Source organism: Pseudomonas sp. NFX71, assembly GCF_048079215.1.
Classification (GTDB): Bacteria; Pseudomonadota; Gammaproteobacteria; order Pseudomonadales; family Pseudomonadaceae; genus Aquipseudomonas; species Aquipseudomonas fluorescens_B.
In genome coordinates, this window is sequence record NZ_CP182230.1 from 5,208,892 (window position 1) to 5,266,562 (window position 57,671).

Below are 57,671 nucleotides of genomic sequence, written 5' to 3' on the forward strand. Positions count from 1 at the left end.
CCAAGCCTGGCTTGAGCTGACTGGCCGTTTCGCTGATGAGTTGTCGTTGTGCAGGCGATGGAGGGACAGGGTTGTTCAGCGCGCCGCGGAAGTTACCATTCTCTGGGCCGGCAGGGAGGTTGAAGGTCACCACTTCAATCAGGTTGCGGACCTCCGCCACGGTTGTAGGCAGTTTCCATGGTATGTCGCTGATGAACCGGCGCACGCTGATCGCGCGTCGGGCTTCTGCCGGGTATTCATTGGCGAATGATGAATCTGGATGCACGGGCATGGAACAATCGTTGAGGTCAAGGATTGTCCAATCAGTTTTGTCTTTAATAAGGGCAGCCAAGCTCCCCACCAGATAACTATGGGTGTACAGATCACCCAATTGTTGCTTCATGCGTTTAGATGATACTTCCGATCTGGGGTCGTCAGCGTTTACGGGCGAAAACGCCTGGGCGGCATTCAGTTCACTGATGCGCAGTCGTGCGTCAGTGACGGTCGGAGGCTGAGTTTCGCCATGAAAATCTCTGATAAGCGACAAGGGTGCTTGTGAAGATAATGGACTAAACATCCGTTCATTTTTTGGGTTAACGACTTTGATCGCCCTGAGTATTGGCCCGGCAACATCAGCCCATCCGGAGTGGTCAGTCAGCGAACACCCGTAAGCCGTGCCTTTTGCGACACCGGTCAGGGTACCGTCCATGGGGTTTACTCTGACTGTACTAACGTCCAGACCGACCTGAGTGACCCACTCTAAAAAAAACGGGTTCTGGAAAGCCCCGACAACATTCGACCAACACCGACCAAAGCTTGAATGACTCGGCACCGAAACGTGTGGGGCGTGAGTCGGCTCCTCAACAGAACGCAGCAACGCCTCGGTGTAGCGGGGAATCAGCTCCCTGTCGCCCGCGGCCCGCGAAGAGTCCATCCAGGTCACATTGCGTTTTCTGCGCAGCAAACCGATCACTTGCGTTGCAGCGTCAATCGGCGAATCCGCCGGACTGTTATCGACGGCTTCGTACGCATCGATATCCGGGTTTTTTGGTTCTTCCATCTTTTGAAGGTATTCAGTCAGACGCGCGACTTGAGTCGAATCGTTTTCTTCGAGGTCAAGAGTCGGTTCAACGTCATCGCCTTGAAGGTTGGCTGACACGAGCACCGCTTCTGTGTCGCGCTTGACTCTTTTAGAGCCCGACGGGGAATCTGCCTGAACAGGCGCCTCGTGATCATGGGTGGCTATCTGCGCGTCATGAATCAACTCGAAATAGGTTTTCTCGGGCGCCTGCGAGCTTGGCTGTTGCAACAACAGCGCAACCTGATTGATCAGTTGATCGTCATTGAGCAGGTTCTGCTCCGGGGATTCGTACATCAGCTCGAGGATGGCGTCTGACAGGGAGGGCTGCCCGTTGGCGACGGGTGCTTCCAGAATCCTTTCTACTTCATCCTCCAGCAACTCCTGATGCAAGGCTGGACTTTCAATATCGAGGGTGATTTCGCCAGGAGAATGGTCGGGGAACAGCTGACAGTACTGGTTATAAACAGCCGAGGCGGCCATAAAGGCGGCAGTGACGCTTGTCCCCGGGTTATCCCTGGCAAGTTGAGTGGCTGCCGCTCCAGCCCCGAGGGCATGAGTGGCAAATTGAGTTGCTGCAGCACCAGCCAATGGCGCATTACTGGTAATGAACTCAGAGACTCTTGAGAGTGCTTCGTAGAGGTATGGGCCGAGTTTTTCCCACAAGGAGGGGACAGACTCAACGGTTCGTCCATAGACGGCTTGTTGTCCCAAACTGGACAGCATCGCGCTCTGTTCTTCGGATAAGGTAATGACCGAATCTGCGGCCGCGGCTGACGGAAACACGAGGGGGTCTTTGATTGTCGCCAAGAGATCGCGAACCGTTTGAGTCAACTGCTCCAGCGTGCCCATCTCTGGCGCTGCGGAGGGTGACGCCGGGGATACATCAGGCGTGGGCGATGACGCAGAATCCGTCTCGACAGGGTTGCGGTCGTCTGAGCGGGAGGCGGTTTGGAGGTTCGAGGATGCGAAAAAGTCATTCACCTCAGCTGCGGCTTTTTCTGAGGTGGCAGGCAAGGGGGGGATGGATACAGGCTGAACGTCTGTCGGGATGATATCGCTGGGGGCGGTCGGCATTACCGGATCCGCGACCCGATTGAGCGCATAAGACAAACCTGCTCGAAGGGCTGTGTCTCCCCCAAGTCCATTAACTGCATTTAATGTATACACGAGTGCTTGCGCGAGACTTCCGTCATGGCTCAGCGGTGTGGTGCCTACGTCGTGATGAAAACGAGACTTCTTTTCGACTTCCTGCATGTCCAAGAGTAGCCGGGATTGCCGTGGCGCTACTTCGGAGCCTGGCTCAGACTCAACACCAAAGAGCATGTCACGAGCGGCCAGTAATCCGGAATTTGCGATGTTTACACCGAGTTTTCCGAGCTCGACAGTATTCTCAAGCCAACTCCGCTGAGGCTGGTTGTCGATAATTTCAATCGCCATTAACCGCTTGTGCAGCTTGTGTACTACGCCCGGAAAGCTTTCCGACCAAACATGGCGCATGCCCGGGGTGGGTTCCTCTATTTCTTTGACAAACTCGGAAACGAATTTAGCCATCAACATTTTGACTTGCTGTGTCGAGGGGCGAGCCTCATTGAATTCCTCGAATGCCTCGCTCAGGACCTTCAACTTCCCCTCATGAAGGGACGAGACCGCTTCTTTCGTGAACGTTCGCAATGCCTTCCAAGTGTCATTGTCGAGCAATTCGCCGTCGGCGATTTTCTGATTTCGCTGCGACCGGGTTAATTCCAGTTGCGTCTGGATAAATCCATGAACACTTTTGCCTTTGGTGTCATGGGGGAAATTGAAGTTTTCTCCGAGCGAACCGGCCCATTTTTCAGGGGGCAGGCAGCAGATGGTTTCTGCGAAGTCTTCTCGAGAGAGCCCGGCCGCCGGGATGATCCAATCCATGACGGCCGGTACGAGCAGTGGCACCAGCGATTTACCCGTGTCAGTTTGCAGAATGCCGGATCGGAGTATTTGTATAAATTCTTTCTCAGAGACAGGTTGGTTTCGCAATTGACTCTGGATCGATGACCATTTCCTTTCAAGAGAAGACTGGTCAAATATTGAGCATTGTTTCAAACCCTCTGCGGTGCTGTTGGTGCCTGAGTACACCGGAGGTGGGATCGGAGCGTCCGGATCAATGGGGGGAGTACTCCCTGACCTGACTTGATCAAACGGTACTTCGAATGCTTTTACTGTCGGGCTGGACCGCGTTTTCGCTTCGGAGAATCTGTTGCGGGGCAGGGGAGGTGCTGTTTCAAACGGGGTCGCAGAAGTGGAGCGAGCTGTAGCGGTAGCATTGGCCGTGTGCATGAGGACTCTATCTATACGCGGAATGAGAAAAACCTGGACTGCCCTCGGTAACAGGCAGTCAAGGCATCGGGCCGCGAAAGATAGGCGATCTGTCTATTTGAAAAATGATGAGACTATTTGTGAATCATCGGGTTTTATCCATACGTGTTCTTCGCAATGAACACCGCAACGCATGGCTCAGCTCTTCATTTGCCGAGAATGCCTTTGACCTTGTCCCGCAACTGGTCAATGGAAAACGGCTTGCCGATCACATGCATCCCTTGAGGTACTTCTATGCTTTCGGCATAACCGCTGGCGAACAGGATCGGCAACTCGGGGCGAACCATGCGTGCCTGTTTGGCCAGTTCGCGACCATCCATCACCGGCAACCCGACGTCGGTCATCATCAGGTCGATGCGCTGATCTTCATCGTTGAGAAACTCCAGCGCCTGTTCGCACCCGTCAGCCTCGAGCACCTTGAATTCCAGTTCATCGAGGACATCGACTATCAGCATGCGCACGATGGCGTCGTCTTCGACGACCAGGATGATGGATTTATCGGCGGACATAAGGGGGCTCTCAACAGTTGAATTCGCGGTGGCCGGTCGATCAAAAACACCGGGCTCTAGCATGAGTAAGTGACGGAACCCGACAAGTTCCCGGCCACGCCATAAAAAGAATAGCCGCATACGGGCCGGCAAGGATAACCGCTCCCATGTGCTGGAGCAGCTGAATGTAGGATTTTGCGCGAAAACACGTCAGAAAAATGGATCAAACCGGCGGATTTGGGGCAAACTCCTTGGTTTTCAACAGTTCGACAAGGCCTCCCCATGACCACCGCGTCCTCGGTTGACGAGCAACGATTCCGTAAACTCCTGAGCCGCAACGTCAGCCTGCCATTGGGCGTCGGCGTACTCAGTGCGGTGTTCTTTGTTTCGCTGATCACTTATTTGCTGTCGGTGATCCAATGGGTCGAGCACACCGACCGGGTGATCAATAACGCCAATGAAGCGGTGAAGCTGACCGTTGATCTTGAAACCGGCATGCGTGGCTTCCTCCTCACGGGCGACGAGAAGTTCCTCGAACCCTACGAAACCGCCCGGCCGAGAGTCGCGGTGGCGGTCAAGACCTTGCTTGAACTCACTGCGGACAACTCGGTACAAACGGATCGGCTGCAAAGGCTCCAGGCCTTGCAGAATGAGTGGGCTACGTATGCGCAAAACATGATCGACCTGCAGCGCGCCGGCGGTGATTACCGCAGCGCCGTTCAGGCCGGGCGCGGCAAACGCCTGACCGACGAGATCCGCAAGCAATTCGAAGATGTGATCGACATGGAGCAGCAGTTGCGCACCGCGCGCAACGAAGAAGTGCGCCGCACCACGATCTGGAGCATTAGCCTATACCTGGTGTTCATCCTCGGTATCAGCGCGTTGCTGGCTTATATCGGCCGACGGGATTTACTCAACCTGTCGCAAAGTTACAGCGCCACACTGGCCGCGCAACAAGCCAGTGCTCAGCGCCTGGAACAGCAGGCATGGCTGCGTAACGGTCAGACCGAGCTGGCCGAGCAGGTGCTGGGGCAATTGTCCCTGAATATGCTGGGTCGCAATATTCTGCAGTTTTGTGCGCAATACCTGGGCACGGCCGTCGCGGCTATTTATGTGCGTGAAGAACACGGCGGCCTCAAGCGGGTGGCGTCCTACGGCTTTTCCCGGGAGCAGGAAGAACGCAATCAGCAGATTTACAGCGATGAAGGGATTGTTGGCCAGGTGGCGCAACAGGCGCGCCTGATCCGGCTTGACCACGTTCCGAGCGACTACTTCAAAGTCACCTCCGGTCTCGGTGAAGGCCTGCCGCACAGCGTGCTGGTCGTGCCTACCAGCGATGACGATCGGGTCAACGGTGTCATTGAACTGGGCTTTTTGCGTCCGTTGAACGACCGCGACGTCGAACTCCTCGAGCTGATCGCCGGCAATATCGGCACTTCGATCGAGGCAGCACGCTATCGCCAGCGCCTGCAGGAGGTGCTGGCCGAAACCCAGCAGCTCAATGAAGAGCTGCAAGTCCAGCAGGAAGAGCTCAAGACGGCCAACGAAGAGCTGGAAGAGCAATCACGGATTCTCAAGGAATCCCAGGCGCATCTGGAAACCCAGCAGGTCGAGCTGGAACAGACCAACGAACAGCTCGCCGACCAGGCGCAGATCCTCGCCGAGCAGCGCGATGCCATGGACCTGAAAAACACCGAGCTAAATCAGGCCCAGACTCAGCTTGAAGAACGCGCCGAAGAGTTGCAGCGCTCGAGCAAATACAAATCCGAGTTCCTTGCCAACATGTCCCACGAACTGCGCACACCGCTGAACAGTTCGTTGATCCTGGCCAAGCTGCTGGCGGAAAACCCTCAGGAAAACCTCACCGCCGAGCAGGTCAAGTTCGCCGAGTCGATCTATTCGGCCGGTAACGATCTGCTGAACCTGATCAACGATATCCTCGACATTTCCAAGGTCGAGGCCGGCAAGCTTGAGGTGCGTCCGGAGAACACCAGCGTCGCCCGTCTGGTCGACGGTTTGCGCGGAATGTTCCAGCCGATGGCCACGGACAAGAAGCTGGATTTCCAGGTTGATCTGCAACCCGGCGCGCCGACGATGATCTTCACTGACCGTCAGCGTCTGGAGCAGGTGATCAAGAATTTGCTATCCAACGCGGTGAAGTTCACCGAGCAAGGTTCGGTCAGCCTGACGGTGGCCAGTCAGCCAAACGAAGGCGTGGCGTTTATCGTCCGCGACTCGGGGATTGGCATTGCCGCGGATCAGCAGGAAAGTATCTTCGAAGCGTTCCGCCAGGCCGATGGCACCACCAATCGTCGTTATGGCGGCACGGGGCTGGGCCTGTCGATTTCTCGTGACCTGGCGGCCTTGCTTGGCGGCTCCATCAGCGTCACCAGCGAACCGGGGCAGGGCAGTGTGTTTACCCTGGTCTTGCCGCAGCAGTATGTTGAACCGGGCGACACGCCGATCGAGCCGATGAAGGCTTCACCGGTGGTCATGACGCCGAAAATCGCACCCGCTGCGCTGGCGCCGCTGATTGCCGAAGTCGACATCCCGCGCTTCAACGATGACCGCACGAATGCGCCGTTCACGACGCGCTGCATTCTGGTGGTCGAGGACGAGCCGAACTTCGCGCGCATTCTCTACGACCTGGCGCACGAACTGGGTTACCAGTGCCTGGTGGCCCATGGCGCCGACGAAGGCTACGACTTGGCCAGGGAATACATTCCCGACGCGATCCTGCTGGACATGCGCCTGCCGGATCACTCAGGTTTGACCGTGCTGCAACGTCTCAAGGAACACGCCGATACCCGACACATCCCGGTGCACGTGATCTCGGTCGAAGATCGCGTCGAAGCCGCCATGCACATGGGCGCGATCGGTTACGCGGTCAAGCCGACCACCCGCGAGGAGCTCAAGGACGTGTTCGCCCGCCTCGAAGCCAAGCTGACCCAGAAGGTCAAGCGCGTGCTGCTGGTGGAAGACGACGATTTGCAGCGCGACAGCATTGCCCGGTTGATCGGCGACGAGGACATCGAAATCACCGCCGTCGGCCTGGCGCAGGATGCGCTGGACCTGCTGCGCACGACGATTTTCGACTGCATGATCATCGACCTGAAACTGCCGGACATGCTCGGCAACGATCTGCTCAAGCGCATGTCGACCGAGGATATCTGTTCGTTCCCGCCGGTGATCGTCTACACCGGGCGCAACCTGACCCGCGACGAAGAGGCCGAGCTGCGCAAGTATTCGCGCTCGATCATCATCAAGGGTGCGCGCTCGCCTGAGCGTTTGCTGGATGAAGTCACACTCTTTCTGCACAAAGTCGAATCCCGGTTGTCCCATGAACGGCAGACGATGCTCAAGACCGCGCGCAGTCGTGACAAGGTCTTCGAGGGTCGCAAAGTGCTGCTGGTGGACGACGATGTTCGCAACATCTTCGCCCTCACCAGCGCGCTGGAGCATAAGGGTGCAATCGTGGTCATTGGCCGGAATGGCCGGGAAGCGATTGAGAAATTGAATGAAGTAGAGGACATCGATCTGGTGTTGATGGACGTGATGATGCCGGAGATGGACGGTTTTGAGGCGACGACCTTGATTCGTCAGGACCCACGCTGGCGCAAGCTGCCGATCATTGCGGTGACGGCCAAGGCCATGAAGGACGATCAGGAGCGCTGCCTGCAGGCCGGTTCCAACGATTACCTGGCCAAGCCTATCGACCTGGATCGCCTGTTCTCGCTGATTCGCGTGTGGCTACCGAAGATGGAACGCATTTAGTGGAACGCATTAGTTCAGTGGAGCGAAACAGCGAAATCGAATTGCGGTTGTTGATCGAGGCGATCTACCTCAAATACAGCTATGACTTTCGCGATTATTCTGGCGCGTCGATCAAGCGTCGCGTCCACCACGCGTTGAGCCAGTTCGAGTGCGCCACCATTTCGGCGCTGCAAGAGAAAGTGCTGCACGATCCAATGGCATTCATGCAGCTGCTGCAATTGCTCACGATCCCGGTCAGCGAGATGTTCCGCGATCCTTCGCACTTCCTCGCCATTCGCAGGGAAGTGGTGCCGCTGCTCAAGACTTATCCCTCGATCAAGATCTGGATCGCCGGTTGCAGCACCGGTGAAGAGGTCTATTCGATGGCGATCCTGCTGCGCGAAGAAGGCTTGCTCGATCGCACCATTATCTACGCCACCGACATCAATCCGCGTTCGCTGGACAAGGCCAAGCAGGGGATTTTCTCCATGGAGAATGTCCGCGCCTACACTCACAACTACCAGCAGGCAGGTGGCCAGCGTTCGTTCGCCGACTACTACACGGCGGCGTACGGCTACGCGATTTTCGACAAGAGCCTGTGTGAGAACGTGACCTTCGCTGACCACAGCCTGGCGACCGACAGTGTCTTTTCAGAAACTCAGTTAATTTCGTGTCGTAACGTATTGATTTACTTTAATAAAAAGCTTCAGGATAGGGCGTTCGGGTTGTTCCACGAATCCCTTTGTCATCGTGGTTTTCTGGTGCTGGGCAGCAAGGAAACCCCGGAATTTTCGGCCTTCGGCAACCAGTTCGAGCCTTTGGTCAAACAAGAACGGATCTACCGTAAATCATGAACAACGCAGCGCAGTTGTCTTCTGTGGAGGCTATCGTGATCGGTGCATCAGCCGGCGGCGTCGAGGCGTTGCTGAGTATCCTCAGCCCGCTGCGTGAAGGCTTCGTGCTGCCGATCATTGTGGTGCTGCACCTGCCCGACGAGCGTCGCAGTCACCTGGCCGACGTGTTTGCCCGACGCGTGGCCATGCGTGTTCAGGAAGCCCGTGACAAAACGTCGATCGAAGCCGGGACGCTGTATTTCGCCATGCCCGGCTATCACTTGTCGGTGGAGCAGGACCGCACCTTTTCCCTGAGCCTGGAAGACCGCGTGCATTATTCGCGGCCTGCGATCGATTACCTGTTCGAGTCAGCTGCCGATGCCTACGGCCCGGCGCTGGCCGCCGTCCTGTTGACCGGCGCCAACCGCGATGGCGCAAGCGGCATGGCCAGGGTCAAGCGTCGTGGCGGCCTGACCATCGTGCAGGACCCGGATGAAGCCCAAGTCGCGACCATGCCCTTGGCGGCGCTGGATACCCATCAGCCAGACCATGTTCTCCCCTTACGCGGCATTGGCCGTCTGCTTGTCGAGCTGGAACGAATAGCATGCTAAGTAACATCCAAGCCAAACTGCTGATCGTCGACGATCTGCCGGAGAACCTTTTGGCGCTCGAAGCGCTGATCAAGCGTGAAGACCGCATGGTCTACAAGGCCTTGTCCGCCGACGAAGCCTTGTCGCTGCTGCTGCAGCACGAATTCGCGATGGCTATTCTTGACGTGCAGATGCCTGGCATGAACGGCTTCGAACTCGCCGAATTGATGCGCGGCACGGAAAAAACCAAGAACATTCCGATTGTGTTCGTCAGTGCCGCCGGCCGTGAACTGAACTATGCGTTCAAAGGTTATGAAAGCGGCGCCGTCGACTTCCTGCACAAGCCGCTGGATATCCACGCGGTCAAGAGCAAGGTCAACGTGTTCGTCGACCTGTATCGCCAGAGCAAGGCCATGAAGCAACAGGTCGAAGCGCTGGAGCAGAGCCGCCGCGAACAACAAGCGCTGCTTGAACAGTTGCAGAGTACCCAGCAGGAACTGCAGCAGGCCGTCCGCATGCGCGATGATTTCATGTCGATCGTCGCCCACGAAGTGCGCACGCCGCTCAACGGTCTGATCCTCGAAACCCAGTTGCGCAAGATGCACCTGGCCCGGGACAACGCCGCGGCGTTCACCCTGGACAAGATGCACGCGATGGTCGACCGCGACGAACGGCAAATCAAAAGCCTGATCCGCCTGATCGAGGACATGCTGGATGTGTCGCGCATTCGCACCGGCAAGCTGTCGATCCGCCCGACACGCTTCGACCTGTCGGCATTGGTGCGCAACTTGCTGCAAAATTTCGCCCCGCAGATCGATGCCGCCGAATCCTCGGTCACGCTGGACGCCGAGCAACCGGTGCAGGGCAACTGGGATGAATTTCGCATTGAACAGGTGATTTCCAACCTGCTGACCAATGCGTTGCGTTACGGCGCCAAGAGCCCGATCAGCGTGAAGGTGTACAGTGAGAGCGATCAGGCGCTGGTGGAAGTGCGCGATCAGGGGATCGGCATCGATCAGGAAAACCAGAAGCGTATTTTCCAGCAGTTCGAGCGCGTGACGGCCAGGCATGCCGTGGCCGGGCTGGGCCTGGGGTTGTTTATTTCAGAACAGATTGTGACCGCCCATGGCGGTTCCATCACCGTCGAGAGCCGGATTGGCGAAGGCGCCTTGTTTCGCGTTTGTCTGCCGCTGTAGGAAAACAGCCGGATAAACGCAACCTCTGATCGACCCCGGGGTCGTATCAGCAGCTATTGACCGAACAAAGGCTTCCCATGAGTGAAGATGCACAAGACGTCGTACTGATCGTCGAAGATGACCCCTCGATTCTGATGGTGCTGTCGGCCTATCTGTCGGGTGAGGGCTACCGGGTGTTGCAGGCGGAAAACGGCGAGCAGGCCTTCGAGATCCTGGCGAGCAAGCCGCACCTGGACATGATGATCACCGACTTTCGCCTGCCGGGCGGGATCTCTGGCGTACAGATCGCCGAACCCGCCGTGAAACTGCGACCGGAACTCAAGGTGATTTTCATCAGCGGCTACCCGCAGGAAATCCGCGAGACCGACAGCCCGATCACACGCAAGGCGCCGATTCTGGCGAAGCCGTTTGATCTGGATGTGTTGCAGGAGATGATGCAGGAGATGCTGTCGTAGTCGTCTGTTGTATGCGTACCTGTAATTTCTGACAGTTGACGATAGCCCTGCAGAGGCGAATAAATGTTTCGGCAAACTATGGCGTGTGTCTGCATGCCAACGCCGGGACGAGCCGTCATGCACCGACAAACGCCGATAGTCACTGTCACTGACCCTCTTCGCGTTGTTGTACGCGATATTGCCTATCATCGACGGTCTGACAAAGACGCCCCTCAGGCACGCATTACCCACCAGATCCACGACACCCTCAACCGGGTTAGCTTCAGCCGCGATCCGCGGCTATTTGCGCTCTTTGAAAGCGGTGCATCCCAATCAGCCAACCAAACCACTGTCTCCAGTCTGACTGGAAGGACATTGCTCTCCATCAACACGGATGCGGGCTGGCGGCTAACCCTGTCAGGTGCTGCCGGTCAAAGACTGGAAGACTGGGACCAGAAACTCAACCATCTGCGTACTGCCTACGATTCATTAATGCGCCCCGAGAGCGGTTTCGTATTGTCGGCGGGTGAAGAGCGGCGCACGGCGTGTTTTGCCTATGCTGACGCTTCTCTCGAATCCGCCCGACACAATCGCTGCGGCCAATTGATCCGCCACGACGACAGTGCTGGAACACGGCGCTTCTGTGAATACAGCCTCCTTGGCGCCCATCGTGAACAGTCCAGAAGTTTTCTTGAACACCTAGGGATGCCCGATTGGCCGGAAGACGAAGCTGAGCGCGACAAATTGCTTGAGCCTCAAAGAGCAACCACCCGAATGAACTACAACAGCGTCGGCGAACTGGTACGCCATGTAGACGCCTTGGGCAATGAGCAATTCCAGCGCCAGACAGTGGCCGGAAACCTGTACGAAACACGTATGACGTTGGCCGGTGTCGATGAAGATATCACTCTGGTCGGTGACATCCGCTACAACGCCTTCGGGCAGATAGAGCAGCAAACAGCCGGCAACGGTGTTGTTACCCGCACCACTTTCCATCCTGAGAATGGATGGCTGAAAACGCTGCGTGCGCAAGTTGCGAATGAGCCGCCGTTCCAGAATCTGGCATATGACTACGACCCGGTGGGCAATCCGGTGCGCATCAGTGACGCTGCACAGCCGGTCCGCTATTTCCGTAATCAACGCGTCGCCGCCATCAATACCTACCAGTACGACACGCTTGGCCAGCTCATTGGAGCCAGTGGTCGGCAGCGGGTCCAGGCGCCGGGAGGTCCTCATTTGCCAGCGTTCATCTCGCCGCCGGACTCGAGACAGCTGGAAAATTATCTTCAGACGTTTGATTACGACGCTGGCGGCAATCTGGAAGTGCTGCACCATCATGCAGAGAGTGGCAACCGGACAGAGCGAACGGCCGTTGCAACCTTGAGCAACCGAAGCCTGCCGTGGGGTGAGGGTAGTGAACGACCAGGAGACGATGAGATCGATGCCGCTTATGACGTCAACGGCAATCTCAAGACTCTTCAGCGAGGGCAGACGCTGCAATGGGATACATGTAACTGCTTGCGTCAGGTTGATCGGGTGATTCGGGAAGAAGAACCCGACGATGTGGAAAGCTATATCTACGATGGAGACGGTCAGCGGGTGCGAAAAGTCCGCATAGCCTACACCGGAACATTGAATCGTACCCACGAAACTCGCTACCTGCCCGGCGTAGAGATTCGTACAACTCCCGATGAAACCCTGCATGTCATCAGTGTTCAGGCTGGCCGATGCACCGTTCAAATCCTGCATTGGGAAGAGCGCCTGGCTCGGGGTATTCCCCCGAATCAGCTGCGCTACTGTCTATCCGATCACCTAGGCTCCAGCTCGCTGGAACTGGACAAAGATGCTGCACTCATCAGCCAGGAAACGTACTACCCCTACGGCGCCACAGCCTGGTGGGCGGGAAGGGAAAACGTTGAGGCCCGTTACAAGACGATCCGTTATTCCGGGCATGAGCGAGACGCGACAGGGCTGTATTACTACGGTTTTCGGTATTACATGCCTTGGCGGCAGCGCTGGTTGAACGCGGATCCGTGCGGGATAGCGGATGGATTGAATCTGTATCGCATGGTGGGGAACAACCCCGTCCGCTTTGTAGATGCGCAAGGACTGGCGGGTGACGATTTATCGCTGATGGAGCAGGGTGGCCCGGCTGGACAGAGAACATCCACTGTCAAATGGGCAGGAGCTCATATTGCGGATATGGCCCGCGGGGGATTAGCCACTTCAACGGGCGAACTCGCTAGGTTAGGAATCACAACGCTGTTGGAGACGACAGCGGGTTCGACAGTACGCGGTGCGAATGCAGTGGTTAGCGCGGTAGCACATGGTTACGCTGGCGGTGGTTTGGCGGAAAGCTACATAAGAGTTCATCGATTCAGGAGTCGGTTTGCGACCATCCCCATAAGATTCGCGGGTTTCGTCGGAGGTGCCGGTGTGGGCGCGACAGTGGGCTATCTCAGCCCAACCCCTTTGGGGGACCTGGCGAATATCGCCAGTCGTACCATCGAGTCGGGGATGTCTCGCATGACTTCCGGGGTGGGGGCATCGATTCAGTACACCACTCCATCCGGGGGCTGGTCGGTGGTGTTTGAGGGGGGGGCGAATCTCGCATCTGGCATTGCTGAAGGCGCCTATCTTCCAAGCCTGTCGGGACTCCACCCTGTTTTAAAAGGGTTTATCAACGGAGCGCTTAAGCAGCTTACGGGCGCCACTATTCGCAGTTTGGGTAACGTAGATGCCAGTTACACTCCGAGCAGCGAATTTAGTCTTTCAGACTGGGATGAAATAGATGCGGGATTAAGAGATTTTGCACACGCTACTTTTATGGATATTACTTACTCGAATTCAATGGAGTGGATAGTCATTGGCATTGAGGGCAATGGCCATGAAAGTCTTGCGCAGTCATATCCAGTCACGGATAGCATTTTGCATACGATCAATCCGATAGCCGAACTGGATCCCCTGATAGGACAGCGTGTCAGGGACGGATACAGTCAACAAACCGTTGCCGAAGTGCCACGAAACCGGAAATTCAAGGCAGTGGTCTAGCATTCAGTTTGGATGGTGACCCGCTAAATCAGATCATGGCAAATCATCTCCCGCACCTTCGCCGTCAACAGGTCGAAGGTAAACGGCTTGGTGATCATCTGCATGCCAGGATCGAGGAACCCGCCGCGCACCGCCGCGTGTTCTGCATAGCCGGTGATGAACAATACCTTGAGATCGGGCCGGTACTGCCGACCGATTTCTGCCAGTTGCCGACCGTTCATGCCGGGTAGCCCGACGTCGCTGATCATCAGGTCGATACGCTGTCCGGAATCCAGAATCGGCACCGCGCTGTCGGCATCGCCGGCCTCGACGAAGGCATAACCCAGGTCACTCAGCACTGTACTGACCAGCACCCGCACGGCCGGGTCATCCTCGACGATCAGCACCGTTTCGCCGTTCTGCGCGAACAGCGCGTGCTGCACGTCTGACGGACAATCCTGGGGCAGGTCACCACTGAAACGCGGCAGAAACAGACTCACCGTAGTGCCTTCGCCCACTTCACTGTGAATGGCGACGTGGCCGCGTGATTGTTTGCTGAAACCGTAGATCATCGACAAGCCAAGCCCGGTGCCCTGGCCGATCGGCTTGGTCGTGAAAAACGGATCGAAAGCGCGGTTGATCGTGCTTTGCGGCATTCCGCAGCCGCTGTCTGTCACGCTGAGCACCACGTAATCGCCGGGTTCCAGGTTGCTGTGGGCTTCGGTGAAATCGCTGTCCAGATACCGATTGCCGGTGCTGACCACCAGATTTCCACCGTCGGGCATGGCATCCCGTGCATTGATCACCAGGTTGAGCAGGGCGCTTTCCAGTTGATTGGGGTCGGCCTCTGCCACCCACAATGGCTCGCTGAGCTGCATGTCCAGGTGAATGCTTTCATTGATACTGCGCTGCAGCAACTCGCCCATGGACACCACCAGGGTGTTCATCGCCACGGGTTTGGAGTCCAGCGACTGACGACGGGAGAACGCCAGCAAGCGGTGAGTCAGGCCTGCCGCGCGGTTGGCGGAGGTCACGCCCAGGTCGATCAGGCTGTCCAGATCCTCGGTGCGTCCGCGTGCCAGGCGTCGGCGCAGCAGTTCCAGACTGCCGATGATCCCGGTCAACATGTTGTTGAAGTCGTGGGCTATGCCGCCGGTGAGTTGACCGACCGCTTCCATTTTCTGCGATTGGCGCAGGGCTTCTTCGTTGTGGCGCAACTGTGCGGTGCGCTCCTCGACCTGCTGTTCCAGGGTTTCGAGGGTGGTTTGCAGGCGCAGTTCACTTTGACTCAGATCGATCAGCCGATCCCTGGCTTCATACTGTCGTCGGCGACCGCGCAACGCGGTGGTCACCAGACTGATCAGCGTCACCGGATGAAATGGGCGTTCAAGGAAGGTGACGTTGCCCAGTTGCGGGCCGAAGCGTGAGGCGGGGTTCTGTTCGGGGCCGCCATGGTAGGTCATCAGCACGATGGGCAGGTCCGACCATGCGGGCTGTTGCTCGATCAATGCGAACAACGGTTCGACATCACTGCCCAGCAACGCCTCGGAGGAGATCAGCAACAATCCGGCGCCATGCTCCAGTTCGGCGCAAAGGCCGACCAGGTCACGGGTGATGACCCCGGCATAACCCGCTTCATTGAGCATCATCAGGGCAATCTGGCTGTCACGTCCCAGTGGCGCGAGGATGATCGCGCGTTCGGACGTCGCTTCCTGGACCATCACGGGATTTCATCCCCGAGCAAAGGATTGCTCGCACCCAGATAAGTCGGGACGCCGCGCAATACACCCTGGAACGCGTCCAGCGGTTCGCCGATGGTCATGCCCTTGGAGCTGATGCGGTATTCGCGAATGGTCGATTCATGGCTGCCGGTGCGTTTCTTGATGATCGAGATCGCCCGGCGGACCTTGCCCAGCGCTTCGAAATAGCGCAACAAAATGACCGTATCGGCGAGGTAGGTAATGTCCACGGGCGCTTGCATGTCACCGACCAGCCCATGTTGGGCTACGGTCATGAAGGTCGCGGCGCCCCGGCGATTGAGGTACAGCAACAACTCGTGCATGTGCAGCACCAGAGCGTTCTCTTCGGGCATTGCGGCTTGATAGCCATTGATGCTGTCGATCACCACGGTTTTGATATCGCGCTCATCGACGCACCGACGAACCCGGTAGGAAAGCTCGCCAGGGGACAGCTCGGCGGCATCGACTTGTTCTATATGCAGGTTGCCGGTGTCTTGCAGGGCCTTGAGGTCGATCCCCATGTTTTTCATGCGCTCGAACAGCAGGCCCAGCTCTTCATCGAAAATGAACAGTGCGGCTTTCTCGCCCCGGGCCACGGCGGCGGCGGCGAAGATCATCGAGATCAGTGATTTGCCGGTGCCGGCGGGGCCAAGGATCAATGTGCTCGAACCGGTTTCTATACCGCCGCCGAGCAGGGCGTCCATCTCCTTGATGCCGCTGGTCAACTGCTGGCGGATATACCCTCCACGGTGTTCGGCGGCCACCAGACGCGGGAACACATGTACGCCGTCGCCCATGATGGTGAAGTCATGGAAGCCGCCGCGGTATTTCTGGCCGCGATACTTCACCACGCGGATGCGCCGGCGCTCGGCGCCATAGTTGGGGGTCAATTCTTCCAGGCGAATCACGCCGTGCGCGACACTGTGCACGGTCTTGTCGAGGGACTCGGTGGTCAGGTCGTCCAGCAACACCACCGTGGCGTCATAGCGCACGAAATAGTGTTTGATCGCGAGGATCTGGCGACGGTAGCGCAGGGAGCTTTGTGCCAGTAGCCGGATTTCAGAAAGGCTGTCGAGCACGACGCGAGTCGGCTTGACCCGCTCGACCACTTCGAAAATCTGCTTGGTGGCTTCACCCAGCTCAAGGTCCGAGGAATACAAAAGGCTCTGCTGATGCTCGGCATTGAGCAGGCTTTCCGGCGGCGTCAGCTCGAAGATGTGGATGTTTTCATCCAGCTCCCAGCCATGGGACAACGCCCCTTGACGCAGTTCGCGTTCGGTTTCGGACAGGGTGATGTACAACGAGCGCTCTCCGGCTCTGGCGCCGGCCAACAGAAAATGCAAAGCGACGGTGGTTTTGCCGGTTCCGGGCTCGCCCTCCAGCAAAAACACGTGACCGCGGGACAATCCACCGGCCAGGATGTCATCCAGACCTTCGATGCCGGTGGCGGCTTTTGCACTGAACAACTCGTTAGATGTAGACAAAAAATGCCCTCTCATGACTAGGGGAAGCGAGGCAGCAGGCCTGAAGTGCCTGAATGGACTGCCTGATCACTTGACCATTGGCCGCGAAGAGCGTTCAACACTTTTTGGGGTGGGGATTGTGCAAAAGCAAAAGATCGCAGCCTGCGGCGGATGCGTTCATCCGCAGGCTGCGATCTTTTAAAGACCTTGTTGCAGTGTCGGGTCGTCGGGGTTGAGTTGTTCAAGTTGGGCCAACAGGATCTGCACGTTTTGCAGCTGCCCGCTTTCTTTCCAGTAGTTGATCAACAAGACCCGGGCCTTGCGGTCGGCGGGGTGGCGCTGGACGATTTCCTGCAATTGTTTCTGCGCCGCTTCAAGCTCTTGCTCGTCATGCAGCGTCGTCGCCAGGTCGTAGCGATAATCCTTGTTGTCCGGCTCGAGTTCCACCGCCTTGGACAAGCCGAGCAGGGCGAACTCACTCTGACCGTGGTGCAGCAACCACATCCCCAGGGCATGTTGCAGGTAGGCGGAATCGGGCTGGGCTTTCAACTGTCTGGCCAATAGCAGCCGGGCGGCTTCGCTTTGTCCTTGCCGGTCCAGCACTTCGATCTGCATCACCAGTGCGGGCAGATTGTCGGGGGCCAGGCGCAAGGTGTTTTCAAGCGCCTGTTGCGCCGCTTTGAATTCAGCATTGTGCAGGTGCAACCGGGCCAGCTGATACTGGTTGTCGGCGCTTTCAGGCGCTTGGGTGAGCGCCTGTTCCCACGCATCGATGGCTTGCTGCAACGGTCCGAAATACAAACCGAGGTCGTCCGGCGACAACCCCAGCAGCGCGTTCACCGCGGCAAACCGGACACGTGGTTCGCTGTCATCGAGCAACGGGCCCAACAGCAGGCTGCGCTGACCGTTGGGGACCAGCCCACTGATGCTTCTGATGGCGGCGATGCGCACATCGGCCGAGGGATGCTGCAGGTCAGCGTCCGCCAGTTTCAGGGCCACGGAACTGGGGTAGTTGGGCAGCTCGGCATGCAGCCATACGCGGCGTTTGGGGGAAATGTCAGGACGCCCCAGTTGCTGATAAAGCACGCGCGCGGCGCCCGGTTGACCAGCCCTGGCTTGCGTCAGTGCTTCGCTGTAACCACGCCTGATCGCTTCAGGCACCACAGGGGTCGTACTGCGCAGGAAGCCCCACGCAAGGCCGATGGCAATCAGTACGCAGAGGCTGATAAACAAATAACGGCGGGACTTGGGCATGGAAATCCGAGGCTGAGGCACTAGCAAATGAGTGTCAGCTTTGATCAGTCTGGGACGGGAGTCAAACCTTGGTCGGTTAAACGACTTAACAAATGTTCTGACCTCGCACACATACGGGCTTTTTTTACAAGATGTTTTCGGGGCGGCTATACATGCTTTGCGTCTGATCCAGTCGAGACGGAAAATCGTTCATGCCTCACCTGCGCAATGCAACACAAGTCAGTTCTGCGTCGCCGAAATTTCCATCTGCCAATGACGCTACGGTGAAAACACCAATCTCCACCGCGCTTCTGCTAGCCGGGAATAGTTCTCGGGTCATGGACAACCTCAGTTTCTCTTCGGTAGCGCCCACTGCATCGAACGCAGATATTCCGCCACCGGTACTCGCGCGCGGTACATTCAGTTCATCTGCGGGGGCTTTTCTTGATCAGATCGATCTTGAGTGCCAGTGGTCCTTACTCAAAAACCGGCTGATGACGAAAACGCTTTCCGAGCAGGAAGCATTGGCGGTCCTGAGCAGCGGGATCTTGCAAACAGAAACTGGCAAAGCCATTGCCGGACTGTTTGCTGACGCGATGTTGCGTTCGGTCCGGCCACTTGGTTCGCTGGATGACGTGCGACTGAAAGAAATTATCGACGTGCTGTGCCACTTGCCACCCGACAAATGGCAGGCCGCTTTGGGCGAAAACGTAAGGTTTCCGAGTGGACAGAAAACCGAAGGAGAGACGGGATTCATCCAGTCACAGCTGGATCGCTCAAGTGAACTGCGGGACGAGCGGATTGCGAACGAAGAGATGCTTGCGGATGTTCACTGGGAAACCCTGAAAAATCTCACGGCACAGGGCCGGCAGTACATTCGCTCAAGCGATGGCGCACTCGACAGTGCGCTGATGATGCTGGAAGACGCGTCAGACCTGCGGCCTCCTCCACGGGATGTACATGCTCAGCTGGAAGCGTTTATCCGCCATCTCGAAAAGGGGGATGTAAAGCGAATACGTTGGACGGAGCACTATGTGACAGAGGTCAAAGCCCTGCGCGATCAAGTCAAACCCGGCGATGATGCAGAGCTGACCTGGCTGGAGTGGTTGGTCGGCCCCAGTTGGTTGGAAGGTGTGTTCGGACGCCCGATTTCGTTTTCAGCGTTGATGAACTCAACACACACGTCGGTAACGCCTCCCTTGTCTAATGACGGCTCGGATGGGTTGCTGAAGAGCCTGCAGAGCTTTGAGCGCAGCGCAGACTTCTACTCCAGCGTCACCGGAAACGGCCCGCGTGTTCCCGACAGCTTGGTCGGCAAACTTTTATATGTGTGCAATGCGCTGGACATCTTTAACGCTTTAAGACTGGACAGTAGCCATATTTCAACCAGCCGGCCCACCTTTGACGCCGTGAAGTTGGGCAGTACCCCTGTAACAGATCGGCCCGCTGCGGAGCCAGACAGTGGTGCCTGGAAAAATGGCGCGTCCGACTTTTCCAGATCGCCGCTCGAGCCAGGTCCGGAACGCCCGCCGGCCATCGCGCAGCTCGGACAGCTAGCGGCACAAGTGGACGAAATTCTGGATCAGTTCGCCCGAAAAGCAATGCCTTGGGGCAGTGCTTATGCCGATGAACAGATCGAGATGGAAGCCATGCTTGAACCTCTCCGGGTTTACCAGCCTACAACCGAAACCTTGAATGATCAGCCCGCGGGTTCGCCCGGCCCCTTCCTGTCCGAAATGCAAGTTGTCGGGGGGCAAATGGCGAGCTGGCTCGGCCGAATGAGCAGCAGTTTAATCAGCACGGGAGTTGCGGTTCTCGGTCAAACGGGTGACTTGATAGAGCGAAATCCAGGTCGGGCTACGGGCGTGTTTGCTGCATACGTGGCGATCAGTAACTTATACGCAAGTTGGTCACTACCTGAACCAGAACAGGCGATTGATCCTTTACAGGGGGTTGAACTCGATCCGGGTGCTGTGCCGAATGAAGAAGCGGTGTTTGATGAATATGTTGTCGAAGGTGTAGAGGATCTATTTGGGGATCTGCCGGAATTCGCAAATGAAGTAAAAAAATGGATCAGCGAGTCCGACTACCCTGATCCCGCCGACGATCCACAACTGGTCGAGAACCTTGAGGCACTTTTGCAGCGGCCTGTACCTGGCAACCAAAATGTGACCTATCAGGATTACCTCAATGAAGTCACTGTGTTGGCGGCATTAGATGCAAATGTTGAGTTTGAGGCCGATCCGGATAATGGATCAACGACCGAGGCCGCCGTTACTACTGATGCCGCTCCATTAATGGGCGATATGCCGATACATGTTCGTAAGAGACGCAGTTTGGGGATGAGTTCCGAAATGCAGACCTCAGAAAGCGGCGTAACTGCGCATGCGTCAGCACACTGGCTCATTCAGGCGGGACAGCGCGCATTAGACGCCGAGATTGCCATAAAGCCGGGTGAGGAAATCGCACCCGGTGTCACGATCAGTCAGGCGGCAGATTTATTTATCAAGGATTATGTCGAACTGCAGTTAGTATTGGACCCGTCTTTGTTTATTTTGTCATCTGTACAGCAGGTCGTCGTCGACTCGGATTTGCCTCCTGATTTGAAATCGAAAGTAAATCAACAAACAAAGTTCAGAGTTGACTACGACACGCCACGTCCGCTGGCGAGCAAGGGTAACTATTATCAAAAAGTAGCCAGCAGACATAAGATGTTCAGCTTGGCCGAATTGATGATGGGGCGACACGAGAAAGAAGCGCAATCACGCGAAGAGATGAAAATTAATTGGCCTTCTGGATTTACAGAAGGTTTCAAAAATGCCGTGAAGGAAAGTAACCTCTGGGAAGACTATAAAAGCCGTTCGGAAAAAGTTTTGTCTCAGCCAAAGTCTTTCGAGTTATGGAAGGCGAATCTTAAATACAAGTTGCAGCAGGTCGTCAGCGACTGTCTCGAAGGTGCGCACATCTCAGTGCAAGGCAAAGAAGTCGCCAATCAGTATATGCGCGGAGAAATCCCGATAAGGCCCATCGCTATAAAGCACGGTAAATACAGCGATATGCTTCCTGTTTCGAACGCTGTTTTTTTGTCCAAGGGGAGAGGCCCAGAGGGATTGTTTGTTTTCCTGAGTGGGAATGAAACGGTGATCGAGAGTCCTGCTGAACTGTTTGAAAAGGACGGAAAATCAATAGAGGAATTTCCGGAGTTAAGAAGTGAACTGTCAAAACGAATCCCCCTGAAAAACTTGTTGTCCCGTGATGATGATTTTCAGCACAGTCAAGGGCGATTTGTCTGGGGGTGGAATCCCTTGAATATGTACAGCGATTATAAATGGCCTTATACGCCAATTATATTTGGCCGAAAGGACGGCGTCACCCGTTATGAGGACGAACACGATGCCTTTAAAGAATTGTTCAAGGAAGTGGTTGATAAAGCCAAATCTGATATGGATACGATGACTTCAACATTGGGAGAGCGGACAGTCGATAAATTGCTGGGTATTTTGGCGGATGCATTGGCTGGTTTTACCATCATATTGGCGATGCCAGGAGCTCCGGTCGCAGGTATTGCCTTTATGATGGGTGCTAGCGCCTCTGGGGCTCAATACGTGCGGGGGGCGGTAAATGATGACCCTCTGGAAGCAAGTCGACATAAAGCCAATGCAATAAAGGGAATGATTGGCCAAGTCGCTGGACCGTATATCGGTAAAGTACTGGGGAAAATATTCTCCAGGGTGGTGGACTCCCGTATTGCTGGGAAAATTGGTGAGCGCTTGAAGTTTGACAAGGTTTTCCCTAAAGAGCTTTCCAGGCACTTTCCAAAATATGGGCACCCGTCTTCACCGCTCTCGGCCAATGCTAAAAAAATAGAAAAATGGATTGCTCCCAGAGTCAGGAATCAGTGGATTATTCAGGACAAGGTAAATCGAAAGTTAACCAGTAATGTGGTCGTAGGGCGATTGAAGTCGTTGGGCAAAGGACCTGAGGTTGCACAAAGACTGATGGACCGTTCGCGTGTCTTGTATTTTGCCGGCCCTAAAGAAGGCTATGTGTATAGAGGATTTACCATGCGCGGAGACATGCGGTCGCCCCACGAGGTATTTGCCAAAGGCTTCAAGAGTGGAAACAATTCAGGGGTGAAAACATCAGGTTATTACGACAGCAATGGTATGGGCGCCTATCACCAGGGAGGAAAGCAAGGGGGGTATACCTATCTGATTGATGGCAGAACCAAGAGTGGGAGTGATGTTGTAAGAAATGATAATTGGAAAGCTGGCTCTCAATCACGGTTGGGTTCAAATCCGTATCAAGTCACTTATGAGAATAATATTCCGGGATCGAAGATACTAGGTGCCTACGATCGTGCTGGAAAATTCATACCCAATCCGAGCGCGCTGGATCGCGCCATCTTAAAAAGCATACCCAATCCCTTTGCGGAGTCGGTTCCTTTTCCGATAAAAAAACCTGTTCAAGATAACAACTCCAAACCTGCACAGATCAACTCCCCACACATGGAAAAAGAAGTTAAACAAAACAGTACAGCTCAAAGCTGACCGGGTGCTGCGCATTCTCACTGTTGATTGGATTGTGCAGCGCGCAAACTCATCCGGCCCGCCCATCCAGTGACTACGCTTGCAGGAGATGACTCGATGAGCACTCCCATGCAACCGCTGCTTCAATACTTCAAGGCAATACTCAACCCTGGTCCGGGGGTAGTGCTGTTTGCCTTGAGAACCATCGCGGCCGGGCTGTTGACGCTGTACCTGGCGTTTCTGTTCGACCTCGACCAGCCCAAGTGGTCGATCATGGCCGTGGTCATCGTCAGCCAGCCATTGGCCGGGATGGCGTTGGCCCGCAGCTTCGGCCAGGTCATCGGCACGACCCTGGGCGCGATGGTGGCCGTGGTGATCATGGGGATCTTCCCCCAGGCGCCGCTGCCTTTTCTCATTACGCTGTCCCTGTGGCTGGCGCTGTGTACCGCCGGTGGCACCTTGTTGCGCTACACCAGTTCCCAGGCCTTTGTACTCAGCGGTTATACCGCGGTGGTGGTGGGACTCCTGGCGGTCCCTGATCAGGACGGCACCTTCCTGCTCGCCGTGACCCGCGTGACCGAAACGTTGCTCGCGGTGGCCTGCGTGTGTGTCGTCAGCCTTCTGACTGCGCGCCCGGAGGCCGTGGCCAAGGATTACTTTGCCAGGATCGATCAGGTGATCAAACTGCTGGCGACCCATGCCAGCGCTGCCATTCGTACCGAGGAAAGCGAGGCCGATTTCCATCTTCGGCAAATGCAGCTGCTCGGTCAGATCAGCGCACTGGAAGGGGTACGGCGGCATCTGTATTACGATGCGCCGCGTTTGCGCAGTGCCGATGACCTGGTGCAATTGCTCGGCAACCAATTGGTGCTGCTGACCGCTCGGCTCACCGCGTTGCGCCATCAGAGGCAGTTATTGCTCGAGCGTCTGGAAGGCGAGATTCCCCAGGAGGTTCAGCGTTTGCTCGCCGAAGAAGTGTTGTTCCTCGATCAACTGGCGCAGTTGGGGCGTGCGATGCCTAATGAGCAACGGCGCCAATTCGCAGCGTTGCAGAAGCGCTTCGATGATCTGGCCTACCGTTCGGAGCAACTCATCGAGCCGTTTTCGGCGACCTTGCGTTCGCTGTCGTGGTCATTGCGCTGGGAACAGGCGCGTCTGTTGCAGCAGTTTGAAACGATTCTGGAACTGAGCGATGCGATCCAGAGCGGGCGCAAAGCCAGCAGCCTCTATCGCGGGCAGAAGAACCCGCTGCACATGGACTACACCCTGGCGGCGACGAACGCGATCCGCGCCTTTTGCGCATTGATGGTGGCCGGTCTGATCTGGATCGAAACCGGTTGGGACGGCGCACGGGGCGGCATGATCGTTGCCGGGATTCTCTGCTCGCTGATGGCCACGTTTCCGCGTCCTCTGCTGGCCGCCCAGAGTTTTGCCCGGGGCCTGGGACTGGCGCTGGTGGTGTCGGCATTTCTGCAATTTTCGCTGGTGCCGATGATCAGCAGTTTCGAGCTGTTGGCGCTGTTGCTGGCGCCCTTGCTGTATGCCGTCGCAGTGGGATTGTCCAGCCCGCCCACCACGGGGACGGGGATTGGGCTTGGGTTGTCGACCTTTCTGTTACTGGGCCCGCAGAACACGGGGCTGGGGCAAAACACCGCGACCCAGTGGTTCGAATTTGCCGGCTCGTATGTCTGCGCCGCCGCGTTGGCGTTGAGTGTGTATGCCTTGATCTTTCCGTTCAGGCCTGTACTGCGCATTCGCCGGCTGCACCAGGAGAATTGCGAGCAGGTCTACGCCTTGCTGAAAATTCCGCCCACGGATCAAAACCAGTTTGCCTTCGAGAGTCGCATGGTCGACCGCCTGACCATGATGCTGGGACTGTTGCCGTCCATCCAGGACAAGCCAGCGCGTGACTTGTTCGATGTCAGCCTCGGTTGCATGGCGCTGGGCATTGCGTTGAACCAGCTCAGGCAACAGGGGCAGGACAACGCGTTACTGAGCCCGGAAGTGCAAAACCGGCTGTTCGCTACGGTTAGGGAAACCGGGCGACTGGTCGCCGGCCGGGCCGACGCTGAAGTGGATCGCGTGCTCGATAGCCTGCATGCCCTGGGCGATGAACTGGATGCGCTGCATTCCGGCGTCCATGAGCATTTGTGGTCGGTGTTTCGCATGCGCGTGGCGTTATTGATCGTGGTGTCGTTCCTGGAGCGTCACCGTGGCCACTTTGAACCCGCAATGCCCACAGCAGGAGTACCTGTCCTTGCCGATTGATATGGAAATAGGCGGTGTCTACCTGCCGCCGATTGCTCAGGCGCTGCTGCTGGGCTTGCCGATTTATCTGTTGCTGGACTGGATTTTGCGGCGCCTCGGCGTGTTGCAGTTCGTGTGGCATGAAGCCTTGTTCGAGGGCGCGCTGTACGCCTGCGTGTGTGCCACGTTGATTCTGCTGATGGGAGCCTGATGCAGTGAAGAAAATCCTCGCCCGACTCACGACAGTGGCCGTGGTCGTGCTGGCCTTTGTGCTTGGCTGGTTCGCCTGGGAACATTACACCCGTGCCCCCTGGACCCGGGATGCCCGGGTGCGTGCCGATGTGGTGACCTTGTCCGCCGATGTCGCGGGGCGCATCGTCAACCTTGGCGTGCAGGATAACCAGCATGTGGAGAAGGGCCAGTTGCTGCTGGAAATCGATCCCTCGCGCTACATCCTGGCCGTGGAGCATGCGAAGCGGTCGGTGGAAGTGGCGAAGGCCGCGCTGGGGCAATCCGAAGCGACCATCGTGGCCAGCCAGGCGCTGCTCAAGCAGCGTCAGAGTGAGGAACGCCGTCGCCGTACACTCAAGGAGCGCGCGGCGATTTCCGGTGAAGAGTGGGAAAAATCCAGCACCGATGTCTCGGTGGCCCAGGCCGATTTGATGCGCAACCAGGCCAACCTGGGTTTTGCCCAGGCCAATGTGCATCTGGCCATCGCCGCATTGGCCGAGGCTGAGCACGACCTGGAGCGCACGCGGGTCGAATCGCCGGTCAGTGGCTACGTCACCAATCTGCTGACCCGACAGGGCGACTATGCGACCGCGGGTGGTCCGTTGGTGGCGCTGGTGGACAGCGATTCCTTTTACATCAGCGGCTATTTTGAAGAAACCAAACTGCCGCGAATCGGGGAGGGCGACCGGGTCGACATTGAATTGATGAGTGGCGAACGTTTTGGCGGCACGGTGCAAAGCATCGCTTTCGCCATTGCCGACCGGGAAAACCTGCCCGGCGGCCGTTTGCTGGCCAACATCAATCCCAGTTACACCTGGGTCAAACTGGCACAGCGGGTGCCGGTGCGGATCAAGATCGACGCCGACTATGCCGGCAAGGACAAACTGCGGGCGGGGACGACGGCGACAGTGACCATCCAGGAAAGCCACAATGCTCAAGATCACCGCTAATCCCCTGTGGGAGCGAGACTGGCTTGCCGGTCTCGCTCCCACAGGGGAATGCAACATAACTGCAGACAAAAAAAAGCCCCGCGACCGAATGAGCCGCGGGGCAAAAAAAGGGTTGGTTGCGGCCAACCAAAAGAGCTCTGTTACTGGCTGGCGACCGTCTCCGGTTGCCAGCCGCCGCCAAGGGCCTTGTAGATCGCGACAATGCCGCGATACAGATCGACTTCAGCCTGGGCCTGGGTATCTTCCGCCGCCAGACGTTCGCGTTGGGCATCAAGCAGGACGAGGAAGTCCGACGACCCTTCGCGGTAGCGAATTTCTGCCAGGTCGGCGGCTGCGCGGCTGGATTCGCTCTGACGAATCAGAGAAATCAGGCGTTGCTGGCGTTTGCCGTAATCGCTGAACGCGTTTTCCGATTCTTCCAGCGCCAGCAGCACTTGCTGCTCGTAGGTCGCCAGAGCGCCTTCGGCCTCCGCGTCGGCACCGCGCAAGCGAGCTCGAACACTGCCCAGGTCAAACGCTGCCCAGGTGATGCTTGGGCCCAGTGCCCAGGCGTTGGCCGCCGAGGAACCGATCTGCGAACCACGCCCGGCGGTAAACCCGAGGAAACCACTGAGACTGACCCGCGGGAACAGATCCGCCTTGGCCACACCGATACGGGCCGTGGCCGAAGCCAGTTTGCGTTCGGCGCTGAGAATATCCGGACGACGCTGCAGCAGTTCGCCGGGATCACCGATCGGCAGCGCCTTGGCAATCGCTGGCAATTCTTTCGGACTCAGGTCCACCGTCAGCTTGTCCGGGCGCTCACCCAGCAACGTGGCGATGCGGTTTTTCTGCCGAACCTGTTCAGCCTGCAACTGCGGCACGCTGGCTTCGACGGCCGCCAGGCGAGCATCGGCGCGGACCACATCGAGCTGATCGCCGACGCCGGCATCACGCAGGCTTTCGGTGATCTTGCGCGACTCCTGCTGGTTGTTCAGGTTGGCCAGGGCAATCTTTTCCCGCAGTTGTGCGCCGCGCAGTTGACCGTAAGCATCCACCAATTCGGCAATCATGCTGACTTGCAGTTGGTACAGGTCGGCTTCGGCCGCTTGCTGTTCGGCGTCGCTGGATTCCAGGTTGCGCTGGATGCGACCGAACAGGTCCAGTTCCCAGGCCATGTCCAGACCCAGGTCATAGCGTTCGCTGTTGACCCGTTTGGTGGTCTGGCCCGGAATCTGACCTTTGCCCAGATCACTGCTGACGCGGCTGGTGATGGTCGGCATGGCGTCATTGCTGGCGTCATCGCGAATCGCCCGGGCCGCTTTCCAGCGCGCGAAGGCCACGCGCAAATCACGGTTGCCCTGCAGCGATTGCGTCACCAACTGGTTGAGGGTCGGGTCTTCGAACTGCTGCCACCAGATACCTTCGAAACGCGAGCGGTCGAAGTTCTTCTGGCCGGCAGCGCCATCGGTGGCGGTGGTGATGTTGGCCGGTTCAGTGGCTGGGGTCTTGTAGTCCGGGCCGACGGCACAGGCACTCAGGGCCAGTACCAGCAGGCTCGGCAGGAAGGCTTTCAGGCTCATTGTTGCGCCTCCAGTTTCAGGGCCTTGGCCGCTTTGCGTTTCTCACCGCGCTCCACAAAGTTACGAATCAATACGTAGAACACCGGTGTCAGCAACAGACCGAAGAAGGTCACCCCGAGCATCCCGGAGAACACCGCCACACCCATGGCGTGACGCATTTCAGCACCGGCACCGCTGGAGAACACCAGTGGCACCACACCCATGATGAACGCGAAGGAGGTCATCAGGATCGGCCGCAGACGCAGGCGGCAGGCTTCGAGCACCGCAGCCAGCGGGGTCATGCCTTCGTCCTGCTGTTTATCCTTGGCGAACTCGACGATCAGAATCGCGTTCTTGCACGCAAGTCCCACCAGTACGATCAAGCCGATCTGGGTGAAGATGTTGTTGTCGCCTCCCGAAGCAATCACACCCGTGATGGCCGACAGCAGGGTCATCGGTACGATCAGGATCACTGCCAGTGGCAGGCTCCAGCTTTCGTACTGGGCCGCGAGTACCAGGAACGCCAGCAATACGCAGAGCGGGAACACGAACAGCGCGGTGTTGCCGGACAGAATCTGCTGGTAGGTCAGGTCGGTCCACTCATAGGTCATGCCGTTCGGAAGTTCTTCCTTGAGCAGTTTCTCGATGGCCGCCTGAGCCTGGCCGGAGCTGTAGCCTGGGGCTGCTGCACCGTTGATTTCAGCGGTGATGAAGCCGTTGTAGTGCATCACGCGGTCCGGGCCCGAGGTGTCGCTGACCTTGATAAAGGTCGCCAGCGGGATCATCTCGCCTTTGTTGTTACGCACTTTCAGCTGACCGATCTGGTCCGGCTCGAGGCGGAACTGTTGCTCAGCCTGAACGTTGACCTGATAGGTGCGACCGAAGCGGTTGAAGTCGTTGGCATACAGCGAACCCAGGTAGATCTGCAGGGTGTCGAAGATATCGCTGACAGCCACGCCATGGGTCTTGGCTTTTTCCCGGTCGATAGCGGCATCGACCTGCGGCACGTTCACGGTGTAACTGGTGAACAGCGCGGCCAGTTCCGGCACGTTGTGGCTCTTGGTGATGATGTTCATGGTTTCTTTGTACAGCTCGTCGTAGCCCAGGTTGCCCCGGTCTTCGATCTGCAGGCGGAAACCACCGATGGTGCCAAGGCCTTGTACCGGCGGTGGCGGGAAGATCGCCATGTAGGCTTCCTGAATCCCGGCGAACTGACCGTTCAAGGCACCGGCAATCGCACCGGCGGACATGCTCGGGTCTTTACGCTCGTCGAACGGTTTCAGGGTCACGAACACAATGCCGGCGTTCGGGCTGTTGGTGAAACCGTTGATCGACAGGCCCGGGAACGCTACAGCGCTTTCCACACCAGGCTGTTTCAAGGCCAGGTCGGACATGCGTTTGATCACGTCTTCGGTGCGGTCCAGGCTCGAAGCGTCCGGCAGTTGCGCGAACGCCACCAGGTATTGCTTGTCCTGGCCGGGTACGAAACCGGTCGGGGTGTGAGCGAAACCGAAGAAGGTCAGCACCATCAGGCCTGCGTACAACAGCAGGGCAATACCGCTGCTGCGGATAACCTGGGCTACGGTGCCGACATAGCCATGGCTGGCGCGTTCGAAGAACCGGTTGAACGGACGGAACAGCCAGCCGCCCAAAAGCTTATCAAGCACTTTGGTAAAGCGATCTTTCGGCGCATGGTGGCTCTTGAGCAGCACGGCGGCCAGGGCAGGGGACAGTGTCAGCGAGTTGAACGCCGAGATCACGGTCGAGATGGCAATGGTCAGGGCAAATTGTTTGTAGAACTGGCCGGTGAGTCCGGAAATGAACGCCGCCGGGATAAATACCGCACACAGCACCAGCGCCGTCGCGATGATCGGTCCGGTCACCTCTCGCATGGCTTTCTTGGTGGCTTCTACAGGCGTTTCTCCCAGCTCGATGTGCCTTTCCACGTTCTCCACCACCACGATGGCGTCGTCCACCACGATACCGATGGCCAATACCAATCCGAACAATGACAAGGCGTTCAGCGAGAAGCCGAACAGGTGCATGACCGCAAACGTACCGATCAGCGAAACCGGCACCGCCACCAACGGAATGATCGAGGCACGCCAGGTTTGCAGGAACAGGATCACCACCAGAACCACGAGGATCAGTGCTTCGAAGAGGGTGTGAACCACCGCTTCGATGGAACCGCGCACGAAGATCGTCGGGTCATAGACGATGCTGAAGTCCATGCCTTCCGGGAAGCTCTTCTTCAGCTCCGCCATCTTGTCGCGCACTTCGTTGGAGATTTCGATCGCGTTGGAACCCGGACGCTGGAAGATCGGGATCGCCACTGCCGGTTGGTTGTTCAGCAAGGAGCGCAGGGCGTATTGGCTGGAACCCAGCTCAACGCGTGCGATGTCTTTCAGACGTGTGATTTCACCGTCGTCGCCGGAGCGAATGATGATGTTCTCGAACTCTTCTTCAGAAACCAGGCGACCTTGGGTGTTGACCGACAACTGGAACGCAGTGGCATTCGGTGCAGGCGGGGCGCCCAAGGCACCGGCAGCCACTTGACGGTTCTGCTCACGAATCGCGGTGACCACATCGGTGGCGGTCAGGTTGCGCGAAGCGGTCTTGTTCGGGTCGAGCCACACTCGCAGGGAGTAGTCGCCCATACCGAACAGTTGCACATCACCAACACCGCCCAGGCGCGCCAGCTCATCCTTGATGTTGAGCAAGGCGTAGTTGGACAGGTAGAGCATGTCGTAGCGTTTGTCCGGCGAGGTCAAGTGCACAACCATGGTCAGGTCGGGCGAAGCCTTGTCCACGGTGATACCGATACGCGTCACTTCTTCTGGAAGCTTCGGTTCGGTCCGGGTCACGCGGTTCTGCACCTGCACCTGTGCGTTGTCCAGGTCAGTGCCCAGCGCAAAGGTGATGGTCAGGGTGATCTTGCCGTCAGCGGTGGACTGCGAGGACATGTACAGCATGTTCTCGACGCCGGTGATGGCTTGCTCCAGTGGAGCGGCCACGGTTTCACCGATGACTTTTGGGTTGGCGCCCGGGAAGTTGGCACGGACCACAACGGTCGGCGGCACGACTTCCGGGTATTCGCTGATCGGCAACTGGAACAGCGAGATGGCGCCGGCGATCAGGATCAGCAGCGACAGAACCGCTGCAAAGATCGGCCGTGAAATGAAGAATTGGGAAAAATTCATCGGAGTTGTTGTCCCTTAACCGCGTGGAGTCGCAGCAGCCAGTTTCACAACCGAACCCGGCGCGGCCTTGGCAGGCGCGACTTGGGGCAGGTTGCTGGCTTCCAGCGCTTGTCGTTGTTGTGCGAGTGCCGCGAGGGTTTGTTCGCTGGCCATCGGGATCACTTCAGGGGTGACTGGCGAACCGGGACGTACCCGTTGCAGGCCCTTGACGATGATCGTGTCGTCCTTGTTCAGGCCGTTGCGCACGATGCGCAGACCTTCGATTTTCGGACCCAGCTCGACCGCGCGGTAGGCGGTTTTGTTGTCGGCATCCATCACCAACACGAACTTTTTACCCAGGTCGGTGCCGACGGCTTCATCGTTGATCAGCACGGCGGAGTAGGTGCCGCTGCCAACCAGTTTCAGACGGGCGTACAGGCCAGGGGTGTAAATGCCGTCGGTGTTGTCGAACACTGCGCGACCGCGGATGGTGCCGGTTTTCGGGTTGACCTGGTTGTCGACGAAGTTCATCACGCCCTGGTGCGGGTTGCCGTCCTCATTGGAAAGGCCCAGGTACACCGGGGTGGTGGCGCCGCGTTTGCCCTGGCGAGCGAGCTGGGTGTATTTGAGGAACACACGCTCGTCGGCGTCGAAGTAGGCGTAAACCTTGTCGGTGGACACAACGCTGGTCAGCGCGGTGGTATCGGCGGTGACCAGGTTGCCGGCGGTGATTTCCGCGCGGCTGACGCGGCCGCTGATTGGCGCGGTGACGCGGGTGAAGCTCAGGTTAAGTTTCGCCAGATCCAGTTGCGCTTGAAGGGCACCCACTGCGGCGCGGGCTTCTTGTGCCGCACTTGTGCGCGAATCGGCCAATTCGGCGGAAATCGCGTTGCTGGTGCGCAGACGTTCACCGCGCTGGGCTTCATTTTCACTGCGGGTGGCATTGGCGCGGGATTGGGCAACCAGCGCTTCGAGGCGGCGGACCTCAGCCTGGAACGGGCGTGGGTCGATCTGGAACAGCAAGTCACCTTTCTTGACCAGTGCGCCTTCGGTAAAGGCCACATCATCGATCTGGCCGGAGACCCGTGGGCGAATCTCTACCGTTTCCGGCGCTTCAAGGCGCCCGGTGAATTCGTCCCACTCGTTGACCGGTTGTTCCAGCACCTTGGCGACACTGACTTTCGCCGCAGGCATGGTCGCGGCAGACTCCGGAGCCTTGCCGCAAGCGCTCATCACCAGCACGGCCAACATGGCCAAGGGGAAGCGCAAATGTTTGAGTGACTGTTCCATGGATGCATCCGCCAATGTATTGAGATGGGCGGATGATGCTCGGCGAGGTGGTATGGCACGAATCGAATGAAGCGAAGGTAACTATCATTCGGAATGATATAAGGTCGAAGCAAGCCCTCTAGCATGCGCCTGCCGTACGAGGGCGATCAATGAGCTTGACGGCAATTCTGTGTTGCCGGGAATGCAAGTAATCGGCGTGAGACCGAGTCGCTTCCCTCGTGGGCAAGCCGCGCGCCTACAGTCAATTGCATACTCCTGTAGGCGCGCGGATTGCCCGCGAAGGGGGCGTGTACCCCAAACAAAATGCCAGGGTCAGGACAGGCTGTCCGGATCCCCGAAGAACATCTGAATCCGCGACCTCAGCCAGCGTTCTCCTGGATCATTGTCCTGCGACCCACGCCATGCCATGTGCAATTCAAAGCTGCGCACCGGCAACGGCGGATCTTCCGCCCGCACACCTCCGGCTGCCGTCAATGCTTCCGCCGTGTAATCCGGCACGGTGGCGACAATGTCAGTGCCGCTGATCAGCGTGCTCAACCCGTTGAACTGGGGCACCGCGAGCACGACATGCCGTTTGCGTCCGAGTTTTTCCAGTTCTTCATCGATAAAGCCGCTGAGGTCACCAGCGAAAGACACCAGCGCGTGGGGGCGTTCGCAGAAGTCGTCCAGGCTCAACGGCCCCGGCACCGTATCGGCACGCAACAGCTTGGGCAGGCTGCGACGCAGCACTTTGCGCTTGGCGTTGGCCGGCAAGTCGGCGGTGTAGCTGACGCCGATTGAAATCTCGCCCGAAGCCAGCAGGCTCGGCATCAGAATGTAGTTGGCACGACGCACCACCAGCACAATCCCCGGTGATTCGGCGCGCAGGCGTTTGAGCAGCATCGGCAGCAACGCGAATTCGACATCGTCCGACAGGCCGATGCGGAACACCGCAGTGCTGGTCGCCGGGTCGAATTCCGCCGCACGGCTGACGGCGGTGGAAATCGAGTCCAGGGCCGGCGAAAGCAGGGCGAAGATCTCCACCGCCCGGGCGGACGGTTCCATGCTGCGGCCGGTGCGCACGAACAACGGGTCATCGAACAGCCCGCGCAGGCGCGAGAGCGCCGCACTGATGGCGGGCTGGCCGAGGAACAATTTCTCCGCAGCGCGGGTCACACTGCGTTCGTGCATCAATGTTTCGAATACGATCAACAGGTTCAGGTCGACACGACGCAGGTCATTACGATTCATCTGGAGTCCTGGCAGAGTCATCAAGCTTGACGAGAGCGGCCATATGAGAACAATGGCCGGCATGAATATTACGGGGAAAGGCTGCTACTCTGCACCGAGTAATTCAGTTTTCCTACAAAGGCTGCTTCGGTTTCTTACGACATTTGAAGATGTCGCCGTCGCTGCGGAATCAATGACAGGCATGTCGACTATTAATAGCCACTGATAGTCTTGGGTAGAAAGCCCAGATAGAGTTCAGGGCATTAGAGGTTTCTTTGACGAGGTTTGCGATGTCCCGCACGATCCGTTTTCACAAGTTTGGTCCAGCCGAGGTGCTCAAATGCGAAGAGCATGCGGCCGCTCTCCCTGCGCCGGGCGAAGTGCAGGTGCGCGTCGAGGCGATTGGCATCAGCTGGTACGACATTCTCTGGCGCCAGAACCTGGCCTCGTCCCACGCTCGTTTGCCTTCAGGCCTCGGCCATGAAATGTCCGGCGTCGTGACGGCGGTCGGCGAGGGCGTCGATGACCTGGCGGTCGGTGACAAGGTCGCCAGTTTCCCGGCTGAAAGCCCGAACGACTACCCGGTCTATGGCGAGCAGATCGTTTTGCCACGCTCGGCGCTGACCCGCTATCCGGACGTGCTCAACCCGATCGAAGCGGCGGTGCATTACACGCCTCTGTTGATTGCCTACTTCGCTTATGTCGATCTGGCACGGGTCAAGCCAGGGCAGTTCGCCCTGGTCACCGACGCCAGTCACTGTGCCGGACCTTCTTTCGTCCAATTGGGTAAAGCCCTGGGCGTACGGGTGATTGCCGCCACGAAGACGGCCGAAGAGCGTGAATACTTGCTGTCGCTGGGTGCCGAGAAGGTCATCGTCACCGAGGAAGAAGATCTGCTCATGCGGATCAACAAGATTACCGATAACCGCGGTGTCGATGTGGTGTTCGATGGTTTGGGTGGCCCTCAGATGTCTCTGCTCGGCGATGTGCTCGCACCTCGCGGCAGCCTGGTGTTGTACGGCCTGCAAGGGGGCAACCAGACGCCATTCCCGGCCTGCGCAGCGTTCCAGAAGAACATTCAGTTCTTTGTGCACTGCATCGGCAACTTCACCGGCAAGCCGGAACTGGGCATCATTCAGGATCAGGCCGCACTGCAACGTGCCTTGCGCGACATCAACCAGATGACCGCCGATCGCGTTCTACTGCCACTCAAGACCCGGGTCTTCCCGTTTTCCGAGTTTGTCGAAGCACACCGCTACATGGACGAATGCCCATGCCGCGAACGGGTTGCCCTGCAGGTCGAACCTGCGTAGCACCCCCTCTGAAAAGTCCGTGCCCCGCACGGACTTTTTTTATGCGTACGGGAAAATGAAACTTCCCTGTCGATCAGGTCGGTTCAGCAACTGAACTGGTTTTTGCTCTTGATCTGTATCTTCTAATCGTCATCTAAGCCCTGATAATTGAATGATTACTTTCATCTCAAGGAAAGAGTCATGTCTGGGTATCGGTTTGATACTTTTAAATGCACATCGTTAATATATTTCCGACAAACCGTTGATCGTTGTGCAGTTGCCAAACAATCATCTGCGACTTCTTTCTTTATTTCTTGTGCTAAATGTCTGTGGGATGTTGTCGGACATTTCCTAGGATCTCCCTTCCAGCCCAGAAGCGCCGGTATTACTAGGCTTTGCGGCGGCCTGTCTGTTGCCGGGACAACCGCACTGAGCAGGCATTTCAAATAATTACAGAAGCTTAAGTGTTAGCATTTGGGAACAACGTCCAGCACTTCAATCGTGGCAGCTAATCGATTTGCGCCGTGCATATCGTTGTTTGCTCACGGTTGAACTTATGAGTATCAGGTAGATAAAGATGACCCTTATCCATGACCAGGCGATGAGTTATGTCTATCAGCAAGTGCTGCAACGCTTGCTGAGTTTCTTTTCCCGGGCCGAACGCACAGCGTTGCAGTTGATGATTCAGCGATTAGTGGTCACCGCGGGCGGCATGGATCGCATTGGTGATTACAAGGTGCTGGCCATCCAGTCCGGGTCCCGGGACAGTTGCTACACCCTGGCACTGCTACGCGCCGCGCAGCTCAGTATTGCCGGCAGGGCACCTTCTACCTTCCAGCTGCGTGTGGCTTCATTGCGCATGAACGGCATCAGTTCGACGGTTCAAGACAACATCCATCGCAGCTGCAGCGCCTTGTTCCTCTACGATGATCCCAGGGTCGAAGTATTGATGGCCGATAATCGGGAGGTTTTGCCGTTCAGGCACCTGGCTCCGATTTCGGACGCGGGGCGCGAAGGCAATCGACTCAATCTGCTGATGGTGGGACATCGTCGGTCCCTCGACGGACCGGTCGATCTATGGGACGACGGGTATCTGGCCACTGGCGAATTCGTTGGGCAAATTGCCCGGTGGAACAACGGCGTCGATGCATTGATCAGCAGCGACTCACCGCGTCAGCAGAAACTGTTTATCGAGGGCTTGAAGCGGGCGGGGGCGAAGGCCGGGCTCACGACGTCCAGTCATTCTGGAACCGGTTTTGACATGCTGTTTGCAGTGCTCGACGAACTCGGCAGCGATTGTTACCGCACGTTTTATGACGGAGAGGGCCAGGCGCAATGGCGTCCGGCCGAACAGTTTGAAGCCTGCCGTCGCACCACGTTCATCGACATTCACGACCTGCTGGTCGGCAACCGGGAAGACCGATGGCCGCTGCTCACCGAATTTCTGGGTTTTCAGTCTGACGAACTCACGGCGCAGCTCAGTGACAACGACTACGTCAGTCCCTCTATCTCTGCCCATGTCCGGGGTTTGCAGGCGTGTTTCATGCACGGTGACAGCTATGAATCCGGCGTCGCCGACTACTTGCAGCGAGCCTTGGTGATGATGCGTCGCAAGCGGTTGCCGGAGCGTCTGTGCGAGCAAGCCGTGGAGACCTTTGGCAACCCGGCGAGGCTGTCCGATCAGCGTGCACTGGCTGCGGCCGAGGCGCAGAAAAGCCTTGGGTTGAACGAGGCGCAGCTGGTGTGCCTGCTCTTCGCGCCTTTTGTCGAAAACGGTGCCGGGCTTGAGCGTTTCCTGCGTCAGTGCCACCCTGGCATGCTGGTGGCAATGCCTGACTTGCACCGGGCGATGCAGGGCAACCCGGTGCCGGAACAGATTGTGCACTGGATGGTCGACGTCAGCGGGCTGCCTGTCAGCCTGATCGGCAAGCTGTACCGCATGGGGCCGACGCCTGACGTCGAGGGCAGGGTGACCGACGGGGAGCCGGCCGACGCGCACGGGCAATCCGAAGCCGCCAGTCATGACCATGATGCTGCGGTGGCGGGTGAATGGTCAGCGGGACATTGAAAGCACCTCGCGAGACTGACTTTGCCTATCAGGCGGTGTACCGATACTTGACCCACCTGATCAACGAGCCGGTCAGCGACACGAATGTTCGCTTGCCGTCGTTACGCCAGTTGGCGAGTCGACTGGGCGTGTCGATCTCGACTATCCAGTACGCTTATTCGCTGCTGGAAAAAGAAGGGCGTGTCTATTCGGTGGCCAAGTCCGGCTACTACGCGTTGCCGGTGTCCTCGATCAATATGCCGGGCAGTGGCAACGACCTCCTGGAAACCGTCTATGTCAGCGCCAGACGCCCGGGTATGCTGGTCTTCAGTGCCGATGAGCCGGCGCTGCTGCAGCCTCTCGACAGTCCGTTGTTGCTGCTGGAACGCGAACTGCTGCGCCAATACCCGCGTCTGCCACAACCACCTTCACAACCTTGCGGCGAGCTCGAACTGCGCACCGCTCTTGCGGCGCGTTACACCACGTCGCCAGTGCGTTGCTGGCATGCCGATGACGTTTATGTTGGCGCAGACTTGCGCGGAGTCCTGGAAATATTGATCGCTGTGCTGGGTCTCAAGGACGCCGCGGTGGTCGTCGAGTCGCCGTGTGACTGGACGATCCTGCGCTTGCTTCAGGCCGCGGATGTTCAAGTGATCGAATGGCCAGTGCAAGCCAATGGCAGCCTGGACGTCGAGCGACTCAAGGAACTGCTGGAAAACCGGCCGGTGCAGCTGGTGATGCTGTCGTCGGGGTTGAGTGCGCCGCGGGGCAGTCTGCCGCCCGACGACAATCGACTGGCCATTGCGCAGTTGCTGGAACAGCATGGCAGTTGGGTGCTGGAAAACGACTGTTACGGCGACCTCGAATTCGAGCCAGGCGGCTTGCGATTCCGCGACCTGCTCGACCCCGGCCGGCTGATCGTGTTCTCCACGTTCGAGAAAATCATCGGTTCGGAAGCGCCGTACGGCTATCTGCTGTCGCGACATTTCAGCGAGCAATTGCAGCGGCACTTCCTGCTGCGCTCATTTCGCCTGTCGCCGATTCGCCAGAAAGCGATTGCCCGTTTGTACGGCAATGGCCGGATCGATCAGCACCTTCAGGTGCTGCGCAGGTTGCTCAAGGATCGCAAGGTGCACATGACGCAGCTATTGCAGGAGCGTCTGGGCGACGCCCTGCATGTCGTCGATCCTCAGGGCGGGGCGACGATCTGGGCACGCTCACTGCGTCAGGTCGATATGCGTCGCGTGTTCCAGCGCTTGCTCAAGCATCATGTGGTGATTGCGCCGGGCGAACTCTTCAGTCTGCAGGGGCTGCATACGCAGCATTTGCGCTTGAGTCATGCGTTCGGCGGAGATCATGACATCGGTGCTGCATTGAGCCTGCTGGGAGATGCCTTGCGACTGGAGTCGGTGGACTGAACACGGCTGTAAACATCGTTTGTGCCCATGGATCGATCCCATCGCGTTGCGGTCAAACTGCCAGTAAACTGCTGTCCTATTCCTGAACCACTCTATTCCAGAGGTTTTGCATGACACTCAGTCCTTTTGCGGGCAAACCGGCACCGGCAGAATCGTTGGTCGACATCCCGCGACTGGTCACGGCCTATTACACTGGCCAGCCCGATGCCGCCATCTCCACCCAACGCGTCGCCTTCGGCACGTCCGGGCACCGGGGCAGCTCGTTTGACCTGAGTTTCAATGAATGGCACGTCCTGGCAATCAGTCAGGCGATCTGCCTGTACCGCGAAGCCCAGGGCATCGACGGGCCACTGTTCGTCGGCATCGATACCCACGCGCTGTCCACCCCGGCCGGCGCCAGCGCCCTCGAAGTATTGGCGGCCAATGGCGTGACCGTGATGATTGCCGAGGGTGACGAATACACCCCGACACCGGCGATTTCCCACGCGATCCTCTGCTACAACCGCGGTCGCACCTCGGGGCTCGCGGACGGCATCGTCATCACGCCGTCCCATAACCCGCCGCAAAGCGGTGGCTACAAATACAACCCTACCAACGGTGGCCCGGCCGACACCCACATCACCAAATGGATCGAAGCCAAGGCCAACGAGCTGCTGGGCAACAAGCTCGCCGGCGTCAAACGCATCAGCTACGAACAGGCGCTGAAGGCCAGCACCACCCATCGTCATGATTACCTCAACACCTATGTGGCCGACCTGATCAACGTGATCGACTTCGATGCCATTCGCGGTGCCAAGCTGCATCTGGGCGTTGATCCGCTGGGCGGAGCAGGGGTTCGCTACTGGTCGGCGATTGCCGAACATTACAAGCTGGACCTGGACGTGGTGAACAAGCAGGTCGATCCGACATTCCGTTTCATGACGGTCGACTGGGATGGCCAGATCCGCATGGACCCGTCATCCAGCCACGCCATGCAAGGCCTGATCGGCTTGAAAGAACGCTTCGACGTGGCGTTCGCCTGCGATCCGGATCACGACCGCCACGGCATCGTGACCCCGTCGGGTGGTTTGCTGGCGCCGAACAGTTACCTGGCGGTATCGATCGACTACCTGTTCCAGAACCGTCCGCAATGGCGCGCTGATGCGGCCGTGGGCAAAACCGTGGTCAGCAGCGGTCTGATCGATCGCGTGGCCAAGCGTCTGGGCCGTCGCCTGTACGAAGTACCGGTCGGTTTCAAATGGTTTGCGGACGGGCTGTTCGACGGCTCGCTGGGGTTTGGCGGAGAGGAAAGTGCCGGCGCGTCGTTCCTGCGCAAGGACGGCGGTGTCTGGAGTACAGACAAGGACGGTTTGATCCCGGCGCTGTTGGCGGCAGAAATGACCGCTCGTACCGGTCGTGACCCAAGCCAGGCTTATCGCGCGTTGACTGACGAACTGGGCGAACCGTTCTCGGTGCGAGTCGACGCCAAGGCCAATCCGGAACAGAAAGCCCTGCTGAGCAAGTTGTCGCCGGAACAGGTCACCTCGACCCAGTTGGCGGGCGAAGCGATCCAGAGCATCCTCAGCCATGCGCCGGGCAACGACCAGGCCATCGGCGGTCTGAAAGTCATGACCGAAAACGGGTGGTTCGCGGCGCGTCCATCGGGTACGGAGGACATCTACAAGATCTACGCCGAAAGTTTCGTCAGTGACGAACACCTGAAGCAGTTGGTGGCTGAAGCGCAAACATTGGTGGATGGCGCTATTTCCGCGAAGTGATCGAGTGCCCTGTGGTGGGGAAGCAAGCTTCCTGGCCACAATGGCTTATAAAAAATGGGCGGCCATTTCTGGTCGCCCATTTTTTTTGCCCTGCATTTACCCCATCAAGCCAGGTCCACCAACACAATCTCACTGTCCTCAATGGCCGTTACCCGCAACACCTGCTCATCGGCCACTGCAACACCGTCTCGAGCTTGTGCGCGCAACCCATTGACTTCAATCACTCCCGTGGCTGGCACGAGGTAAGCACGACGGCCGCTGTCCAGCCGATACTCGGCAGACTCGCCAGCCTTCAGGTTCGCGGCCACCAGCCGCGCATCCGCACGAATCCGCAGGCTTTGGTCGTCGCCGCTCTTGCCGCTGGCCAGCGTCACGAAACCTTCGCGCTGGCCTTTCGGGAACGGCTTGGCGCCCCAAGACGGTGCCAGGCCGGTTTCGTTCGGGATGATCCAGATCTGGAAGATTCTGGTTTCGGTGGCTTCCAGGTTGTACTCGCTGTGTGCGATCCCGGTGCCGGCACTCATGACCTGAACGTCGCCCGCTTCGGTGCGGCCTTTGTTGCCGAGGTTGTCTTCGTGGGTAATCGCGCCTTCACGAACGTAAGTGATGATTTCCATGTCCCGGTGGGGGTGTTTCGGGAAGCCGGTGCCGGAGGCGATCACGTCATCGTTCCACACTCGCAGGTTGCCCCAGTTCATACGTTTTGGGTCGTGGTACTCGGCGAACGAAAAGTGATGATGAGCATCCAGCCAGCCGTGGTGGGCGCCGCCCAGGGAGTTGAAAGGTCTGAGTTCGAGCATGATCGTCTCCTGAAATGGGTTTTTGATGGCGAGCATCATCCATCAGGGACTGATCGATAAAAAGCGTAAAAAATACCTCGGTATCATCGAATAAATTGATGTGAAATAGCCTCGAAACATTCTCACCCAGCCTTCACTTCATCGCATAAGCCAATGACCTGTAAGCATTTCACTAGAACTCAACGGCAAATGCAGACACCATAGTCATCAACAGCCTCACACCCTGGAGTCAGCCCGCGTGCCGCAACACACCCCCGATCTTCCTCCTGAACTTCGTCCCTTGGCCGAGATGCCGCTGCTCAAGCGTCTTGCGGCCCGGTTCTTCGGCCATGGCCTGACCCGGCTGCGCGCGCAACACCGCGCGTCATGGTTGCATGGCCAGGCGGATGGCTTCCGCAGTGGCCACATCGCGGGGGTGGATTATGGCTATAAGGAAGGCAAGCTCGAAGGGTTGGAGGAAGGTCGGCAGGTGTTGCTGATCCGCGATTCGCGTTCGACCGAACACCGCCCACCCAGCGTCGACGACAACCTGTTCGATGATTGGCGCCTACCGCTGAGTGCTGACTTGAAAAAGCGCATGAAGGCTGACGTCGCCCGGTTTCTGCCAGCCCATGCCCAGCCCAGCGCTGCACAGTGGAAGATGATTTTCAGCGACACGCCATCAACATCGGTGATCGCCGGCGCGGGGGCGGGCAAGTCCACCACGCTGGTGCTGCGTATCTTGCTGCTGACTCACTACCTGGGTTTCGAACTCGACTCGATGACCGTGGTGACGTTTACGCGTGAGTCGCGCAAGGACTTCATCAATAAGCTGATCGAGCTGTTTGCGCTCTGGGGCCGGGAACTGAGCTTCAAACAAGCACGGGATCTGGTGCGGACCTTCCATTCGCGAATCCTGCCGATGGTGCGCAGTCTGCCGGGCTTCGAACGGCTACAAGCCTTCGAAAACCTCAGCCACCGCTCGAAAAATAGCGATGAGGAGGCCGACAGCAATCCGTTCGACCTTCGCATCAATGACGCCCAGCGTCAGCAGCTCAACGCCTGTTATCACAACCTGCACACCCGCGATGAACGTTTTCGCAATCTGATCACGCCGTTATCCCGCCATGCCTTGCAGCTCAAGGAATTGGAGCGCGATCACCCGGACGTGCAAAAGCGCATGGCCGTGACCGAACTGGCCGCGAAGCGAGATGAAGAGTTGTGCGATTTCATCGAGGACTTGTGGTTCCGCGCCGGTGCCTGGCCGATCAAGGGCATCGAGCCCAATCGTCAGTCGTTCGATATCAACGGCTCGACGTTTCACTGCCATGGCTACATTCCAAGCCTGGACGCCTGGGTGGTGCTGGGGTTCGATCCGCGGGAAAACCCGCAGGTCAGCCGCCCGAATGCCAAGCTCAGCGTTCGTGCCGAGTGGGCTGTAAAGCGAACACTGTTTCAAGCTTTCTGTCGTAAGCCTTTGATATGGCTGGATAGTTACGAATCTTCAAAACGTGTTTTGGCTTCGCTCGCAGGGGATGCCAGCGCCGGGCCGGGGTTCGATTACAAGGTCAAGGGCGAACTCGGTTCCGCGCCGTTGCTCGACTGTTTTGTCGCAGCGGCTGGATTTATCGAGAACCTGGGCCTGGATGTTCCGGGCGCGGTTGGCCAGATGAGTTTCGCCAAGGACGACCCGGACCGTTTTTTCTTCGAAGCCTTGAGTCTTTACTGGCGTGCGCTGGAAGATCATCTGCTGGATCAAAAACCACCGGTGATGACCTACAACCGCATGTTTGCCTTGTTCAGCGAGCACTCCCCGGAAAATCAGAAGCTGCTGAGCGACGAATTGCTGCGACCGCTGTCGCACCTGATGATCGACGAATTTCAGGATGTATCGCCGCAGATCGTTTCCTGGATTCGTGCCAGTCTGGCGGAAATTCGCAGTCGTGGCCCAGCCATGCACGTCGGTCGCGGCGCCCAGCATTCGTCGCTGCTCTGCGTGGGTGATGACTGGCAGTCCATTTATGGATGGCGCGGCAGTTCACCCACGTACTTTATGGAGTTCAACAAGGAATTCCCGTCGCCGAGCACCACCAAGGTCATGCTCAGTGACAATTATCGTAGCCATCAGCACATCATCGATGCCGCCGAACATATCGTGCGCGCCGCGCCCGCCATTGCCGGGAAAAAGGCCAAGGCCAGTGGCGAGGCCAGGTCGTTGCTTCCAGTGAATGTGCTGGATCGCGACGATAAGGGCATGGCCATGCGGCTGATGGAGCACTACAGAAAGGGTGACTCAATCTTGATGCTTTATCGAAAAAGTAGCGATAAGTCATTGATAGAAGAGCATATTCAGTCTGTAGTTAATGTAGATTCTAGCTTGCCGTACGAGTCGCGTCGATTGAAGCAATTGACCTATCACAGCGCCAAGGGCCTTCAGGCCGATGCGGTGTTTCTGCTGGGAGATTGTCAGCACCTGACCAGTTCGCCTTACAAGAATCAGGTCTACCGTATGGCAGGTCTGGGCAAGGCTGGCGACAGAGAAGCTTACGATAACGCACAAAAAGACGAGATTCTGCGACTGGCCTATGTCGGCATCACGCGTGCGGTGAGCCATTGCTACTGGTACGTCGATGGTCAGGACACTCAGGCGGCGAACATGCCGAAGGCTTCCGATAAGATCGGCAAGGGCAAACCATTCTTTGCCGATCACCGCGCGGGCAAGGCTGTTTAATCAGCGGACAATAAAAAGCCCACCTGACGTGGGCTTTTTTACGGCTGACTCAGCCTTCAGGCATAACTCCTGAGGGCCGCCGGTGGAATGAAAGACTCAAGTTCATCCTCCACCGCTTCGATTATGCGTTCCACATCCGCGGCATTCATGACTGTTGCGCAGGGTATACCAGCGATGGCGATCATGGTCTCGCCACTGGCGCGGTCAAACAGACGGGCGATCATGCTGCCCGGTGCATCCATGCTCGCCTCAAAACCCATGGGATGAAAATGCCAGCGCATCAGCTGGCAGGCGTTTGGAAAGGTGACTTTACTGAACCCTTTATTCATATGTTGCCCGCCTTCTTCATCGAGCGCTTCCGTTAGCTCATGGTAGGAGGGAAGAGCCTTCATTGGCTCAACCGGTGACTGCATTTAAAAGTAGCATCCGGATGTGAAAATAATGTGGATTTTTCAGGCCGTTTAGCGATTGGTTCAGTTTTTTTTGATTCAGATCACAGCGCCACAATGATAGGCAAAAAGCCATTATCGAATCGACGTTGAAGCCGGGGCTGAATTTCGGCAAGCTCGCTTTTTTCTCATCGAGACCTTTATGCCCGCCGATGATGATGGTCCGCTGCAAACCCAGGCCACGAGCGAGACGGTCATGCGCTATCACTTGCGCTGGAAACACCGGGACCTGGACGGGGTCATGGCGCTTTATCACCCGGATGTTCAGTACAACGACTTTTTCCAGAACCGTGTGATGGGTCTGGACGAGTTGCGCGAGTATGTACGCAGCAGCATGCCACGCGATCCCGATGAAGCGCTGGAGCACTCGGACCGCATTCGACTGGACGGCAACACGGCATTCATTCAGTACCGCATTACCCTGCGCGGTGGCGAAGGGTTGGTGTCCTTTCGTGCCAGTGAGGCGATTACCGTGCGCGACGGGCTGATCTGGCGGGTCAACGAGTACGCCTCGCTGATGCATGAGCGCCCCCTCAGCAAAACCGCCAACAATCAGCGTCCGGCCGCCAGTCGGCTCGGGTTGTCGCCGCGTCAGCTGAGTTTCATGGCGCAAGACCTGCAACAGTATTTCCAGCGTCAGCAGCCCTATCTGGACCCCGAGCTCGACCTGCAACGGGTGGCGAAGGAGTGCGGCTACAGTCGCAATCAGATTTCCTATCTGCTGAATCAGGTGCTGGGCCAGAGTTTCTATCGCTACGTTAACCAGGCCCGGTTACAGCATCTGCTCGCCACACTGGACACCGCCACGCCGCCGCTGCGGATCGATGAACTGGCGTTTGCCGCCGGCTTCAATTCGCTGTCGGCGTTCTATAGCTGTTTCCGTCAGCACACCGGCCTGTCGCCGAAGGCCTACGCTAAACAAATTTCTTTGCGTGCACGCGCGCAAGACAGCCTCTGAGCCCACGCACTAGGATCAACGCCATCGAAACTTGAGTGGCGGAGTCTTGCATGCCGGCGTGGCGCACTATCAGTTTGTGGATGGACCAGCTCGACGAGCCATTGTTGGCGCGTCCGGCGCTGGAACAGGATCTGGACGTCGACGTCGCCATCATTGGCGCGGGGTACACCGGCCTCTGGACCGCCTACTACCTCAAACGTCTGGCGCCAGGCCTGGACATCGCCATCATTGAAGCGCAGACCGCCGGTTTTGGTGCCTCGGGCCGCAACGGCGGCTGGCTGATGGGCAATATCCTTGGCGAAGACCGCTTGCTGGCCGATCTATCGGCCGAACAGCGCCGCGCCTCTTATGATCTGCTGCACAGCATTCCGGATGAAGTGGAGATTGTCCTCGAACGTGAAGGCATCGACTGCGATTTTCGCAAAGGCGGGGCGCTGTATTGCGCCGCGCGCTATCCGGAACAGGAAGCCAGCCTGCGGCACTATCTCGACAAGCTCTACCAACAAGGCCTGAGCGAAAGTGATTACCGCTGGCTCAGCCCGGAGCAGTTGGCGCAGCAAATCAGAATTGCCAAGCCATATGGCGGTATCTATGCACCGCACGTCGCGACCCTTCACCCGGCAAAACTGGTACGAGGACTGGCTCGGACGGTGGAGCGCATGGGCGTCAGGATTTACGAAAACAGCCCGGTCACCCATTGGCAATCGGGCAGCCTGCGCACGGCAAAAGCGACCGTGCGCAGTCGCTGGATCGTTCCGGCGGTAGAAGGTTACGCGGCTACCTTGCCACCGTTGGGCCGTTACCAGTTGCCGGTGCAAAGCTTGATTGTGGCAACTGAGCCGCTGTCCGCTGCCACCTGGGACGAAATCGGCCTGAGTCGCGGCCAGGCGTTTGGCGAAAGCAGCCGCCAGGTCACTTACGGCCAGCGTACGGCGGATAACCGTCTGGTGTTCGGTGCGAGGGGCGGCTATCAGTTTGCCGGCAAACTGCGTCATGACTTCGACCTGACTACCAGCGAAGTAGAACTGCGCCGTTACCTGTTCGGCGAGCTATTCCCGCAACTCAAGCACGTACGCATCACTCACGGCTGGGGCGGCAACCTGGGCATGTCCCGGCGGTTCAAGCCGCACATGTTGTGCGATCAAGCGAGCGGCATTGCGATTTCTGGCGGTTATGGCGGGGAGGGCGTCGGCGCCAGCAACCTGGGCGGGCGAACCCTGGCCGATCTGATCCTGCAGCGCGATACCGACCTGGTTCATCAGCCGTGGGTCATCCCTCAAGGCGGTCTCGACGTGCTCAAAGCCTGGGAGCCGGAGCCATGCCGCTGGCTCGGCTACAACGCGATCATCCGCAGCTTCGTCCATGAAGACCAGACCCTGGCCAACCCGGCTACCGCGCCCTGGCGGCGCAAACTGGCCAGTGGGGTTGCCGGGTTCATGGAAGGTTTCATGCAGTAAAGCGCTCTCTACATCGAAAGGTATTCCCATGAGCATCACGCAATTCAAGAACACCGCCACCCTGAAGCTGGAGGAATCAAACCCGGTCGCCGTGCCGCTGGGCACCCCCGTGGCGGTGGCGTCCACCACCAGTGTCGAACGCGACGATGGCGTCGAAACCGGCGTCTGGGAATGCACCCCCGGTCGCTGGCGTCGGCAGATCGTGGCCCAGGAATTCTGTCATTTCATCCAGGGACGCTGCACTTTCACCCCGGACGACGGTGAAACCCTCTCCATAGAAGCCGGCGATGCACTGATGTTGCCAGCCAACAGCCTCGGTATCTGGGACATCCAGGAAACCGTGCGCAAGACCTACGTTTTGATTTTTTGATCCTCTGATTGCCTGCCAACAAAAAAAACCTACACAGGAATCCACTCATGATCCGAAAGACCCTGGCACTGGCCCCACTGGCGCTCGTCGTGTCCCTCAGCCACGCAGCCGAGACCGTCAAGATCTACAACTGGTCGGACTACATCGCACCGGACACCACGAAAAACTTCCAGACAGCGACCGGCATCGGCTTCAGCTACGACGTTTATGACAGCAACGAAACCCTCGACGGCAAGTTGATGACCGGTAAATCCGGCTACGACGTGGTGTTCCCCTCCAACCACTTCATGGCCCGGCAGATTCAGGGCGGGGCGCTGAAGAAGCTCGACAAGAGCCAGTTGCCGAACTGGAAGAACCTGAATCCGGTCTTGCTCACGGCCTTGCAGACCAACGACCCGGGCAACGAGCACGGCTTTCCATATCTATGGGGCAGCACCGGCATCGGCTACAACATCGCCAAGGTCAAAGCGGTGTTGGGCGATAACGCCCCCGTGGATTCCTGGGACCTGATCTTCAAGCCCGAAAACATGGCGAAGCTGCAGAAGTGCGGCGTGGCGATCCTCGACAATGGTCCGGAATTGCTCCCGGCAGCCCTCAACTACCTGGGCCTGCCGCATCACAGCAAGAACCCGGAAGACTACAAAAAGGCTGAAGCGCTGCTGATGAAAGTCCGGCCTTACGTCAGCTATTTCCACTCGTCCAAGTACACCAGCGACCTCGCCAACGGTGACATCTGCGTGGCCGTCGGTTTCTCCGGTGACATCCTGCAAGCCGAAAACCGTGCGAAGGAAGCCAGGAACGGTGTGGACATCGGCTATGCGATTCCCAAGGAAGGCGCCGCCATCTGGTTCGACATGGTCGCCATGCCCGTCGATGCCCCGGACGAAAAAGCCGGTTACGCCTTCATGAACTACCTGCTGCGCCCGGACGTCATGGCCAGCATCAGCAACTACGTGCATTACGCCAATGGCAACGAACAGGCTGACAGTCTGATCGACCCGGCGATCAAGAACGACACCAAGGTCTACCCGAGCCCGGAAATGATGGGGAAATTGTTTGCACTGGAAGCGATGCCGCTGAATATTGACCGGATCCGCACGCGGGTATGGAACAAGATTCGCACCGGAAGCTGACAGGCTGGATCGAGACCATCGGGACAGGACGTCCCGTTGCACGATCAGCCAGTGGGCTCGACCGTGCAACTCATTCGTCCCGAGCCCGGCATCTGGAAAAAAGCATCGTTGCCGTCTTGCCAGAAGCTGTAGTTCCCCCGATTGTCCTTGGCGTTGTATCGGGTCGCGGCATCATCCGGCACCTGGATAAGCGTGACCGAGGTATTTGCCCATTTCAGGTAAACGACACGCGGCTCGACATTGAAGAAAGTGGCGCCAATCAACGCGCTGAGCCCTGCGCAACGCAAGGCTATGGGGCCATCGGTGAGTCTGCTCGGATCCCTGGTTCGCGCAATCGCCGAGCCCTGGCGAAGCTGATGCGCACGTTCGGCATAACGTCGGATCGTGCAGGCCTTGGGCTCTGCCCCGGCGCCACACTGATTGCGGGCGTCAGCCCAGAACCGCTGTTCGATCTCGACTTTTTCAGGACTCGGCACCGAATGAACGTCCGTGAGCGCCAGGCGATAAAGGCGCGTCAGTTCAATATCCATCTGCTTCAGTTGGGGGTCGCGACAGATAAGCTTCTCCACGGCGGCGGTGGCCCTGGCGCAATCGAAGCTGGTCGCCAGGACCGTAGAAGTCCCGGCCATGGCACAAAGGTTCGTCGCCGCGCACGCGCTGGCGGCGAGGAGGGCGGCCAAAAAGGGCGTGAGCATTTTCATGCAGGCTTCACCCGGATCATTTCGTGAGCCCCGTGAAGAACGATAACTCGGTATTTCAGTGTGGTCACATTCCTCGAAAAGTCTAATTTTTCACTGATCGAAGTGTACGAAACACAAGATGAATAGTCGGACGATTGCGCCCTGAACAACTTACCCTTATTTAATAATTAAATTATCGATTGTCCGACAATAACGCCGGCTCATTATTTTACATTCAATGTTTGATCAGCATGCCTATTGTTTCCGGGCACTTTCCCGATCACTCAAACTTGACGTCAAAAAAGGAGTGGACGTTTGATTTCCAATTGTGTCAGTTTTCTTTCGCCTTCATTGGGCGAGTGATAGGACGATCTCGCCAGAGATTGTCGCTATCTGACTAAAACTGTTCCATGGCAATACAAGGAAGTGTGTTTATGTCGAAAGTAAAAAGTAACGCTATCGAGAGTGCCGGGCTGGCCTTTCAGCCCTTGCAAGTATTGGCTGCCTCTAGTTCCGCGTTCAATCAGATCAATGGTTTCAGCCATCAGTACGACCGTGGCGGCAACCTTACGGTCAACGGCAAACCGTCGTTCTCCGTCGACCAGGCTGCCACCCAGTTACTGCGCGACGGTGCGGCCTACCAGGACAAGGACGGCAGCGGCAAAATCGAACTGACCTACACGTTCCTGACCTCGGCCTCGTCGAGCACCATGAACAAACACGGGATTACCGGGTTCAGCCAATTCAGCGCTCAACAGAAAGCCCAGGCCGTGCTCGCCATGCAATCCTGGGCCGACGTGGCCAAGGTGACGTTCACGGACAAGGCCACCGGCGGCGACGGTCACATGACCTTTGGCAACTACAGCGGCGGTCAGGACGGCGCGGCGGCATTCGCCTACTTGCCCGGTACGGGCGCAGGTTACGACGGGACCTCCTGGTACCTGACCAACAGCAGCTACACGCCCAACAAGACCCCGGAGCTGAACAACTACGGCCGGCAAACCCTGACCCACGAAATCGGTCATACCCTGGGCCTGGCCCATCCCGGCGACTACAACGCCGGTGAAGGCGCACCGACCTACAACGACGCGTCCTACGGGCAAGACACCCGCGGCTACAGCGTCATGAGCTACTGGAGTGAAAGCAACACCAGCCAGAACTTCAGCAAGGGCGGTGTCGAAGCCTATTCGTCGGGCCCGCTGATGGACGATATCGCAGCCATCCAGAAGCTCTACGGCGCCAATACGACCACCCGGACCGGCGATACCACCTACGGTTTCAACTCCAACGCCGGTCGCGATTTCCTGAGCGCGTCTTCGTCGTCGGACAAGGTCGTGTTTTCGGTGTGGGATGCGGGCGGCAAGGACACCCTGGATTTTTCCGGGTTTACCCAAAACCAGAAGATCAACCTCAATGAAGCCTCGTTCTCCGACGTTGGCGGCCTGGTGGGCAATGTGTCCATTGCCAAGGGCGTTACCGTCGAAAACGCCATCGGCGGTTCGGGCAATGATTTGCTGATCGGTAACGGTGTATCCAACGAGCTGAAGGGCGGTGCCGGCAACGACATCCTTTACGGCGCGGGCGGTGCAGACACGTTGTGGGGCGGCGCCGGTTCGGACACCTTCGTGTTCGCGGCCAGCAGCGACTCCAAGCCGGGTGCGGTCGATCAGATCCTCGATTTTGTCAGCGGTCTCGACAAGATCGACCTGAGCGGTATCACCAACGGCGCAGGCCTGCATTTTGTGAGCGCCTTCACGGGGGCGGCGGGCGATGCAGTGCTGACCACCTCCGGTGGCAACAGCCTGGTGTCGGTGGACTTCTCCGGGCATGGCGTGGCTGACTTCCTGGTCAGTACCGTTGGCCAGGCAGCATTCTCGGACATCGTGGCCTGATTCAAGGCAAAAGGAGGGCGGCGCCGAAAGCGCCGCTCTTTGTCCCTTGAGCCGCAACCCTGAGTAAAACGCCTTATGATCCCAGACGCTTTGACCTGCAAAGCAACCGCGTGGCTTTTCGCGACGCTCATGATGTTTTTTGGAGATGTAGCCATGGCAAGCAGCCTGAAGTTGGCAGACCCGTCGGAACTGGCGGGTAAATGGCGGGTGACGCAGCAGGGCAACCCATCGAACGTTTGCCCCCTGGAATTCAAAGCTAACCAGACCTTGGGCGACGGCACCGAGTGCCTCGCTGGATGGCTGGGAGAGCAGCCGATCGGTTGGTTTCCCGAGCCCGACGGCATCGCGCTCACCGGTAAGGAAGGGTCGAAGCTTGTGTTTTTCAGTCGTCAGCGTGACGGACTGTATCGAGGCACTTCGAAGACCGGACTGGTCATTGAACTTGAGCACCCGCTGCATTAATCGAAACCCTCCAAGTTGTTATTAAAGTGTAAGTAACAACCTCGCCAGGCAGGCGAGGGATAACACCTCAGGAAGAGCGCATGAAGATGGCTAAGAATCCGGTCACCGCACCGTTAATTATGGCGCTGGGCGACTACAAGAGCATTCTGATCAGCGTCGGCTGTTTTACGGCGCTGATCAACATTCTGATGTTAGTGCCCTCTATCTACATGCTTCAGGTTTATGACCGGGTATTGTCTTCACACAATGAAACCACGCTGGCCATGTTGTCGCTCATGGTCGTCGGGTTCTTTGTGTTTATCGGTTTGCTGGAGATTATCCGCAGTTTCATCGTGATTCGTATCGGCAGCCAACTGGAGCGACGCTTCAACCTGCGGGTGTATCAGGCGGCTTTCGAGCGCAACCTGTTCCGGGGCGAGGGCAACGCCGGGCAGTCGCTGGGGGATCTGACGCATATTCGTCAGTTCGTTACCGGCCCGGCGCTGTTTGCCTTCTTCGATGCGCCTTGGTTTCCGGTGTACCTGTTCGTGATTTACCTGTTCAACGTCTGGCTCGGCGTGTTTGCCACGGCGGGCGCGGTGTTGCTGATCGGGCTGGCGTGTCTCAACGAGGCGATGACCAAAAAGCCGCTCGGTGAGGCGGCGGTTTTTTCCCAGAAGTCCAGCCAGATGGCCACCAGTCACTTGCACAACGCGGAAACCATTCAAGCGATGGGCATGCTCGGCGCCTTGCGCCATCGCTGGTTCCAGGTGCACTCGCGGTTCCTCGGCCTGCAGAATCAGGCCAGTGATACCGGCGCGGTCATCAGCTCCCTGAGCAAAACCTTGCGCCTGTGCCTGCAATCCCTCGTGCTGGGACTTGGCGCATTGCTGGTGATCAAGGGCGACATGACGGCCGGGATGATGATCGCCGGCTCGATCCTGATGGGACGGGTGCTGAGCCCCATCGACCAGTTGATCGCCGTATGGAAACAATGGAGCGGCGCGAAACTCGCCTATCGGCGTCTCGACGCGCTGCTTCAAGCCTTTCCACCAAGCGACGACGCCATGGCGTTGCCGGCGCCGAAAGGGCAGATCACCTTCGAACAGGTCAGTGCCGGTCCTCCCGGACAACGGGGCGCGACGTTGCACCTGGTCAGTTTCCAGCTCGGCAGCGGTGAAGTGCTGGGCGTGCTGGGTGCCTCCGGTTCCGGCAAGTCGACGCTGGCCCGAGTGCTGGTCGGCGTGTGGCCGACCCTCGGTGGCACCGTGCGGCTCGACGGCGCCGACATCCATCGCTGGAATCGCGACGAACTCGGCCCCTACATCGGTTACTTGCCGCAGGACATCGAATTGTTCAGCGGCAGCATCGCGCAAAACATCGCCCGGTTCCGTGAGGCCGATCCGCAAAAAGTCGTAGAAGCGGCCCATCAGGCGGGCGTCCATGACTTGATCCTGCGCCTGCCTCAAGGCTACGACACGGCGCTTGGCGAGGATGGCTGCGGGTTGTCCGGCGGTCAAAAACAGCGCGTGGCGCTCGCGCGAGCGCTGTACGGAAAACCGAGCCTGGTGGTGCTGGATGAACCGAACTCCAACCTCGACACCGTCGGCGAAGCCGCATTGGCCGGCGCGATTGCGCAAATGAAAGCCCAGGGCACCAGCGTGATTCTGGTGACTCACCGTTCTTCGGCGCTGGCCCAGGCGGACAAATTGCTGGTCCTCAATGATGGACGTTTGCAGGCGTTCGGCCCGAGCCAGGACGTGCTCAAGGCGCTAGCCGGCGCTCAGGAACAAAAGCCCGCGCAGGCACCGGCCGGGCTGAGCATGAGCCGGCAGTATCCGTCCTCGACAAGGAATTCGGGCGTATGAGCAACAACAGCGAAGCCACCCTGGAACACGATTACATCGCCGAGCGCCCTGAACGCGATGCGCGCTATTTCGCCCGCGTGGGCTGGATACTGGCGATTGTCGGTGCAGGCAGTTTCTTTACGTGGGCCAGCCTCGCGCCGCTCGACCAAGGCATTCCCGTGCAAGGCACGGTCGTGGTCTCCGGTAAACGCAAAGCCGTGCAATCGATGAGCAGCGGCGTGGTCAGCCAGATTCTGGTCCGCGAAGGCGAGGCGGTGAAGCAGGGCCAGCCGTTGTTCCAGCTCGACCGCACGCAAGTCGTCGCCGACGTGCAATCCCTGCGCGCGCAATACCGCATGGCCTGGGCCAGCCTGGCTCGCTGGCAAAGTGAGCGGGACAACCTCAAGCATGTGAGTTTTCCCGTAGCGCTGAGCAGCGATCCTGACCCGCGCCTGGCATTGGTGCTGGAAGGCCAACGGCAGCTGTTCAGCAGTCGCCGCGAAGCGTTTTCCCGCGAACAGGCCGCCTTGCGCGCCAGCATCGAGGGCGCCGGGGCGCAACTGGCCGGCATGCGCCGCGCCCGTTCGGACCTGTCGGCCCAGGCCAGCTCGCTGCAACAACAACTGGGCAATCTGCAGCCGCTGGCGGACAACGGCTACATCCCGCGCAACCGGCTGATGGAGTACCAGCGCCAGTTATCGCAAGTTCAACAACAATTGGCAGAAAACACCGGTGAAAGCGGTCGGGTAGAGCAGGGAATCCTCGAATCGCGCCTGAAGCTGCAACAACATATCGAGGAATACCAAAAAGAAGTCCGCACTCAACTGGCCGATGCGCAGCTCAAAAGCGTGACCCTTGAAGAGCAACTGACCTCTGCCGGATTCGACCTGCAACACAGCGAGATCATTGCCACAGCGGACGGCATTGCGGTCAACCTCGGGGTGCACACCGAAGGCGCCGTAGTGCGTCAGGGCGAAACCCTGCTGGAGATCGTCCCGCAAGGCACCCACCTGGAAGTCGAAGGGCACCTGCCGATCAACCTGATCGACAAGGTCGGCACGCACCTGCCGGTGGACATTCTGTTCACCGCGTTCAACCAGAGCCGCACACCGCGTGTACCCGGCGAAGTCAGCCTGATTTCCGCCGACCAGATGGTCGATGAGAAAACCGGTGTGCCGTATTACGTGCTGCGCAGCAGTGTCAGCGATCAGGCCATGGAAAAACTCAACGGGATGGTGATCAAACCCGGCATGCCTGCGGAAATGTTCGTGCGCACCGGCGAGCGTTCACTCCTCAACTATCTGTTCAAACCGCTGCTCGACCGCGCAGGTTCCGCGTTAACCGAGGAATAAGGATGTTCCGCTGTATGAATAAGCTTTCGTTCTTCGCCGCGAGTCTCGCGTTGCTGACCTGCAACGCTTCAATGGCCATGGGCCCGTTCGACATCTACGAACAAGCGTTGCGCAATGATCCGGTGTTTCTCGGCGCCATCAAGGAACGCGATGCCGGCCTGGAAAACCGCGCCATCGGCCGCGCCGGGCTGTTGCCACACCTGGGTTACACCTACAACAAGGGCCGCAACACTTCCAAGGTCACCTACCTCAACGAGCGCGGACAAAATCAGCGCGATGATCGCAACTACAGCAGTTATGGCTCGACCTTGACGCTGCAACAGCCGTTGATCGATTACGAAGCCTATGCGGCGTACCGAAAAGGCGTAGCGCAATCGCTGTTCGCCGATGAAGCCTTTCGCGGCAAGAGCCAGGAATTGTTGGTACGCGTGCTGGAAAACTATACCCAGGCGCTGTTCGCCCAAGACCAGATCGACATTGCACTGGCGAAAAAGAAAGCCTTCGAACAACAGTTCCAGCAGAACGAACACATGTTCCGCCAGGGTGAGGGCACGCGCACCGATATTCTCGAGGCTGAATCCCGTTACGAACTGGCGACCGCCGAGGAAATCGAGGCGCGCAACGAGCAGGATGCGTCCTTGCGAGAACTCGGTGCGCTGATCGGTGCGCCGGCCATCGACATCGCCGATCTGGCGCCGCTTGATCACGACTTTCAGACCTTCACCCTGCAACCCGCCCGATACGACACCTGGCACGAGATGGCCGTGGCGAATAACCCGAACCTGGCGTCGCAGCGCCAGGCCGTGGAAGTGGCGCGCTACGAAGTCGAACGCAATCGCGCCGGGCACCTGCCGAAAGTCAGTGCCTACGCCTCGGTGCGGCAGAACGAATCGGAAAGCGGCAACACTTACAACCAGCGCTACGACACCAACACCATCGGCATCGAGGTCAACGTGCCGCTGTATGCCGGCGGTGGGGTTTCCGCCTCGACACGCCAGGCCAGCCGCGCCATGGAGCAGGCGCAGTTCCAGCTTGATGGTCAGACCCGGCAGACACTGATCGAACTGCGCCGGCAGTTCAGCGCGTGCCAGTCGGGGGTGAGCAAGTTGCGGGCCTACCAGAAAGCCCTGGCGTCCGCTGAAGCACTGGTGGTCTCGACGAAGCAGAGCATCCTTGGCGGTGAACGGGTCAACCTCGATGCGCTCAATGCCGAACAACAGCTCTACACCACACGCCGCGACCTGGCCCAAACGCGGTACGACTATTTGATGGCCTGGATCAAGTTGCATTACTACGCCGGAACCCTGAGCGAGCAAGACCTGGCCAAAGTTGACGAGGCGTTTGGGCAAGGCCCGCCGTCACGCCGCAAGGATATCTAGGGCAATGCAGAGTCTTGAGTCAGGGAAACCTGTGGCGAGGGCACAGCGGTACAGCATTCCAACAACAAGAGAGGCTTTACCATGGGTGTGTACGACTACAAAAACTTCGGCACGGCAGATTCAAAGGCGTTGTTCACCGACGCCATGGCGATCACGCTGTACTCCTATCACAACCTCGATAACGGCTTTGCCACCGGTTACCAACACCACGGCTTTGGCCCCGGTTTGCCGGCAACGCTGGTCACCGCACTGATTGGCGGCACCGACTCCCAAGGCGTAATCCCCGGCGTGCCATGGAATCCGGATTCGGAAAAAGCCGCGCTCGACGCGGTGCAGAAGGCTGGCTGGACGCCCATTACCGCGACTCAATTGGGTTATGACGGCAAGGTCGATGCCCGCGGAACCTTCTTCGGCGAGAAGGCCGGATTCACCAGCGCCCAGGTCGAAATCCTCGGCAAGTACGACGCCCTGGGCCATCTCAGCGAAATCGGCATCGCCTTTCGCGGCACCAGTGGTCCTCGGGAAAGCCTGATCAGTGACTCGGTCGCCGACGTGATCAACGATCTGCTCGCCGCATTGGGGCCGAAGGATTACGCGAAGAACTACGTGGGCGAAGCGTTTGGCGACTTGCTGGGCGATGTCGCGGCATTGGCCCGTGCCAATGGCTTGTCGGGCAAGGATGTGCTGGTCAGCGGCCACAGCCTCGGCGGTCTGGCGGTCAACAGCCTGGCGGACCTGAGCAACGACAACTGGGCCGGGTTCTACAAGGACTCCAACTACATTGCCTACGCCTCACCGACCCAAAGCAGCACCGATAAAGTGCTCAACGTCGGTTATGAGAACGACCCGGTATTCCGCGCGCTCGACGGCTCATCCTTCAATCTGTCTTCAGTGGGCGTGCACGACGCCCATCAGGACTCGGCGACCAACAACATCGTCAGCTTCAACGATCATTACGCCTCGACGGCGTGGAATGTGCTGCCGTTTTCCATCCTCAATATCCCGACCTGGATTTCTCACCTGCCCACGGGTTACGGCGATGGCATGTCCCGGCTGATCGAGTCGAAGTTCTATGAACTGACCAGCAAGGACTCGACCATTATTGTCGCCAACCTGTCTGATCCGGCGAGCAGCAACACCTGGGTCCAGGACCTCGATCGCAACGCCGAGACCCATAAGGGCAGCACCTTCATCATCGGCAGCGACGGCAACGACCTGATCCAGGGCGGCAAGGGCAACGACTACCTGGAAGGCCGCGATGGCAATGACACCTTCCGCGACGGTGGTGGCTACAACATTGTGCTGGGTGGCAAGGGCAACAATGTGCTGGACTTGCAGCAGTCGGTGAAAAACTTCGATTTCGCCAATGACGGCGCCGGCAACCTGTATATCCGCGATGGGCAGGGCGGTATCAATATCACCCGCGACATTGGCAGCATTACCACCAGGGAGCCGGGGTTTCTCTGGGGACTGTTCAAGGATGACGTGAGCCACAGCGTTACGGCCAACGGTTTGGCGGTGGGAAACAACCTGACTCAATACGCCTCGACGCTGAAGGGCGGAGCGGGCGCCGATACGCTAAAGGCTCACGCGAGTGGTGATTGGTTGTTTGGCCTGGACGGCAACGACCATTTGATCGGTGGTCAAGGCAACGACGTGTTTGTCGGCGGCGCGGGGAATGACCTGATGGAATCGGGCGGCGGGAGCGACACGTTCCTGTTCAGTGGCGCGTTTGGCCATGACCGGGTGTTGGGTTATCAGGCGAATGACAAACTGGTGTTTCTCGGGGTTCAGGGGGTGGCGCCGGATGATGATTACCGGGCTCATGCCACGGTGGTCGGGAACGATACGGTGCTGACGTTTGGCGGTGATTCTGTGACGTTGGTCGGGGTGGGGCTGGATAGCCTGGGCGGTGTTGTTATTGCCTGAAGCTGATGTGACGTCTGCAAGGGACACATCGCGGGCTTGCCCGCGATGAACGATAACGCGGTCTTCAGTCTTCCTTGCGAACCGTAGCCACTTCATCAACCTTGACCTTCACTTTCGTCCCGGAAATATCTTCAAATTCGTAAAAACCTTCCGTGTTATTGGCTTTCGGCATGTCTTTGGTCAAATACTGGGTGCCGTTCTGCAGTGTCACTACCGTTGGCGTCGAGCAACCAGCAAGGGCCAGCAGCGCCGCCATAGCCAGGGGCAAACCCAGAGTCTTGATATTCATAACCACCTCTCATCCTCCAAAAAACAGCGCGACTGCTGCGAATCCTTCAATCGTCACTGTACCTCTAACGCGGTTGGTACGATGGATCGCGGGAAAGTTCGACAGGCAGTCGAAATAATCCCGA

Annotated in this window: 38 protein-coding genes (1 of these 38 running past the window's edge); 25 read left to right on the forward strand and 13 right to left on the reverse strand. The window is 58.1% G+C overall.

Annotation, left to right across the window (positions count from 1 at the left end):
• Both ACM1ZW_RS24350 and ACM1ZW_RS24355 read right to left on the reverse strand, forming a co-directional pair.
• Positions 1 to 3,373, reverse strand: the start of a protein-coding gene (locus tag ACM1ZW_RS24350) for a hypothetical protein (RefSeq protein ID WP_416739530.1). Its footprint begins 3,806 nt before the window's first position; 3,373 of the gene's 7,179 nt are visible here — the first part of the coding sequence; its start codon is at positions 3,371 to 3,373; its stop codon lies off the left edge, out of view.
• Positions 3,374 to 3,558: 185 nt separating this feature from the next.
• Entirely contained in the window at positions 3,559 to 3,921 is a 363-nt protein-coding gene (locus ACM1ZW_RS24355; RefSeq protein ID WP_414883796.1) for a response regulator, read from the reverse strand.
• 261 nt (positions 3,922 to 4,182) lie between these two features.
• Here ACM1ZW_RS24355 and ACM1ZW_RS24360 point away from each other — a divergent pair, with 261 nt between their 5' ends.
• From ACM1ZW_RS24360 to ACM1ZW_RS24385, 6 genes are all read left to right on the forward strand, one after another.
• On the forward strand, positions 4,183 to 7,674 hold the full coding sequence (locus ACM1ZW_RS24360; RefSeq protein WP_414879102.1) for a response regulator: 3,492 nt from the start codon (positions 4,183 to 4,185) through the stop codon (positions 7,672 to 7,674).
• Positions 7,674 to 8,507: a CheR family methyltransferase gene (locus ACM1ZW_RS24365; RefSeq protein WP_017338736.1), complete on the forward strand. Its 834-nt coding sequence runs from the start codon at positions 7,674 to 7,676 to the stop codon at positions 8,505 to 8,507. Before ACM1ZW_RS24360 ends, ACM1ZW_RS24365 begins: the two co-directional genes overlap by 1 nt.
• Positions 8,504 to 9,097, forward strand: a complete 594-nt coding sequence (locus tag ACM1ZW_RS24370) for a chemotaxis protein CheB (RefSeq protein WP_017338737.1) — start codon at positions 8,504 to 8,506, stop codon at positions 9,095 to 9,097. The genes ACM1ZW_RS24365 and ACM1ZW_RS24370 overlap by 4 nt, the downstream gene beginning before the upstream one ends.
• Complete coding sequence (locus ACM1ZW_RS24375) at positions 9,091 to 10,272, forward strand: ATP-binding protein (protein WP_414879101.1); 1,182 nt, start codon at positions 9,091 to 9,093, stop codon at positions 10,270 to 10,272. The genes ACM1ZW_RS24370 and ACM1ZW_RS24375 overlap by 7 nt, the downstream gene beginning before the upstream one ends.
• 77 nt (positions 10,273 to 10,349) lie before the next feature.
• Positions 10,350 to 10,727 (forward strand): response regulator, encoded by a 378-nt coding sequence (locus ACM1ZW_RS24380; RefSeq protein ID WP_017338739.1) that lies wholly within the window; start codon positions 10,350 to 10,352, stop codon positions 10,725 to 10,727.
• Positions 10,728 to 10,844: 117 nt separating this feature from the next.
• Positions 10,845 to 13,757 (forward strand): RHS repeat-associated core domain-containing protein, encoded by a 2,913-nt coding sequence (locus ACM1ZW_RS24385; protein WP_416739531.1) that lies wholly within the window; start codon positions 10,845 to 10,847, stop codon positions 13,755 to 13,757.
• Between the two features lie 23 nt (positions 13,758 to 13,780).
• On the opposite strand, the gene ACM1ZW_RS24390 is transcribed toward ACM1ZW_RS24385, so the two are convergent.
• The 3 genes from ACM1ZW_RS24390 to ACM1ZW_RS24400 form a co-directional block, all read right to left on the reverse strand.
• The gene (locus tag ACM1ZW_RS24390) at positions 13,781 to 15,457 is read right to left on the reverse strand and encodes a response regulator (RefSeq protein ID WP_416740836.1); all 1,677 of its coding nucleotides are present in this window, start codon (positions 15,455 to 15,457) and stop codon (positions 13,781 to 13,783) included.
• On the reverse strand, positions 15,457 to 16,959 hold the full coding sequence (locus tag ACM1ZW_RS24395) for an ATPase domain-containing protein (protein WP_031318901.1): 1,503 nt from the start codon (positions 16,957 to 16,959) through the stop codon (positions 15,457 to 15,459). The genes ACM1ZW_RS24390 and ACM1ZW_RS24395 overlap by 1 nt, the downstream gene beginning before the upstream one ends.
• Positions 16,960 to 17,136: 177 nt before the next feature.
• Positions 17,137 to 18,192, reverse strand: coding sequence for a tetratricopeptide repeat protein (locus ACM1ZW_RS24400; RefSeq protein WP_416739532.1), 1,056 nt, complete (start codon positions 18,190 to 18,192; stop codon positions 17,137 to 17,139).
• 191 nt (positions 18,193 to 18,383) lie between these two features.
• Between ACM1ZW_RS24400 and ACM1ZW_RS24405 the strand changes: the two genes are divergently transcribed.
• The 4 genes from ACM1ZW_RS24405 (at position 18,384) to ACM1ZW_RS24420 (ending at position 26,128) form a co-directional block, all read left to right on the forward strand.
• Positions 18,384 to 22,721, forward strand: a complete 4,338-nt coding sequence (locus ACM1ZW_RS24405; protein WP_416739533.1) for a hypothetical protein — start codon at positions 18,384 to 18,386, stop codon at positions 22,719 to 22,721.
• 96 nt (positions 22,722 to 22,817) lie between these two features.
• Positions 22,818 to 24,968, forward strand: a complete 2,151-nt coding sequence (locus tag ACM1ZW_RS24410; protein ID WP_416739534.1) for an FUSC family protein — start codon at positions 22,818 to 22,820, stop codon at positions 24,966 to 24,968.
• Complete coding sequence (locus tag ACM1ZW_RS24415; protein WP_031318903.1) at positions 24,958 to 25,158, forward strand: DUF1656 domain-containing protein; 201 nt, start codon at positions 24,958 to 24,960, stop codon at positions 25,156 to 25,158. Before ACM1ZW_RS24410 ends, ACM1ZW_RS24415 begins: the two co-directional genes overlap by 11 nt.
• Before the next feature lie 4 nt (positions 25,159 to 25,162).
• On the forward strand, positions 25,163 to 26,128 hold the full coding sequence (locus tag ACM1ZW_RS24420; protein ID WP_017338748.1) for an HlyD family secretion protein: 966 nt from the start codon (positions 25,163 to 25,165) through the stop codon (positions 26,126 to 26,128).
• A gap of 140 nt (positions 26,129 to 26,268) precedes the next feature.
• On the opposite strand, the gene ACM1ZW_RS24425 is transcribed toward ACM1ZW_RS24420, so the two are convergent.
• From ACM1ZW_RS24425 to ACM1ZW_RS24440, 4 genes are all read right to left on the reverse strand, one after another.
• Complete coding sequence (locus tag ACM1ZW_RS24425; RefSeq protein WP_017338749.1) at positions 26,269 to 27,690, reverse strand: efflux transporter outer membrane subunit; 1,422 nt, start codon at positions 27,688 to 27,690, stop codon at positions 26,269 to 26,271.
• Positions 27,687 to 30,869, reverse strand: a complete 3,183-nt coding sequence (locus ACM1ZW_RS24430; protein WP_416739535.1) for an efflux RND transporter permease subunit — start codon at positions 30,867 to 30,869, stop codon at positions 27,687 to 27,689. Before ACM1ZW_RS24430 ends, ACM1ZW_RS24425 begins: the two co-directional genes overlap by 4 nt.
• Before the next feature lie 15 nt (positions 30,870 to 30,884).
• A complete protein-coding gene (mexE, locus tag ACM1ZW_RS24435) occupies positions 30,885 to 32,138 on the reverse strand; it encodes a multidrug efflux RND transporter periplasmic adaptor subunit MexE (protein ID WP_414880496.1) in 1,254 nt (417 codons plus the stop codon).
• A gap of 312 nt (positions 32,139 to 32,450) precedes the next feature.
• On the reverse strand, positions 32,451 to 33,368 hold the full coding sequence (locus ACM1ZW_RS24440; RefSeq protein ID WP_017338753.1) for a LysR family transcriptional regulator: 918 nt from the start codon (positions 33,366 to 33,368) through the stop codon (positions 32,451 to 32,453).
• A gap of 269 nt (positions 33,369 to 33,637) precedes the next feature.
• On the opposite strand from ACM1ZW_RS24440, the gene ACM1ZW_RS24445 reads away from it, so the two are divergent.
• The 4 genes from ACM1ZW_RS24445 (at position 33,638) to pgm (ending at position 39,861) form a co-directional block, all read left to right on the forward strand.
• Entirely contained in the window at positions 33,638 to 34,660 is a 1,023-nt protein-coding gene (locus ACM1ZW_RS24445; RefSeq protein ID WP_017338754.1) for a zinc-dependent alcohol dehydrogenase family protein, read from the forward strand.
• Positions 34,661 to 35,216: 556 nt separating this feature from the next.
• Positions 35,217 to 36,707: a hypothetical protein gene (locus ACM1ZW_RS24450; protein ID WP_416739536.1), complete on the forward strand. Its 1,491-nt coding sequence runs from the start codon at positions 35,217 to 35,219 to the stop codon at positions 36,705 to 36,707.
• Positions 36,704 to 38,104, forward strand: coding sequence for a PLP-dependent aminotransferase family protein (locus ACM1ZW_RS24455; RefSeq protein WP_416740837.1), 1,401 nt, complete (start codon positions 36,704 to 36,706; stop codon positions 38,102 to 38,104). The genes ACM1ZW_RS24450 and ACM1ZW_RS24455 overlap by 4 nt, the downstream gene beginning before the upstream one ends.
• Before the next feature lie 110 nt (positions 38,105 to 38,214).
• Positions 38,215 to 39,861, forward strand: coding sequence for a phosphoglucomutase (alpha-D-glucose-1,6-bisphosphate-dependent) (gene pgm / locus ACM1ZW_RS24460; RefSeq protein ID WP_017338757.1), 1,647 nt, complete (start codon positions 38,215 to 38,217; stop codon positions 39,859 to 39,861).
• A gap of 104 nt (positions 39,862 to 39,965) precedes the next feature.
• Here pgm and ACM1ZW_RS24465 read toward each other — a convergent pair whose 3' ends face one another.
• Positions 39,966 to 40,661, reverse strand: a complete 696-nt coding sequence (locus ACM1ZW_RS24465; protein WP_031318906.1) for a pirin family protein — start codon at positions 40,659 to 40,661, stop codon at positions 39,966 to 39,968.
• Positions 40,662 to 40,899: 238 nt separating this feature from the next.
• On the opposite strand from ACM1ZW_RS24465, the gene ACM1ZW_RS24470 reads away from it, so the two are divergent.
• The gene (locus ACM1ZW_RS24470; protein WP_416739537.1) at positions 40,900 to 43,371 is read left to right on the forward strand and encodes a UvrD-helicase domain-containing protein; all 2,472 of its coding nucleotides are present in this window, start codon (positions 40,900 to 40,902) and stop codon (positions 43,369 to 43,371) included.
• Between the two features lie 56 nt (positions 43,372 to 43,427).
• On the opposite strand, the gene ACM1ZW_RS24475 is transcribed toward ACM1ZW_RS24470, so the two are convergent.
• Entirely contained in the window at positions 43,428 to 43,700 is a 273-nt protein-coding gene (locus tag ACM1ZW_RS24475) for a DUF1652 domain-containing protein (RefSeq protein ID WP_031318908.1), read from the reverse strand.
• 262 nt (positions 43,701 to 43,962) lie between these two features.
• On the opposite strand from ACM1ZW_RS24475, the gene ACM1ZW_RS24480 reads away from it, so the two are divergent.
• Genes ACM1ZW_RS24480 through ACM1ZW_RS24495 form a run of 4 tightly spaced genes read left to right on the forward strand, consistent with a single transcriptional unit; the run spans position 43,963 to position 47,738 of the window.
• On the forward strand, positions 43,963 to 44,778 hold the full coding sequence (locus ACM1ZW_RS24480; protein ID WP_416739538.1) for a helix-turn-helix domain-containing protein: 816 nt from the start codon (positions 43,963 to 43,965) through the stop codon (positions 44,776 to 44,778).
• A gap of 50 nt (positions 44,779 to 44,828) precedes the next feature.
• On the forward strand, positions 44,829 to 46,235 hold the full coding sequence (locus ACM1ZW_RS24485; RefSeq protein ID WP_414880493.1) for an NAD(P)/FAD-dependent oxidoreductase: 1,407 nt from the start codon (positions 44,829 to 44,831) through the stop codon (positions 46,233 to 46,235).
• 28 nt (positions 46,236 to 46,263) lie between these two features.
• The gene (locus ACM1ZW_RS24490; RefSeq protein ID WP_017338763.1) at positions 46,264 to 46,605 is read left to right on the forward strand and encodes a cupin domain-containing protein; all 342 of its coding nucleotides are present in this window, start codon (positions 46,264 to 46,266) and stop codon (positions 46,603 to 46,605) included.
• A gap of 47 nt (positions 46,606 to 46,652) precedes the next feature.
• On the forward strand, positions 46,653 to 47,738 hold the full coding sequence (locus ACM1ZW_RS24495) for a polyamine ABC transporter substrate-binding protein (RefSeq protein WP_414880492.1): 1,086 nt from the start codon (positions 46,653 to 46,655) through the stop codon (positions 47,736 to 47,738).
• 44 nt (positions 47,739 to 47,782) lie between these two features.
• Here ACM1ZW_RS24495 and ACM1ZW_RS24500 read toward each other — a convergent pair whose 3' ends face one another.
• Positions 47,783 to 48,439 carry an MliC family protein gene (locus ACM1ZW_RS24500; RefSeq protein ID WP_017338765.1) on the reverse strand — a complete coding sequence of 219 codons (657 nt, stop codon included), beginning with the start codon at positions 48,437 to 48,439 and terminating at the stop codon, positions 47,783 to 47,785.
• A 413-nt stretch (positions 48,440 to 48,852) separates the two neighbouring features.
• Here ACM1ZW_RS24500 and ACM1ZW_RS24505 point away from each other — a divergent pair, with 413 nt between their 5' ends.
• The 6 genes from ACM1ZW_RS24505 to ACM1ZW_RS24530 all read left to right on the forward strand — a co-directional run bounded on the left by ACM1ZW_RS24505 (position 48,853) and on the right by ACM1ZW_RS24530 (position 57,258).
• Positions 48,853 to 50,310 (forward strand): serralysin family metalloprotease, encoded by a 1,458-nt coding sequence (locus ACM1ZW_RS24505; protein WP_416739539.1) that lies wholly within the window; start codon positions 48,853 to 48,855, stop codon positions 50,308 to 50,310.
• 75 nt (positions 50,311 to 50,385) lie between these two features.
• Positions 50,386 to 50,772 carry an AprI/Inh family metalloprotease inhibitor gene (locus ACM1ZW_RS24510; protein ID WP_017338767.1) on the forward strand — a complete coding sequence of 129 codons (387 nt, stop codon included), beginning with the start codon at positions 50,386 to 50,388 and terminating at the stop codon, positions 50,770 to 50,772.
• 80 nt (positions 50,773 to 50,852) lie between these two features.
• Positions 50,853 to 52,619 carry a type I secretion system permease/ATPase gene (locus ACM1ZW_RS24515; protein WP_414880491.1) on the forward strand — a complete coding sequence of 589 codons (1,767 nt, stop codon included), beginning with the start codon at positions 50,853 to 50,855 and terminating at the stop codon, positions 52,617 to 52,619.
• Positions 52,616 to 53,950 (forward strand): HlyD family type I secretion periplasmic adaptor subunit, encoded by a 1,335-nt coding sequence (locus tag ACM1ZW_RS24520; RefSeq protein WP_414880490.1) that lies wholly within the window; start codon positions 52,616 to 52,618, stop codon positions 53,948 to 53,950. The genes ACM1ZW_RS24515 and ACM1ZW_RS24520 overlap by 4 nt, the downstream gene beginning before the upstream one ends.
• A gap of 2 nt (positions 53,951 to 53,952) precedes the next feature.
• On the forward strand, positions 53,953 to 55,329 hold the full coding sequence (locus ACM1ZW_RS24525; protein ID WP_414880489.1) for a TolC family outer membrane protein: 1,377 nt from the start codon (positions 53,953 to 53,955) through the stop codon (positions 55,327 to 55,329).
• 81 nt (positions 55,330 to 55,410) lie between these two features.
• A complete protein-coding gene (locus tag ACM1ZW_RS24530; RefSeq protein WP_416739541.1) occupies positions 55,411 to 57,258 on the forward strand; it encodes a polyurethanase in 1,848 nt (615 codons plus the stop codon).
• Positions 57,259 to 57,322: 64 nt separating this feature from the next.
• On the opposite strand, the gene ACM1ZW_RS24535 is transcribed toward ACM1ZW_RS24530, so the two are convergent.
• Positions 57,323 to 57,547 carry a YgdI/YgdR family lipoprotein gene (locus ACM1ZW_RS24535; RefSeq protein WP_017338772.1) on the reverse strand — a complete coding sequence of 75 codons (225 nt, stop codon included), beginning with the start codon at positions 57,545 to 57,547 and terminating at the stop codon, positions 57,323 to 57,325.
• Between the last annotated feature and the right edge of the window lie 124 nt (positions 57,548 to 57,671).

Bases quoted from the DNA above. Each gene is read 5' to 3' on its own strand.
- ACM1ZW_RS24445 (WP_017338754.1), top strand. From the start codon at position 33,638: ATGTCCCGCACGATCCGTTTTCACAAGTTTGGTCCAGCCGAGGTGCTC.
- ACM1ZW_RS24440 (WP_017338753.1), bottom strand. From the start codon at position 33,368: ATGAATCGTAATGACCTGCGTCGTGTCGACCTGAACCTGTTGATCGTA.
- ACM1ZW_RS24405 (WP_416739533.1), top strand. From the start codon at position 18,384: ATGCCTCACCTGCGCAATGCAACACAAGTCAGTTCTGCGTCGCCGAAA.
- ACM1ZW_RS24355 (WP_414883796.1), bottom strand. From the start codon at position 3,921: ATGTCCGCCGATAAATCCATCATCCTGGTCGTCGAAGACGACGCCATC.
- ACM1ZW_RS24475 (WP_031318908.1), bottom strand. From the start codon at position 43,700: ATGAATAAAGGGTTCAGTAAAGTCACCTTTCCAAACGCCTGCCAGCTG.
- ACM1ZW_RS24480 (WP_416739538.1), top strand. From the start codon at position 43,963: ATGCCCGCCGATGATGATGGTCCGCTGCAAACCCAGGCCACGAGCGAG.
- ACM1ZW_RS24485 (WP_414880493.1), top strand. From the start codon at position 44,829: ATGCCGGCGTGGCGCACTATCAGTTTGTGGATGGACCAGCTCGACGAG.
- ACM1ZW_RS24490 (WP_017338763.1), top strand. From the start codon at position 46,264: ATGAGCATCACGCAATTCAAGAACACCGCCACCCTGAAGCTGGAGGAA.
- ACM1ZW_RS24385 (WP_416739531.1), top strand. From the start codon at position 10,845: ATGCACCGACAAACGCCGATAGTCACTGTCACTGACCCTCTTCGCGTT.
- ACM1ZW_RS24360 (WP_414879102.1), top strand. From the start codon at position 4,183: ATGACCACCGCGTCCTCGGTTGACGAGCAACGATTCCGTAAACTCCTG.
- ACM1ZW_RS24380 (WP_017338739.1), top strand. From the start codon at position 10,350: ATGAGTGAAGATGCACAAGACGTCGTACTGATCGTCGAAGATGACCCC.
- ACM1ZW_RS24390 (WP_416740836.1), bottom strand. From the start codon at position 15,457: ATGGTCCAGGAAGCGACGTCCGAACGCGCGATCATCCTCGCGCCACTG.
- ACM1ZW_RS24375 (WP_414879101.1), top strand. From the start codon at position 9,091: ATGCTAAGTAACATCCAAGCCAAACTGCTGATCGTCGACGATCTGCCG.
- ACM1ZW_RS24430 (WP_416739535.1), bottom strand. From the start codon at position 30,869: ATGAATTTTTCCCAATTCTTCATTTCACGGCCGATCTTTGCAGCGGTT.
- mexE (WP_414880496.1), bottom strand. From the start codon at position 32,138: ATGGAACAGTCACTCAAACATTTGCGCTTCCCCTTGGCCATGTTGGCC.
- ACM1ZW_RS24515 (WP_414880491.1), top strand. From the start codon at position 50,853: ATGAAGATGGCTAAGAATCCGGTCACCGCACCGTTAATTATGGCGCTG.
- ACM1ZW_RS24400 (WP_416739532.1), bottom strand. From the start codon at position 18,192: ATGCCCAAGTCCCGCCGTTATTTGTTTATCAGCCTCTGCGTACTGATT.
- ACM1ZW_RS24370 (WP_017338737.1), top strand. From the start codon at position 8,504: ATGAACAACGCAGCGCAGTTGTCTTCTGTGGAGGCTATCGTGATCGGT.
- ACM1ZW_RS24495 (WP_414880492.1), top strand. From the start codon at position 46,653: ATGATCCGAAAGACCCTGGCACTGGCCCCACTGGCGCTCGTCGTGTCC.
- ACM1ZW_RS24505 (WP_416739539.1), top strand. From the start codon at position 48,853: ATGTCGAAAGTAAAAAGTAACGCTATCGAGAGTGCCGGGCTGGCCTTT.
- ACM1ZW_RS24410 (WP_416739534.1), top strand. From the start codon at position 22,818: ATGAGCACTCCCATGCAACCGCTGCTTCAATACTTCAAGGCAATACTC.
- ACM1ZW_RS24520 (WP_414880490.1), top strand. From the start codon at position 52,616: ATGAGCAACAACAGCGAAGCCACCCTGGAACACGATTACATCGCCGAG.
- ACM1ZW_RS24500 (WP_017338765.1), bottom strand. From the start codon at position 48,439: ATGAAAATGCTCACGCCCTTTTTGGCCGCCCTCCTCGCCGCCAGCGCG.
- pgm (WP_017338757.1), top strand. From the start codon at position 38,215: ATGACACTCAGTCCTTTTGCGGGCAAACCGGCACCGGCAGAATCGTTG.
- ACM1ZW_RS24525 (WP_414880489.1), top strand. From the start codon at position 53,953: ATGTTCCGCTGTATGAATAAGCTTTCGTTCTTCGCCGCGAGTCTCGCG.
- ACM1ZW_RS24510 (WP_017338767.1), top strand. From the start codon at position 50,386: ATGATCCCAGACGCTTTGACCTGCAAAGCAACCGCGTGGCTTTTCGCG.
- ACM1ZW_RS24530 (WP_416739541.1), top strand. From the start codon at position 55,411: ATGGGTGTGTACGACTACAAAAACTTCGGCACGGCAGATTCAAAGGCG.
- ACM1ZW_RS24465 (WP_031318906.1), bottom strand. From the start codon at position 40,661: ATGCTCGAACTCAGACCTTTCAACTCCCTGGGCGGCGCCCACCACGGC.
- ACM1ZW_RS24450 (WP_416739536.1), top strand. From the start codon at position 35,217: ATGACCCTTATCCATGACCAGGCGATGAGTTATGTCTATCAGCAAGTG.
- ACM1ZW_RS24535 (WP_017338772.1), bottom strand. From the start codon at position 57,547: ATGAATATCAAGACTCTGGGTTTGCCCCTGGCTATGGCGGCGCTGCTG.
- ACM1ZW_RS24425 (WP_017338749.1), bottom strand. From the start codon at position 27,690: ATGAGCCTGAAAGCCTTCCTGCCGAGCCTGCTGGTACTGGCCCTGAGT.